Raw genomic sequence first — 55,218 nt, forward strand, 5'->3', positions numbered from 1 at the left:
ACCGGTTTCCTCGATGTGAGCGCCTGGTTGCAGACCTTTGGCGAACCCCAGGGCTGGGCTTACATGGACGCCCTGCACCAGAACATCGGGCAGTACGTCCATTCGGGCTCCAAGCCCTGCAAACTGGCGGCGGCCGGCGAGTTCCCGATCGGTATCTCGTTCGAGTACCCGGCGGTGCAGCTCAAGCGCCAGGGTGCGCCGCTGGAGATCGTTTTGCCAAAGGAAGGCCTGGGCTGGGAGATCGAGGCCACTGCCGTGATCAAGGGCTCGCCGAACGCCGAGGCGGCCAAGCGCCTGGCCGACTTCTCGGCAAGCCCGGCAGCCATGGAGTTGTACAAGGAGAACTTCGCCGTACTCGCCGCGCCCGGCATCGCCAAGCCGCAGACGGAATTGCCGGCTGACTATGAGCAGCGCCTGATCAAGAACGACTTTGCCTGGGCTTCGAAAAATCGTGACGAGATTCTGACCGAGTGGCGCAAGCGCTATGACGGCAAGTCGGAGAAAGTGGCGCAGCAGTAAGCGCTGCGAGGCCTTCGGCCTCGATCGCCGGCAAGCCGGCTCCCACAGGAACAGTGGTGGCTACGCTATCCCAGTGGGGCTTCCACAGGAACAGTGGTGGCTACGCTATCCAAGTGGGAGCCGGCTTGCCGGCGATAGGGACTGACAGGCACCTTAAATTTCACCTGAGGAAATCCAATCGATGCTCACCCCCGACCAGGTCATCGACAACACCTTCGCCCTCTATGAACGCCACGGCAGCGACGACTACATCGGCGAAGCCATCACCCAGCTCGAACACATGTCCCAGGCCGCGCAACTGGCCATGGACGAAGGCTTCGACGACGAAGTGGTATTGGCCGCGTTCTTCCACGATATCGGCCACCTATGTGGCGGCGAGGGCGACATGGGCGGCTATGGCGTGGTCAGCCATGAACGCATCGGTGCCCAATACCTGCGCCGCTGTGGGTTCAGCGAGCGCATGGCGCTGCTGGTGCAGTATCACGTGGAGGCCAAGCGCTACCTGACGTTGCGCCAGCCGGGGTATTACGCACGGCTGAGCGGGGCCAGCCGGCGGACCCTGGAGTATCAGGGTGGGGTGATGACGGAGGCCGAGGCGGATGCGTTCGAACAGGGGCCGCTGTTCAGGGTAAGTTTGCGGATGCGCGAGTGGGATGAGCAGGCCAAGGAGGTGGGCGTGCCGGTGATCGATCTGGCGGTGCTGAAGGGCAAGGCGTTGGCTCTGCTCTGAGTTGTCGGGTGTCTGTGCCGGCCTCTTCGCGGGGCAAGCCCTAGCAGACAAGCTCAAATCTGCAAAACCAGCGCCTCCAATTGCTCCTGCCGCTCCGCCTGATTCACCCGCGCCCCGGGGTTGAGCGTCGACCACTGCGGATGCGCCCGAGCCTTGCTCAAGGCCTCGGGCAGCTTGCCCTCGCGCCAGGCCTTCTCATCCAGTGGCCCCAGGCGAATGCTGTCTTGCGCCGCATGCCCACGATTTTCCAGCGCCACCATCAACTGCTGCTGGCGCAAGGCGAGCAGGCGCAGCACGTTGTCGTCCACGGTCAACTCGCGCTGGCCCTTGAGTTTGCCCATCAACCTCGAACCATAGTTGCGCGCGGTCTGCAGCGCCCCACCGGCGATGGCGCCGGCCAGTGCGGCGGCACCGAGAGTCAGACCGCCGACCAGCAGGTCGACACCCGCGCCAGCCGCCGCCCCGGCCGCCACTCCGCTACCCAGGCGCACGCCCAGCAGTTTCAGGGTTTCGGGGTTGAACAGGTCATCGCCCCAGCGCCCGTCCAGCAGCGGCAGGTCGCCGGCATTGGCATCCTCGCGGCGGAACGCATAGAGCTTGAGCAACGCCTCGACACAGCGTTGCTCGCGTTGACGTACTTCCTGGCGCAGCGCCTCGATGGCCTTGGCTTCGGCAGCCGGCTCGGCCGTAACGCTGCGCCGGCAGGCGGCGCAGTCGAGCAGCAGTTCGGCGATCAGGCGCTTGCCGCTGCGCTGACGGGCCAGGCGTTGCGCTTGCTGGTCGTCGATCAGCCGTTGCAGCGCCGGGCGGGCCTCTTCCAGCAGCAGGGCGAGGCTTTCATACAGGCGGCGCTCGCCATCCTCCGGCGGCGCCACGCTGTCGAAGCGCACCAGCGCATGCAGGCCAAGGCGGGCCAGGGCTTCGCGCCATTGCGGCTCGCGGTGCTGGCTGCTGGCGACGAAGTTGAGCACCGGCAGCAGCGGCTTGCCGCAACTGGCCAACACTTCCAGTTCGTCACGGTACTTGGCCAGCACCGGCTCGCGCGCGTCGATCACGTACAGCCCGGCATTGCTCGCCAGCAGTTGGCGCAGCACCTTGGCCTCCTGCTCGAAACGCTGGCGCGCTTCGCTGCCTTGCAGAAAGCGTTCGAGGCGGGCCGGACCGTCCAGGCGCTCGCCCGGTCGTTCCAGGCGCTCCAGGTAGTCGAGCAGGGCAATGGCGTCTTCAAGGCCAGGCGTGTCGTAGAGCTCCAGCAGCGGCTCGCCGTCTACCGACAGGCGGGCGCCCTCCACGTGGCGCGTGGTGCTGGGCCGATGGGACACCTCGCCGAAGCCCACGTCGCGGGTGAGGGTGCGCAGCAGCGAGGTTTTGCCGACGTTGGTGTGGCCGACCACGGCCAGTTTCAGCGGCTCAGTCATGGCCATGCTCCAGCCAGGTCAGCGGCGAGGTGTCTGCATGGGGCAGGCCGAGGCGGTCCAGCGCCTCGTGCCAGTCGCCCAGGCGTTCGGCGTCCAGGGCCTCGCCCGGTGCAGGCTGGAGCAGCCAGATGCGGGTGGCGCCGGCGTTGCGTGCCAGCTCCGCGAGCAGTGCCAGACTGCCGCGGTCAGGTGAGCGGCGGGGGTCGCAGGCGATCGCCAGGCGCGCGGGGGGGAAGCGGCTGAGTTGTTCGAGCAGTTTGTTGCGCGACTCGCGGCTGTCGAGCACACCGGCGTTGGTCACTGAATGGGGCAAGGCGGGTGGCCAGGGATGTTGCTCGTCCAGTTCCAGGCCCACCAGCAAGGCACCACTGCTGTCGGTGTCCATTTGGCCGGCCTGGAATTGCGGCAATGCCTCGGGCGCGGCGTCCTGCACGCCAATGCGTTCACTGCGCGGCATCAAGGATTCGCGCAGTTGCGCGTAGCCCGGCAGGCTCAGGTCCAGGGTCAGGCGCTGGCGGCCTTGACGCCAACGCCACAGGCACAGGCCGAACAGGAGCAGGCGAGGCAGCAGGCCATAGACCACGACCACGCCGAGCAGCCAGCTGGCCCACGCCTGGCGGGCGAGGTCCAGCGCCGGCAAGGTGTCGCCGCTGGCGCGGATCATGGCCTCGTCGGGTACGGCGAAACCGAGCAGCGAGGGCAGGGCACCAAGGGCCCGGGTCAGCTGAATGAAGGGCTCGGCGGCGAGCAGGGTGGTTTCCCAGACGAAGCCATAGCGCCGGGTGGCGAGCAAAGCCAGCAGCAGCACCAGCGCGCTGAGCATCGCCAGCAGCCACAGGCCGTGCACCAGCGCACCGAGCAGCCAGCGATTCAAGCGCTGGCGTTGCAGCAGCACCAGCAGCGCTGGCGCCAGGTGCGCGGCCTTGGCGTCGCGGGCGAAGCGTTCGCTCAGCCATAACCACAGGCGACCCAGGCTGGCGCCCTGTTCGCTGCTCATGGCCAGCCCAGCGACCCAGCCGAGCAGCATCAACAGGTTCACCCCGAGCAGGCTGCCCAGGGCCCAGAACACATTGACCGGGCGTTGCCCGTCACCCAGGGCGGCAAAGGCCAGGCCGGCGCCGCTGAGCACGGCCAATAGCATCAGCGCCAGCAGCGCCAGGCGTGCGCCTTGTTTCCAGTGGCTCAAGGCACTGCTGATGCCGTCACGTTCGGCGAGGAACAGGGCGCGGGCTTCGACACGCGCCGCCAGGTCGCCGCCCTGCTGGCGGGCGCGGCGGTTGGCCTCCTGGTCCTCCAGGAGGCCGGCGTGTTCCTCGCGCAGGCGCACCGCTTCGGTGAGCCAGCGTTTGTCCAGGGGAGTCAGTGCAGTCACAAGGTCTTCCATCGCACGGTTCAGGGCAGAAGCATAACCCACACGCCGGGTGCTATCCTCGCGGGCATGAATACATCACTTCCTCTGAGCCTGATCGCGGCGCATGCCGAGAACCGCGTGATCGGCATCGACAACTCCATGCCCTGGCACTTGCCGGGGGATTTCAAGTACTTCAAGGCCACGACCCTGGGCAAGCCGATCATCATGGGTCGCAAGACCTGGGATTCGCTGGGCCGGCCACTGCCGGGGCGGTTGAATATCGTGGTCAGCCGCCAGCCGGGGCTGCAGTTGGCGGGTGCCGAGGTGTTCGCTTCGCTGGAAGCGGCGCTGGAGCGTGCCGAGCAGTGGGCGCTGGAGCACGGCGTCGACGAGTTGATGCTGATCGGCGGCGCGCAGCTGTATGCACAGGCGCTGGAGAAGGGCTTGGTCAGCCGCATGTACCTGACGCGCGTGGAACTGGCGCCGGAAGGGGATGCCTGGTTCCCTGAGTTCGATCAGGGGCAGTGGCGGCGGGTTTCGAGCGAGGCGCAGGTCGAGGTGGACAAGCCTGCCTATCACTTCGAGGTGTGGGACAAGGTTTGAGGGAGCGGGGGCTGCTTTGCAGCCCTTTCGCGACACAAGGCCGCTCCTACAGGGGCTGGGTATTGTAGGAGCGGCCTTGTGTCGCGAAAAGGGCGCGCAGCGCCCTCGGCGAATTCAGCTATGGCTCAACTCGGCATGCTCGTCACCGGCCAGCACACCCTTGTCGGTCTCTTTCAGCAACTGGCTGGTCACAACGCCGGCCGTCATCGAGCCGTTCACGTTCAACGCCGTGCGCCCCATGTCGATCAGCGGCTCCACCGAAATCAGCAGCGCCACCAGCTCCACCGGCAAGCCCATGGCCGGCAGCACGATCAGCGCGGCGAAGGTGGCCCCGCCACCCACACCCGCAACACCGGCCGAACTCAGGGTGACGATCGCCACCAGGGTCGCGATCCACAGTGGGTCGAAAGTATCGATACCCACCGCAGGCGCCACCATCACCGCCAACATGGCCGGGTACAGGCCGGCGCAGCCGTTCTGGCCGATGGTCGCACCGAACGAAGCACTGAAGCTGGCGATCGATTGCGGCACACCCAGCCGGCGTGTCTGCGCCTCGATGTTCAGCGGGATGCTGGCCGCGCTGGAGCGGCTGGTGAAGGCGAAGGTCAGCACCGGCCAGACCTTGCGGAAGAAGCGCAGCGGGCTGACGCCGGTGATGGCGAGGATGATGCCGTGCACCACGAACATCAGGCCCAGACCGATGTACGACACCACCACGAAGCTGCCCAGCTTGAGGATGTCGTCTAGGTTGGAGCTGGCCACCACTTTGGTCATCAGCGCCAGCACACCGTAAGGGGTCAGCTTCATCACCAGGCGCACCAGGCGCATCACCCAGGCTTGCAGGGTGTCGATGGCCGACAGCGCACGCCCGCCTTTGTCGGCGTCGTCCTTGATCAGTTGCAGCGCGGCGAGGCCAACGAACACGGCGAAGATGACCACGCTGATGATCGAGGTCGGCTTGGCCCGTGCCAGGTCGCCCACCGGGTTGCTGGGGACGAACGACAGCAGCAGCTGCGGGATGTTGAGGTCGGCGACCTTGCCGGCATAGTCACTGTGGATGGCCTGCAGGCGTGCGCTCTCCTGTACGCCGGCCACCAGCCCTTCGGCGCTCAGGCCGAACAGGTTGGTCAAGGCCACGCCGATCAGCGCGGCGATGGCGGTGGTCAGCAGCAGCGTGCCGATGCTCAGCACGCTGATGCGGCCCAGCGAGGAGGCATTGTGCAGGCGGGCCACGGCGCTGAGGATCGAGGCGAAGATCAGCGGCATGACGATCATCTGCAGCAGGCCGACGTAGCCATTGCCGACCAGATCGAGCCAAGCGATGGTGGCTTTCAGTACTGGATGGCCAGCACCGTAGATCGTGTGCAGCACCAGGCCGAACACCACGCCCAGCACCAGGCCGAGCAAGACCTTCTTGGCCAGGCTCCAGTCGGTACGGCGGGTTTGCGCCAGGCCCAGCAGCAAGGCCAGGAACGCCAGCAGGTTGAGAGACAACGGCAGGTTCATTGAAGCTCCAGGAAAAAGCAGAAGAGGCATCGCCTCTGTGAGCGATTGCGAACGGAAATGCTAACAGCCTGAAAACAAACGAATTTATACCCAAAAGTAATTTGCTTAGTCGCTAATGGAATAACGGTTTGTCGCAAATAGCAATAAACACGGCGTTTACGGCTGCACAAAGGTCGTTATGAGGGGCGCCGGGCAGGCATTCCTGGACTAGTTTTTCCGGGATTATTTCAGGAGATCCGCACATGAAGTTCGCTCCGAAAGCCTTGGCCATCGGTTTGTCCCTGTTGTTCAGTGTCGAAACCTTCGCCACCGAACTCAAGCATTGGCCAGCGGAAGCGGCCAAGCAGCTCGATGCCATGATTGCCGCCAATGCCAACAAAGGTAACTACGCGGTATTCGACATGGACAACACCAGCTACCGTTTTGACCTCGAAGAAGCGCTGCTGCCGTTCATGGAGAACAAGGGGCTGCTGACCCGTGACAAGCTCGATCCCTCGCTCAAGCTGATACCGTTCAAGGACACCGCCACGCACAAGGAAAGCCTGTTCAGTTATTACTATCGCCTGTGCGAAGTCGACGACATGGTCTGCTACCCGTGGGTGGCCCAGGTGTTCTCCGGCTTCACCCTCAAGGAACTGAAGGCCCAGGTCGATGAGCTGATGGCCTCGGGCAAGCCGGTCCCCAGCACCTATTTCGAGGGCGATCAGGTCAAGACCATCGACGTACAGCCGCCCAAGGTCTTCACCGGCCAGGCCGAGCTGTACAACAAGCTGATGGAGAACGGCATCGAGGTCTACGTGATCTCGGCGGCTTCGGAGGAGCTGGTGCGGATGGTCGCCTCGGACCCCCAGTACGGCTACAACGTGAAACCCGAGAATGTGATTGGCGTCAGCCTGCTGCTCAAGGACCGTGCCAGCGGCCAACTGACCACCGCGCGCAAGCAGATCACCGAGGGTAAATACGATGCCAAGGCCAACGACGGCCTGGAGCTGACGCCCTACCTGTGGACACCCGCGACCTGGATGGCCGGCAAGCAAGCGGCGATCCTCACCTATATCGATGAATGGAAGAAACCGGTGCTGGTGGGTGGGGATACGCCGACCAGTGATGGCTACATGCAGTTCCATGGGGTGGATGTGGACAAAGGTGGCATTCATCTGTGGATAAATCGCAAGGCCAAGTACATGGACCAGCTGAATGGGATGATCGCCAAGCAGGCGGCGGCGCAGGCCAAGGAGGGGTTGCCGGTGACGGCGGACAAGAACTGGGTGATCGTGACGCCAGAGCAGATTCAGTAGGTTTTTATGGGGTCTGTAATGGCCCTATCGCCGGCAAGCCGGCTCCCACAAGGACACCACAGTGCTTGAGAGCGGCGCTGTCCCCTGTGGGAGCCGGCTTGCCGGCGATAGGGCCGGTACAGACATAAAAAAACCGGCGCTCAGGGCGCCGGTTCTTGTTTCACACCGTCAAGGCCTCACAGCCCTTCCAGCATCGCCTTGTTACGCACAGCACCCTTGTCGGCACTGGTCGCCAGCAGGGCGTAGGCCTTCAGTGCGGTGGTCACCTTGCGCGGGCGCACTTCGACCGGCTTCCAGCCCTTCTTGTCCTGCTCCACGCGACGCGCGGCCAGCTCTTCATCGCTGACCTGCAGGTTGATCGAACGGTTAGGGATGTCGATCAGCACCTTGTCGCCGTCGCGCACCAGGCCGATGGCGCCGCCAGCGGCAGCTTCCGGCGAGGCGTGGCCGATCGACAGGCCCGAGGTACCGCCCGAGAAGCGACCGTCGGTGAGCAGTGCACAAGCCTTGCCCAGGCCCTTGGACTTCAGGTACGAGGTCGGGTAGAGCATCTCTTGCATGCCCGGGCCGCCTTTCGGACCTTCGTAACGGATGATGACGATATCGCCGGCCTTCACTTCATCGGCGAGGATGCCGCGCACGGCGCTGTCCTGGCTTTCGAAGATCTTCGCGTTGCCTTCGAACACGTGGATCGACTCATCGACACCGGCAGTCTTCACCACGCAACCGTCGAGGGCGATGTTGCCGTACAGCACGGCCAGGCCGCCTTCTTGCGAGTAGGCGTGCTCGAAACTGCGGATGCAGCCGTTCTCGCGGTCGTCGTCGAGGGTTTCCCAACGGGTCGACTGGCTGAACGCGGTCTGGGTCGGGATACCGGCCGGGCCGGCCTTGAAGAAGGTGTGCACCGCTTCGTCATCGGTCTGGGTGATGTCCCACTTGGCGATGGCTTCTTCCATGCTGCGGCTGTGCACGGTCGGCAGGTCGGTGTGCAGCAGGCCGCCACGGGCCAGCGAACCGAGGATGCTGAAGATGCCACCGGCGCGGTGGACGTCCTCCATGTGGTACTTCTGGATGTTCGGCGCCACCTTGCACAGCTGCGGCACCTTGCGCGACAGGCGATCGATGTCGCGCAGGTCGAAGTCGACCTCGCCTTCCTGGGCAGCGGCCAGCAGGTGCAGGATGGTGTTGGTCGATCCGCCCATGGCGATGTCGAGCATCATGGCGTTCTCGAACGCCTTGAAGTTGGCGATGCTGCGCGGCAGCACCGACTCATCGTTGTCGCCGTAGTAGCGCTTGCACAGCTCGACGATGGTGCGGCCAGCGGTGAGGAACAGCTGCTCGCGGTCGGCGTGGGTCGCCAGGGTCGAGCCGTTGCCCGGCAGGGCCAGGCCCAGGGCTTCGGTCAGGCAGTTCATCGAGTTGGCGGTGAACATGCCGGAGCAGGAACCGCAGGTCGGGCAGGCGCTGCGCTCGTACTCGGCAACCTTCTCGTCGGAGGCCGTGGAGTCGGCGGCGATGACCATGGCGTCGACCAGGTCCAGGCCGTGGCTGGCAAGCTTGGTCTTGCCGGCTTCCATCGGGCCGCCGGAAACGAAGATCACCGGGATGTTCAGGCGCAGGGCGGCCATCAGCATGCCGGGGGTGATCTTGTCGCAGTTGGAGATGCAGACGATGGCGTCGGCGCAGTGGGCGTTGACCATGTACTCGACGGCGTCGGCGATGATCTCGCGGCTCGGCAGGGAATAGAGCATGCCGTCATGGCCCATGGCGATGCCGTCGTCGACCGCGATGGTGTTGAATTCCTTGGCCACGCCACCGGCGCGTTCGATCTCGCGGGCAACCAGCTGGCCCAGGTCCTTCAGGTGCACATGGCCTGGGACGAACTGGGTGAACGAGTTGGCGATGGCGATGATCGGTTTCTTGAAATCTTCGTCCTTCATCCCGGTGGCGCGCCACAGGGCACGGGCGCCGGCCATGTTGCGGCCGTGGGTGGAGGTCTTGGAACGATAATCAGGCATGAAGCGCTCCTGGCGGCTGAATCAGGTCACAAAAAGGGAAGTGAGCTTCTCTTGTCCTTTGCACCGCAGGCCGGTTGCCACTGGCACGGATGGGGGCCCAAGACACTACGGGATCGCCGCATGCTTGGCCAGAGCTCATAAACCCGCCGGGGGATGACTGGCGATGAATAGGCCGATTCTACACCGCTGGCGCGGCGAGGGAATGGCGATGTGTCTGGGCGGTGGTTTTGCACGAATGGCCGGTTGTTGTAGGACGCTTCCGAAATACACCCAGCAGGGCTGACAACACCCTCCGAAGCTTCTTAATATCCGCCGCGCCGCATGTGCGGCTTCACGAGACACGACCTTAATGGACCTTCCCAGTTTCGGTTCACACAGAACCTGCAAATTGGCACTGAGCGCGCTGCCGCCAGGGCTGCCGAGGGCTTGAGTCCATGTGACTGAGGTCTGTGGGCGCCTGCGTCGGCGCCTGGAGAACCTCATGCAACACACTTGCGAATTCCGTGATACCCCGCTCACCCTGCGCCAGGCTGCCCAGGCCCGGCGCGATGATTTCCTGCACCCGGACGGCTACGGCGAAGGCACGGCTGGCAGCTTGATGACCAGTGAGTACTCAAGCCTCGACGCCGGCCTTACCGCCAGCCAGGCCATCGACATGCTGCGCCGGGAAGCGGCGGATGCCGAAACCATCTACCAGTCCTACGTCCTCGACGGGCAGCGCAACCTGCTGGGGACGCTGTCCTTGCGCGAGCTGATCCTGGCGGCGCCGGATGAGCCCATCGAGCGCATCATGGTGCGCAATGTCATCTGCGTCTGTTCCAGTACTCGCCAGGAAGAGGTCGCGCGCAAGATCCGTGAGCATGACCTGCTGGCCGTGCCGGTACTGGACGAGGTCGGGCGCCTGGTGGGCATCGTCACCTGCGACGAGGCGCTCGACGTGGTGGTGGATCAAGCCACCGAGGATTTCCACAAGGGCGCCTCGATCACCAACCATGTCGGCAACCTGCGTGATGCCACGATCAGTCTGCTGTACCGCAAGCGCGTGCTGTGGCTGGTGCTGCTGGTGTTCGGCAACCTGTTCTCGGGGGCGGGCATTGCGGCGTTCGAAGAGACCATTGCCGCGCATATCGTGCTGGTGTTCTTCCTGCCGCTGCTGGTGGACAGCGGTGGCAATGCCGGGGCGCAGTCGGCAACCTTGATGGTGCGCGGCCTGGCGACGGGCGAAGTGGTCATGCGTGACTGGTTGCGCATGCTGGGGAGAGAGTGCGGGGTCGCGTTGGCGCTCGGTGGCACCATGGCACTGGCGGTTGCATCGCTCGGGGCACTGCGAGGCGGGCCGGAGATCGCCCTGATCGTTGCCAGCAGCATGCTGGTGATCGTGTTGCTGGGCAGCCTGATCGGCATGAGCCTGCCCTTCATGTTCACCAGGCTCAAGCTTGACCCAGCGACTGCCAGTGGGCCGCTGGTCACCTCCATCGCCGATGCGGCGGGGGTGCTGGTGTACTTCGGGATCGCTTCTTACGTGCTGGATATCTGAAATGAAAATGGGGCCGCAATGCGGCCCCATTTCCATGCGTTTGCCAATCAGCTATTAGGCAGCAAACGGCAGGTAATGCTCTTGATGTAGCGGGTTTCGGCAATTGCCGGGTGCACCGGGTGGTCCGGGCCCTGGCCGCCGCGCTCGAGCAGTTGCAGGTTGCGGTCCAGGTGACGAGCGCTGGTCAGCAGGATGTTGTTAAGGTCGTCTTCAGGCAGGTGCATCGAGCACGAGGCGCTGACCAGGATGCCGTCCTTGTTCAACATGCGCATGGCCTGCTCGTTGAGACGGCGGTAGGCCGCTTCGCCGTTTTTCAGGTCTTTCTTGCGCTTGATGAAGGCGGGTGGGTCGGCAATGATCACGTCGAAACGCTCTTCGGCAGCTTTCAGCTCGCGCAGGGCCTCGAACACGTCACCTTCGATGCAGGTCACTTTTTCGCTGATGCCATTGAGTGCGGCGTTACGCTCGACGCCATCCAGGGCAAAGCCCGAGGCATCGACACAGAACACTTCGCTGGCGCCGAATGCGCCTGCCTGCACACCCCAGCCACCGATGTAGCTGAACAGGTCGAGCACGCGCTTGCCTTTGACATAGGGTGCCAGGCGCGCGCGGTTCATGCGGTGGTCGTAGAACCAGCCGGTTTTCTGACCTTCGCGGACCGGCGCTTCGAACTTCACGCCGTTCTCTTCCAGCGCCACCCAGTCGGGTACTTCGCCGTAAACGGTTTCGACGTAGCGCTGCAGGCCTTCGGCATCACGGGCCGCAGAATCGTTCTTGAACAGGATGCCGCTTGGCTTGATCACCTGAACCAGGGCGGCGATCACGTCATCCTTGTGCTGCTCCATGGTGGCCGAGGCCAGCTGTACCACGAGGATATCGAAGAAGCGGTCGACCACCAGGCCTGGCAGCAGGTCGGAGTCGCCGTAGACCAGGCGGTAGCACGGCTGGTCGAACAGGCGCTGGCGCAGGGACAGGGCGACGTTGAGGCGGTGCACCAGCAGCGACTTGTCCAGCGGCAGCTTGATGTCACGCGACAGCAGGCGGGCGCAGATCAGGTTGTTCGGGCTCAGCGCCACGATGCCCAACGGCTTGCCGTTGGCTGCCTCGAGGATCGCCTGCTGGCCGGCCTGCAGGCCTTGCAGCGGGGTCGCGGCGACGTCGACTTCGTTGCTGTAGACCCACAGGTGGCCGGCGCGCAGGCGGCGGTCGGCATTGGCTTTGAGGCGAAGGCTGGGCAGGGACATGACGTCGCTCCGGGAAAAAAGAGCGGGAGTATAACTGGTTGGCCCTGGGATCGGTGCAGGGCACGACAAAGTGTTGGCTTGATCGCCGGCAAGCCAGCTCCTACAGGGGCAGCCTAGACGCGATCCAGTGCTAGAATCTTCCGTCCTCAACGAGTGTGCACGCATGTCCCAAGAACTCAGCGCCGAACAGATCCAGCAAGCCTTGCAAGGCATCACCATTCCGCCGCAACCGCAGATCATGGTCGACCTGCAGTTCGAGCAGTACATGCCCGACCCGGACCTGGACACCATCGCCAAGCTGATTTCCCAGGACCCCGGTCTGTCGGGTGCCTTGCTCAAGCTGGTCAACTCGGCGCACTTCGGCCTGGCCAACAAGATTGGGTCGATCCAGCGTGCGGTCAACCTGCTGGGCAGCCGCTCCATCATCAACCTGATCAACGCCCAGTCGATCAAGGGCGAGATGAGCGACGAGACCATCGTTACCCTCAACCGCTTCTGGGACACCGCCCAGGACGTGGCCATGACCTGCCTGACCCTGGCCAAGCGCACGGGCATCCAGGCGGCAGACGAGGCCTACACCCTTGGGCTGTTCCATGATTGCGGCGTGCCGCTGATGCTCAAGCGCTTCCCCAATTACATGCAGGTGCTGGAAGAGGCCTATGCCAGCGCCAGCGCAGAAACCCGGGTGGTCGATACCGAAAACCGTACCTTCAACACCAACCACTCGGTAGTCGGCTACTTCACGGCCAAGTCGTGGCGACTGCCGGAGCACATCAGCGCGGCCATCGCCAACCACCACAACGCGTTGGCCGTGTTCCGCGAGGAGTCGTCGCGCAATACCCAGAACCAGCTGAAGAACCTGCTGGCGGTACTGAAGATGGCCGAGCACATCTGCGCTTCGTACCGGGTGCTGGGCAACCAGGCCGTCGACCACGAATGGCGTGCGGTCGGCCCGCTGGTACTGGACTACATCGGCTTGTCGGAGTACGACTTCGAGAACCTCAAACAGACCATTCGCGAGCTGGGCGGGCACTGATCCATGCCAGAACTACCCGAAGTCGAGACAACCCGGCGCGGTATTGCGCCACATCTGCAAGGCCAGCGTGTCAGCCGCGTGGTGGTGCGTGACCGGCGCCTGCGCTGGCCGATTCCCGAGGACCTGGACGTGCGACTGTCCGGGCAACGTATCGTCAGCGTCGAGCGGCGTGCCAAGTACCTGTTGATCAATGCCGAGGTGGGCACGCTGATCAGCCACCTGGGCATGTCGGGCAACTTGCGGCTGGTCGAGGTCGGGCTGCCGGCAGGCAAGCACGAGCATGTCGACATCGAGCTGGAGTCGGGGCTGATGCTGCGCTACACCGACCCGCGGCGTTTCGGTGCCATGCTCTGGAGCCTCGACCCGCTGAACCATGAGCTGCTGCTGCGCCTGGGGCCAGAGCCGCTGACCGACCTGTTCGACGGCGGGCGCCTGTTCCAGCTGTCACGCGGGCGGTCGATGGCGGTCAAGCCGTTCATCATGGACAACGCGGTGGTGGTGGGGGTGGGCAACATTTACGCGACCGAAGCACTGTTCGCCGCGGGTATCGACCCCCGGCGGGAAGCAGGCGGGATTTCGCGGGCGCGCTACCTGAAGCTGGCCATCGAGATCAAGCGCGTGCTGGCGGCGGCCATTGAACAGGGCGGGACCACCCTGCGCGATTTCATTGGCGGTGATGGGCAGCCTGGATACTTCCAGCAGGAACTGTTCGTCTATGGGCGCGGCGGGATGCCGTGCAAGCTGTGCGGCACGACGTTGCGCGAGGTGAAGCTGGGGCAGCGGGCGAGCGTGTACTGCCCGCGCTGCCAGCGCTAAGCGTTGCACGGCGCCTTGTAGGAGCGGCCTTGCGTCGCGAAAGGGCTGCGAAGCGGCCCCGGCGATCCACGCATGATGCGCAGATCCCTGGGGCTGCTTCGCAGCCCTTTCGCGACGCAAGGCCGCTCCTACACGCTCAGGCCTTGCCGGTAATTCGGCGATACTTGGCCATCAGCTCATCTTCGGTTTCCGGGTGCGCTTCATCCAGCGGGATGCAGTCGACCGGGCAGACCTGCTGGCACTGCGGCTCGTCGTAGTGACCCACGCACTGGGTGCACAGGTTCGGGTCGATCACGTAGATCTCTTCGCCTTGGGAGATGGCCTCGTTCGGGCACTCGGGTTCGCAGACGTCGCAGTTGATGCAATCGTCGGTGATGATCAGGGACATGGGGACTCCGGCCGGGGCTCTGCGCCCGGGCATGTTCAACGCAATGGGCACAATTGTGCCGCATTCGCGCCCGCAGTGCACGCGGGCGCGATAATCAGGCGCTCGGGCTTACTTCTTGAACCGTTCGGTCAACGCCTCGGCCACGATCGGGTGGACGAACTTGCTGATATCACCGCCAAGCGCGGCGATTTCTCGCACCAACGTCGAGGAAATGAACGAATAACGCTCCGAAGGGGTGAGGAACAGGCTCTCGACGTCGGGCGCCAGTTGCCGGTTCATGTTCGCCAGCTGGAATTCGTATTCGAAGTCCGAAACCGCGCGCAGGCCCCGCAGGAAGACGTTGGCGCCCTGTTCCTTGGCGAAGTGCGCCAGCAGCGAAGAGAAGCCGATGACCTCGACATTGGGCAGGTGCTGGGTGACCTCACGGGCCAGCGCCACCCGCTGCTCCAGGGGGAACAGGGGGTTTTTCTTCGGGCTGGCCGCCACCGCGATGATCACGTGGTCGAAAAGCCGCGAGGCGCGTTCGACCAGGTCGCCATGGCCTTTGGTAATGGGGTCGAAAGTACCCGGGTACAACACTCGGTTCATCGCGTCATCCTGGCTGGAGTGCGTTGGGGAGTCGGATGGTAGCGCAGCGATTGCGCCCGGCCAAGTCATCCGGCCGGCTGATGGCACTATAGACAGGCGCCGTATTCGTTGTCATGCACTGTGTGCCAGGCGGGCGACCAGGGCATCGCTGAGCTTTGCGCTCAGGGCGTACACCGACAATTGAGGGTTGGCGCCGATGCTGGTGGGGAACAGCGAACCGTCATGAATCGACAGGTTTTCCAGCTGATGATGGCGGCCCAGGCTGTCGCACACCGCCTGGCGCGGGTCTTCGCCCATGGCGCAGCCGCCCATGACATGGGCGCTGCCCAGGCGGGTACGGAACAGCTCCAGGTCCAAGCCGTCGATCATGCCTAGCGTCTGCGCCAGGTCGGTCGTGGCACGGGCATCGCTGTGCAGCGGGGTAACGTGGGTGGCGCCCGCGGCGAACTGGATCTGCGCCATGCTGCGGTAGGCCCGGCGCAGGCCATCGCGCAAGTAGTCGCTGACCGGGTAGTCGAGCACCGGGGAACCATCGCCACGCAACGCCACCGTGCCACCCGGGCTTTGCGGGTGGAAACCGTCCCGCAGCAGCGCAAGCATGACGTGGGTGTGCGGCAGTTCGGCCATGCGCTGGGCATTGTCGGTGCCATGGCCGCCGAGCAAGGTGCTGGCCAGGGCCGGGTGCAGGGGCGGCACTTCCAACTTGTAGCCCACTGCGCCGTCGACGCCGTCCTGCCACTGGAAGTGGTCGCTGTAGATGGACTGCGGGGCGCCATGGAAGGGGTCGATACGTTCGTCGAAGCGCGCCGCGCTGAAATTCACCAGATGCAGGAAGGTGCGCTTGCCCAGGCGGTCGTGGGGGTCGGGCGCCTTGGAGCGCAGCAGCATGGCGGGGCTGTTGATGCCGCCGCCGGCGAGGATGTAGTGCCGAGCGCGAACCCTGATGCTTCGCCCCGTTGGCTGTATTCCTTGGGCATCCAGGGCTTGGCAGTGCAACAGGGCAATGCGTTCGCCGTCGTGCTCGAAGCGCTCGGCACGCGCGAGGTACAGCAGCTCGCCACCGTTTTCGAGCAGGGCGGGAATGCGCGTGACCAGCATTGACTGCTTGGCGTTGACCGGGCAGCCCATGCCGCAATAGCCGAGGTTCCAGCAACCCCGCACATTGCGCGGGATCACCGCCCAGCGGTAGCCGAGCTGCTCGCAACCGCGGCGCAGCACCTCGTTGTTGGCGTTGGGCGGCATGGCCCAGGGGCTGATGCCCAGCTCTTGTTCGATACGCTCGAACCAGGGGCGCATTTCAGCTTCGCCCAGGCCTTTCACATCGTGCGCCGTGGCCCAGTGGGCCAAGGTCTGCGCTGGCGTGCGAAAGCTCGAAGTCCAGTTGACCAGCGTCGTTCCGCCCACCGCCCGGCCCTGCAGGATGGTGATGGCGCCATCCTTGCTCATCCTGCCCAGGCCTTCCTGATACAGGCTGGCATAGGCTTCGCTCTCCAGCAGGTGGAAGTCGCTGCTGGTTTTCAGGGGGCCTTCCTCGATCAGCAGCACCTTGTAGCCTGCAGCGCTGAGGATCTGCGCGCTGGTGGCGCCGCCTGCGCCGCTACCGATCACGGCAATGTCGGCCTGCAGGGTGAGGTCGTGCTCCAGGCGTGAGCCGTCGCGGGCTTTCCAGCCGCGTTCGAGGCCTTGGCGAAACGGGTCGATGACAGGCATTGGCAGGGCTCTTGTCGTGGGTCAGATTTTCGGCGGGCCGGGGTAGCCACAGGCCGCCCAGGCTTCCGGGCGCTCGTACCAGGCCATCTGCAGCAGTTGCAGCAGCGAGGCGTGGCCCATGCGCAGCAGGTTCAGCGAACTGTCCTGCCAGCGCTGCAGAAACGCCGTCACCTGATCCGCGCCGGCCTGCTCCCAGGCGCCCCATATGCCCGTCAACGGCCCTCGGGTCAGGGGCAGGCTGAGCACATCGAACAGTTGCCGGGTGAGCTTGAGCATTTCCGGGGACAGCGCTGCCAGCTTGTGGTCGAGGCTGTGCAGCACCAGCACGTCGCTGGCCGCCGTCCCGGCGAGCACCACCGGGATCATGGCGCGCAGCAGTGGCAGGTCGTCGGCGCGCAGTACCTGATAGCCACTGGCAGGCGCCTGGGGGCTGCAACCGACCAGGCTGGCGGTGGCCAGGAAGGCGCTTGCGCCCAGGCTGAAACGCAGCAAGTCGCGGCGATGCATGGTGCAGGTCTCAGCGGATGAACAGTTTGTAGACCAGGCGCTGCAAGGCCTTGCCATACGGTGGGTAGATCAGGCGCGCCGCATTCAGGCGCTGCTTGGCAAGCACTGCCTTGGCCTTGCTGAAGGTCAGGAAGCCCTCGTGGCCGTGGTAGTGGCCCATGCCGGAAGGGCCGATGCCGCCGAAGGGCAAGTCATCCTGGGCCACATGCAGCAGGGTGTCGTTGAGGCATACGCCGCCCGAATGGCTGTGCTGCAGCACATGTTCCTGCTCGGCACGGGCGTAGCCAAAGTAGTACAGCGCCAAGGGGCGTGGGCGCTGGTTGATGTAGGCCAGCGCATCGTCGAGGCTGTCGTAGGGGACCAGCGGCAGCAGTGGGCCGAAGATCTCGTCCTGCATGACGTGCATGTCGTCGTTCACCTGCAGCAGCAGGTGCGGCGGCAAGCGCCGGCCCTGGCGCGGCTCGTCGGGGTACAGGTCGACTACCCGTGCACCCTTGGCGCGGGCGTCGTCCAGCAGCTGCTGCAGGCGCTGCAACTGTCGTGGGTTGATGATGGCGCTGTAGTCGGGATTCTCGGCAATACGTGGGTAGAGACGGTGAACCGCGTTGCTGTAGGCATCGCTGAAGGCTTCGAGGCGCTCGCGGGGCACCAGTACGTAGTCGGGGGCCACGCAAGTCTGGCCGGCGTTGAGGGTCTTGCCGAAAGCGATGCGCTCGGCGGCAGCGTCCAGCGGTACGCTGGCCGAAACGATGGCCGGCGATTTGCCGCCCAGCTCGAGCGTCACCGGGGTCAGGTTTTGCGCGGCGGCCAGCATGACCTGGCGACCGACGCTGGTGGCGCCGGTGAACAGCAGGTGATCGAAGGGCAGCCTGGCGAATGCCTGGCCCACCGCCACTTCGCCCAGCACCACGCTGACCAGGTCCTCAGGGAACACCCGCTCCAGCAAGGCCTTCAGCGTCTGGGCACTGGCCGGCGTGGCCTCGCTGAGCTTTAGCATGACTCGATTGCCCGCGGCCAGGGCGCAGGTCAGCGGACCGATGGCGAGGAACAACGGGTAGTTCCACGGCACGATGATGCCCACCACCCCCAGCGGCTGATACAGCACACGCGCACTGGCGGGCTGGAAGGCCAGGCCGACGGCTCTTCTGGCTGGGCGCATCCATCGCCGCAGGTGGCGCTCGGCATGACGGATACCTTGTACAGACGGCAGCAGCTCGGCCAGCAAGGTTTCATCTGCGCTGCGCCCGGAGAAATCCGTGTCGATGGCTTCGATCAGTTGCTGCTGATCCGTCAGCAACGCTTCGCGCAAGCTTTTCAGCCACTGTCGCCGTTGCGCCGCCGGTGGCATCGGGTTGCCGGCGAACGCCTTGCGCTGGGCGGCGAACGTCGCTTCCAGGTCGGTGTCGGAATGCACAGGAGGCAAGGCGATAGGCGAGGTCACGGTGGCATCCCCTCTGGGTTGAGAATGTCTAGAGCCTATACTCTAATTTGTACCATGGTGCGATTTTTTTCCCGGTACCGAGCGGTGCATCCGGGGCGTGTTACACCGTAAGATGAGCCATTACCGAAAGCCTTCAGACTGGGAGCTGAGCATGGCCCCGCGCATGAAGACCCGCGAACGCATCGTGCAGAACAGCCTGGAGCTGTTCAACCAGCAGGGCGAGCGCAGCGTCAGTACCAACCACATTGCCGCGCACATGGAAATGTCGCCCGGCAACCTGTACTACCACTTCCCCAACAAGCAGGCGATCATCGCGCTGCTGTTCAGCCAGTACGAAGAGCTGGTGGACAGCTTCCTGCGCCCGCCGCAGGGGCGCGTGGCCACGGTGGAAGACAAGCGCTTCTACCTCAAGGCGCTGCTGGCGGCGATGTGGAACTACCGCTTCCTGCACCGCGATCTGGAGCACCTGCTGGACAGCGACGCCGAGCTCGCCGCCCGTTACCGGCGTTTTTCCGAGCGGTGCCTGCGCCAGGGCCAGGCGATCTACCGCGGTTTCGTCGATGCCGGCATCCTGGCCATGGAGCCTGCGCAGATCGAATCGCTGACCATCAACGCCTGGATCGTGCTGACGTCCTGGGTCCGTTTTCTCAGTACCACGCGCGAGCATTCCGCCCACCTGGGTGAAGAAGCCTTCAAGCGTGGCGTCTATCAGGTGTTGGTGCTGGAGCTCGGCTTCGTTACCAATAGCGCGCGCAGTGCCGTGGACGCGTTGTGCCAGGAATTCCATGTTCCCTTCAACCAGGCCCTGGAACAGTAACCAGGGTCTTCGTGCCATCGATCAGGAGATTGTCATGCCCCTTGCGCAATTGATCACCCCGCAGCAGCTGGCCGAGCGTCTGGACTCGCCCAAACTGGTGATCCTGGATTGTCGTTTTGCCCTGGAGGATGCGGATTACGGCCAGCGTAGTTATGCCGAGGGGCATATCGCCGGGGCGCACTTTGCCGACCTGGAAAGGGATTTGAGCGGTCCGGTGAGCAAGGGACGAACCGGTCGCCACCCGTTGCCCGATCCGCAGCGTCTGGTCGAGCGTTTGCGCGAGTGGGGGCTGGACGACGACAGCGAGGTGGTGCTCTACGACGATGGCCCCGGTGCCTTTGCCGCACGTGCCTGGTGGCTGTTGGTGTGGCTGGGCAAGCGCAGTGACGTGTCCATTCTCGAGGGTGGCCTCAAGGCCTGGCACGCGGCGCATCTACCGTTGAGCCTCGATGCGCCGGTCAAGCGAGAGGGTTCGTTCAACGGCAAGCCGGACCCCAAGCTTTTGATCGATGCCGAGCACCTGCTCAAGCGTCTGGGCACCCCCGAGCTGACCTTGATCGATGCGCGTGCCTTGCCGCGGTTTCGCGGTGAAGTGGAGCCGATCGACCCGGTTGCCGGGCATATTCCGGGTGCGCAATGTGCAGCTTTTACCGACAACCTGGACGCGGAAGGGCGTTTCCTGACGCCGGAGCAGCTCAAGCAGCGCTTTGCTGAAAAGCTCGCCGGGCGCGAGCCCGAGCAGTTGGTCGCGTATTGCGGGTCGGGGGTAACGGCCTGCCATAACCTGTTCGCCCTGGCGTTGGCGGGGTATCCACTGGGTCGGTTGTATGCCGGGTCGTGGAGCGAGTGGATCAATGATCCGAAGCACGGTGTGGCGACGGGCGAGTAAACAGGTCTGGCCTCATCGCCGGCAAGCCGGCTCCCACAGAGACTCCACCGTTTTCAGGGGCATCTGTGGGAGCCGGCTTGCCGGCGATGAGGCCAGTCGAGTTCTATCTGCCCTCGACCAGCCATTGCGGAATCCGCCGCTCCAGGTAGTAAGCCGGATTGCGCAGGCTGCCCTCGACAAACCCCACGTGCCCACCGCGGGCATGCAGTTCGAAATGCGTCTGAGGTGCCAGCTCGCTGACCGTGGGCAGGCTGTGGCCGGATACGAAAGGGTCATCAACGGCGTGGATGATCAGCGTTGGCGTGCGGTTTTCCCCCAGGTAATAACGGCTCGATGACCGGCGATAGTAGTCGTGGGCATCGCTGAAACCGTTGAGCGGCGCAGTGACCTTGCCGTCGAAGTCCCAAAAGGTACGCAAGTTGCGCAACGGCCCCAGGCGGTCAAGTGCAGCCAGGCCCTCATGATGCCCCTGCGCACGGAAGTGCTGCTGCTTCGACTGCACATACGCCATCATCTCGCGCATGAAATGGGCCTGATAGACCTTGGAAAAACCTTGCCCGATACGGTCGGCGCACTGGTCGAGGCGAAAGGGCACCGAAACCGCCACCGCCGCTTCCAGCTGGCTGGCACAACCGCTTTCGCCCAAGTACTTGAGCAGTACATTGCCGCCCAGCGAATAACCCACGGCATACAGCGGCGCCAGTGGCCGTTCGGCGCGCAGGTGGGCGACCACCTCGGCCAGGTCCTCGCTGGCGCCGGAATGGTAGCTGCGGGCCAGCAGGTTGGGCTCGCCCGAGCAGCCGCGCCAGTTCACCGCCACGCTGGCCCAGCCACGCGCCTGCAACGCCTGCTGCAAGCCTTTGACATAGGGGGAGTGGGACGAGCCGGTCAGGCCATGCAGCACCAGCACCAGCGGCGCATCGGCCAGGTGCGGGCCATGCCAGTCGAGGTCGAGGAAGTCGCCATCGGCCAGCCACAGGCGCTCGCGGTTGCGCTCGAGCGCAGGCAGCTTTCGCCACAGCGGGCCCCACAGGGTCTGCAAGTGGGGGTTGGACAGGCCGATGGCCGGGCGGAAGGTGGCAGTGAGACTGGGCATGCTGGGCGACTCGTGTTGTGCCTGCCTAGAGTGCCATGAAACCTCACCGCCGTATCTGCGCTATTGGTCGGTTGAGCTCCGTTGCCACAGTGCGTAGTGCACCTGGCCGGTCTTCTTCTCGCGGTGCAGGCGCCAGTTGCCCGGCAGTTGAAGGGTCGAAGGGGCCGCTTCGCTTTCGGTGTAGATCCAGGCCTGGTCGCGCAGCCACTGGTTCTGCTCCAGCAGGTTGCAGGTGTTGGCCAGCAGGTCCTGGTGGAACGGCGGGTCGAGGAACACCAGGTCGAACTGCTGCTTGGCCGGGCCTTGCAGGTAGCGCAGGGCGTCGGTCTGCAGGATCTGCCCGCGCGGGCAGCGCAGCAGTTCCAGGTTGTTCTTCAGGTTACCGATCGCTGCCGGGTTGCTGTCCAGCGCCACGGCATCCTCGGCGCCGCGGGACAATGCCTCGAGCACCAGGGCGCCGCTGCCGGTGAAGGCATCCAGCACCCGGGCGCCTTCGATATGAGGCGCCAGCCAGTTGAACAGGGTTTCGCGCACGCGGTCGGGCGTTGGCCGCAGGCCTTCGCCTTCCGGTACCGCCAGACGGCGGCTGCGCCATTCGCCGGCGATGATGCGCAGGTGACCCTGGCCCTTGCTTTGGCCCGATTGGGGGCGGGCGGGAGGGTTGGATCTAGGCATTAGTGCTCCGGTACGCCGAGCGCTTGCTCGGCAGGTTTGTCAGTGGGGGCTGGCAGCGGTTTCTGCTGCACGCTTGGGCCAACGGTGACGATCACCAGCTTGTCGGCTGCCAGGTGTTTGTTCATGGCTGTCTTGACCTGCTCGACCGTCAGCGCCTGGGACTGCTGCATGAAGTCCTCCAGCCAGGTCAGCGGCAGGTTGTAGAAGCCGATGGCGCCCAGTTGGCCGACGATGCTCGCATTGCTGGCGTTGGACAGCGGGAAGCTGCCGGCCAGTTCGCGCTTGGCGTCGTCCAGCTCTTGCTGGGTCGGACCGTTTTTCAGGTAATCGGCAAGAATATCCTCAACCAGCTTGAGCGTGCCTTCGCTGAGCTCGGCACGGGTCTGCAGATTGATCATGAACGGGCCGCGCACCTGCATCGGGCTGAATACCGAGTACACGCCATAGGTCAGGCCGCGTTTTTCCCGTACTTCACTCATCAAGCGCGTGCCGAAGGCGCCGCCGCCGAGAATCTGGTTGCCCAGCGACAGGGCTGGCCAGTCCGGGTCCTGGCGGTCGATGCCGAGCTCGGCGAGCATCAGGTGCGTCTGCTTGCTCGGGAAGTCGATGTGGGTGATGCCTGCCTTGGGCGCTACCGGTTGGGCCGGTGCCGCCAGTGCCGGGCCTTTCGGCAGGGCGGCGGATACCTGGGCGGCAACGGCTTCGGCTTCCTCGCGGCTGAGGTCGCCGACCAGGGCGATCACGGCGTTGCCGGCAGCATAGGCCTTGGCGTGGAAGGCGCGCAGTTGTTCCAGGGTGATGCCCGGGATGCTCTCGGCAGTGCCATCGCTGGGCTGGCCGTAGGGGTGGTCGCCGTAGAGCTTGGCGAACAGGGCCTTGCCGCCGATCTTGCCGGGGTTCTGCTTTTCATACTCGAAGCCGGCCAGCAGCTGGTTCTTGATGCGTTTGAGCGCGTCTTCCGGGAAGGTCGGCTGGCCGGCCACCTCGGCGAACAGCTTGAGCGCGGGCTCGCGTTTGTCCTTGGCGCTCAGGCTGCGCAGCGAGGCCACGGCCATGTCGCGGTAGGACCCGTTGCCAAAGTCCGCGCCGAGGCCCTCGAAGCCTTCGGCAATGGCGGTCACATCCTTGCCGGCCACGCCCTCGTTGAGCATGGCGTTGGTCAGGCTGGCCAGGCCGGGCGTCTTGCCGTCCTGGCTGCTGCCTGCGGCGAAGGTCACGCGCAGGTCGAACATCGGCAGCTCGCGGGCCTCGACGAACAGCACCCGGGCGCCTTCGGCGGTGGTCCAGTTCTGGATGTTCAGCTGACGCCGGCTCGGTGCCTTGCCGTCCAGTTCGGCCAGCGATTGCAGGGTGTTGGCCGAGCGTGCGGCGCTGCTGTCGGCCTCGGAGTGAGCCGGGCGCGCCAGGACGGCGGCCACTGCCACCACCAGCGCGATGATGCCCGCGCCGATCAGGGTGTAACGTGGTGCGCTGCGATCACTCATGAGCGGACTCCTCGGGCAGTACATGGGCAACGCTCAGGCGTTCGCGGGTGAAGTAGGTGCGTGCAGCGTTCTGGATATCCTCGGGGGTGACGCGCTTGAGTTCGTCCAGCTCGCTGTCGATCAACTTCCAGGACAGGCCAACGGTTTCCAGCTGGCCAATGGTCGTGGCCTGGCTGCTGATCGAGTCACGGTCGTAGACCAGGCCGGCAATCACCTGGGCGCGCACGCGCTCCAGCTCTTCGGCGCTGGGCGGGGCGGTCTTGAGTTCGTCGAGCAGCTGCCAGACGCCTTTTTCCACATCGGCCAGGGTTTTCTGCTTCTGCACGTTCGGCGTGGCCGAGATCAGGAACAGGCTGTCGCCGCGGGTAAAGGCGTTGTAGCTGGACGAGGCGCCGGCCACCAGTTCTTGACCACGTTCCAGGCGCGCCGGCAGGCGGGCGCTGTAGCCGCCGTCGAGCAACGCCGAGATCAGCCGCAGGGCGTGCACGGTGCGTGGATCCTTGGCAGTGGCCAGGCCAGGCACGTTGAAGCCGTAGATCAGGCTCGGCAGTTGGGTGCGCACGTGCAGGGTCAGCTGGCGCCGGCCGGGTTCGGCCAGCTCCAGTGGCAGCTTGGCCGGTGGCACGCTGCGCTTGGGGATGGCGCCGAAGTACTTCTGTGCCAGGCCCTTGACCTCATCGGCGGTGACATCGCCGACCACCACCAGGGTGGCATTGTTCGGTGCGTACCAGGACTCGTACCATTGGCGCAGCTCCTCGACCTTCATGCGTTCGAGGTCAGCCATCCAGCCGATGGTCGGTGTGTGGTAACCACTGGCCGGGTAGGCCATGGCGCGGAACAGCTCGAAGGCTTTGGAACTGGGCTGATCGTCGGTGCGCAGGCGGCGCTCTTCCTTGATCACTTCGATTTCGCGGGCGAACTCGTCAGCCGGCAGGCGCAGGCTGGCCAGGCGGTCGGCCTCCAGCTCGAAGGCCACCGGCAGGCGGTCACGGGCCAGGACCTGGTAGTAGGCGGTGTAGTCGTCGCTGGTAAAGGCGTTCTCTTCCGCGCCAAGGTCACGCAGGATGCGTGAGGCCTCGCCGGGGCCGATCTTGGCGCTACCCTTGAACATCATGTGCTCGAGCGCGTGGGACAAGCCGGTCTGGCCCGGCGTCTCGTAGCTGGAGCCGACTTTGTACCAGATCTGCGAAACCACCACCGGCGCGCGGTGATCCTCTCGCACGACCACTTTGAGGCCGTTGTCGAGGATGAACTCGTGGGTGGGTTGCACATCAGCGGCGAAAGCCATGAGTGGCAGGCAGAGCGTGCTGAACAGCAGGCCAGCGGCGCGGCGGGCTAGAGCATTCATAAGGTGTTTAACCTGTTCGGCGGCCCGCAGGGTTTAGCGTCGGCGGGCCAGGAGGTGCTAGGATACTGATCCGGTTGCCTGGCGACCATGCCTGTCGCCGTTCTGGCCCCCAGGCCCATTTAGACAAAACATTGCGCATGAACCAGCCGGATTCAAAATAGTCTGTTCTGCGTTTAGAGAATTCCCGATGCGCCACTGCTGGCCCATCGCTACCCTGAGATAGCCGTCTTCCATGTTTGGTTCCAACGACGACAAAAAAGCGCCGGCCGAGGCTGGCGAGAAAAAAGGCCTGTTCAGCTGGTTTCGCAAGAAGCCGCAGCAACCTGTCGCCGAACAGCCACAAACGCCTGAAGCTCAAGCTGCCGAGCCGGTAGCCGCGCAGCCCACCGTCGAGCTGCCAGAAGCCGCTCCGGCAGCGCCGACGGTTGCCGAAGCCCCTGCTGCCCCTGCTGCTCCTGAGGCGCCGCGCACAGTGCAGTATGCGCCGATAGCGGCCCCTGAGCCTGTGCCAGTCACTGTCCCTGCGCCAGCCGCCATTCCTGAGCCTGTACACCAGGCCCCTGTGGAAGCGGGCTTGCCCGCGAATGCGGAGCCTGCCCCAGCACAGGTCGAAAGCCCGACGCCGGTCGTTGCAGCCCCTGAAATCCCGGTTGCTCGCCCCGTTGAGCCGCCCGTCAGCAACCTGGTTCTGCCCGTTGCCGAAGAGCCTGTCGCCCTGGTCCCGGACCTCGAGCCCAAGGCTCCGCCAGCGATTCCTGAGCGCCCGGCGCCAGAGCCCGTCGCTACCGTAGCTGCGGCCCCGGCAGTCGTAGAGCCTGTAGTCGCGGCTCCAGCCGTCATCGAGCCTGATCCGGCCCCGCTGGTCGCTGCCCCTGCCGCCACCGAACAGTCCAAGCCCGGCTTCTTCGCCCGCCTCAAGCAAGGCCTGTCGAAGACCAGCGCCAGTATCGGCGAGGGCATGGCCAGCCTGTTCCTGGGCAAGAAGGTCATCGATGACGACCTGCTCGACGAGATCGAAACCCGCCTGCTGACCGCCGATGTCGGCGTGGAAGCCACCTCGGCCATCGTCCAGAACCTGACCCAGAAGGTCGCCCGCAAGCAGCTCGCCGATGCCGACGCCCTGTACAAGTCGCTGCAGGAAGAACTGGCCGCGCTGCTGCGCCCGGTCGAGCAGCCGCTGAAGGTCGAAGCGCAGAACAAGCCTTACGTGATCCTCGTGGTCGGTGTGAACGGCGCCGGCAAGACCACCACCATCGGCAAGCTGGCCAAGAAACTGCAGCTCGAAGGCAAGAAGGTCATGCTGGCCGCTGGCGACACCTTCCGTGCCGCCGCTGTCGAGCAGCTGCAAGTGTGGGGCGAGCGCAACCAGATCCCGGTGATCGCCCAGCACACCGGTGCCGACTCCGCCTCGGTGATCTTCGACGCCGTACAAGCCGCCAAGGCCCGTGGCGTCGATGTGCTGATCGCCGACACTGCCGGCCGCCTGCACACCAAGGACAACCTGATGGAAGAGCTGAAAAAGGTCCGTCGGGTCATTGGCAAGCTCGATGCCGAGGCACCGCATGAGGTGTTGCTGGTGCTTGACGCCGGGACCGGACAGAACGCCATCAGCCAGGCCAAGTACTTCAACCAGAGCGTCGAACTGACCGGCCTGGCCCTGACCAAGCTGGACGGCACTGCCAAGGGTGGGGTGATCTTCGCCCTGGCCAAGCAGTTCAACATCCCGATCCGCTTCATCGGTGTCGGTGAGGGTATCGACGACCTGCGCACCTTCGAAGCCGAGCCGTTCGTCAAGGCTCTGTTCGCCGAGCGAGAGCACCCATGATCCGATTCGAACAGGTTGCCAAGCGCTATCCCAACGGCCATGTCGGCTTGCATGAGCTGAGTTTCCGGGCGCGCCGGGGCGAATTCCTGTTCGTCACCGGCCATTCCGGCGCCGGCAAGAGCACCTTGCTGCGCCTGCTGCTGGCCATGGAACGCCCGACCAGCGGTAAGTTGCTGCTGGCGGGGCAGGACCTGGGGCAGATCAGCAATGCACAGATCCCGTTCCTGCGCCGACAGATCGGGGTGGTGTTCCAGAACCATCAGCTGCTGTTCGACCGCACGGTGTTCAACAACATCGCCTTGCCGCTGCAGATTCTCGGCCTGTCCAAGGCCGAGATCACCAAGCGGGTGGATTCGGCGCTGGAGCGTGTATCGCTGGTCGACAAGGGCGACCTGTTCCCGGCCGACCTGTCCACCGGCCAGCAGCAGCGGGTCGGTATCGCCCGGGCCATCGTCCACCAGCCAGCCTTGCTGCTGGCCGACGAACCCACCGGTAACCTTGACCCGCGCCTGGCCGCGGAAATCATGGGCGTGTTCGAAGACATCAACCGCCTGGGTACCACGGTTTTGATTGCCAGCCACGACCTGGCACTGATCGCGCGCATGCGCCACCGCATGCTGACCTTGCAGCGCGGCCGTCTGATCGGCGATGGGGAGGCCGGGCAATGAGCAATGCACGTACACCGAAGGTTTCCGAACGGGTCGCACCGAAACCTGCCGATCCGCAGCCCGCGAAGAACAAGCGCGGCGAACATGACGATGATGGCCCGGACTTCCGCACCCTGTTGCACGCCTGGCTGGAAAGCCACCGTGCCAGCCTGGCCGACAGCCTGCGCCGGCTGGGCAAGCAGCCGATCGGCAGCTTTTTCACCTGCCTGGTCATGGCGGTAGCCTTGAGCATGCCCATGGGGCTGTCGCTGCTGCTGAAGAACGTCGAGAAGCTCGGCGGCTCCTGGCAGCGTGCGGCGCAAATCTCGCTGTACCTGAAGCTCGATGCGGGCAGCAAGGAAGGCGAGGCCCTGCGCGACGAGATCAAAGGCATGCCGGGCGTGGCAGATGCCCAGTACGTCAGCCGCGAGCAGGCGCTCGAAGAATTCCAGCAGCAATCCGGGCTGGGTGAGGCATTGCGCGAACTCCCCGACAACCCGCTGCCCGGCGTGGTGGTGGTAACCCCGAGCGAAGTCGACAAGCCGGCGCTCGAGGCGCTGCGTCAACGCCTGGCCGAGCTGCCGCGCGTCGAGAATGCACAGCTTGACCTGGTATGGGTCGAGCGCCTGGCGGCGATTCTCAAACTGGGCGACCGGTTCGTGTTCGGCCTGGCGGTCATGCTGATTTCGGCCTTGCTGTTAGTAATCGGTAACACAATTCGTCTACATATTGAAAACCGTCGCGTCGAGATCGAGGTGATCAAGCTGGTAGGCGGCACCGACAGCTATGTACGCCGGCCTTTCCTGTACATGGGGGCCTTGTACGGGCTGGGTGCGGGCATGCTGGCCTGGGGGATTCTGGCGTTTGGCCTGAACTGGCTGAACGAGGCCGTGGTAGGGCTGTCCGGGCTGTATGACAGCGACTTCGCCCTGGGCGGAGTGCCAGCATCCGATGGTCTGTCGCTCTTGATCGGGGCGGTGCTGTTGGGGTATATCGGTGCATGGATCGCGGTGGCCCGTCACTTGAACGAGTTGGCACCACGATAGTTTTTTCGTGCCAGCATTGACATTTTTTTCATTTTGGAACTTGTACCGTCGTTCCGGGTCAATGTTGGCAGCGCTCACAAGGCGCGAGTCTAGTAAGTCGGAGGTTCTTGAATGACCACATCGTTGCAACCTGCCTATGCCCTGGTACCTGGTGCGAACCTGGAAGCCTATGTGCACACGGTCAACAGCATCCCGCTGCTGACTGTCGAGCAGGAGCGTGATCTGGCCGAGCGTCTCTACTATGAGCAGGATCTTGAGGCCGCTCGGCAAATGGTGATGGCCCACCTGCGTTTCGTCGTACATATCGCCCGTAGCTATGCAGGCTACGGCCTGGCCCAGGCCGACCTGATCCAGGAAGGCAACGTTGGCCTGATGAAAGCGGTCAAGCGCTTCAACCCGGAAATGGGTGTGCGCCTGGTGTCCTTCGCAGTGCACTGGATCAAGGCCGAGATTCACGAGTTCATCCTGCGCAACTGGCGTATCGTCAAAGTGGCCACCACCAAGGCCCAGCGCAAGCTGTTCTTCAATCTGCGCAGCCAGAAGAAACGCCTGGCCTGGTTGAACAATGACGAAGTGCATCGCGTGGCGGAAAGCCTTGGCGTCGAGCCACGTGAAGTGCGCGAGATGGAAAGCCGCCTGAGTGGCCAGGACATGGCCTTCGACCCGGCAGCCGAAGCGGACGATGACAGCGCCTTCCAGTCGCCTGCGCATTACCTGGAAGACCACCGTTACGACCCGGCCGTGCAGCTGGAAGACGCGGACTGGAGTGACAACTCCACCAGCAACCTGCATGAAGCACTGCAGGGCCTGGATGAGCGTAGCCGTGACATCCTCTACCAGCGCTGGCTGGCGGAAGAAAAGGCAACGCTGCATGAGCTGGCGGACAAGTACAGTGTTTCGGCTGAGCGTATTCGCCAGCTGGAGAAGAATGCGATGAACAAGGTCAAGGCATTGATCGCGGTCTGACCGCTGCCTGGCTGTACTGAGAAGCCGCTGGCCCATGTGGGGTCGGCGGCTTTTTTGTATTGGCTTTACTGGCCCTATCGCCGGCAAGCCGGCTCCCACAGGGACACCACTTACTGTCAGGCAGTGGGATACCTGTGGGAGCCGGCTTGCCGGCGATAGGGCCAGAACAGTCAGTAAATCAGCTCAAGGCCTGCGCGAAGCATCCAGTTGCATCAGGTAACCAGGCCCGCCCAGCTGGCTCATCTGCCGGCGAATCCAGCCCGCGCGGCTCGCTACATAGGCGCTCGGCCGGCTGGCACTCCACTTGATCGGGCTTGGCAGCACGGCCGCCAGTTGTGCCGCCTGTTGCCGATTCAGCCGGCTTGCATCGATACCGAAGTGGTACTGCGCCGCCGCCTGGGCACCGAATACGCCTTTGCCCCATTCCGCACTGTTCAGGTAGACCTCAAGGATGCGCTCCTTCGACCAGAACAGCTCGATCAGCGCCGTGAACCAGGCCTCCAGCCCCTTGCGCAACCAGCTGCGCCCGGACCACAGGAACAGGTTCTTGGCCACCTGCTGGGTCAGCGTACTGGCGCCGCGAATGCTGCGGCCGCGTTCGTTGTAGGCCAGCGCCGCCTGGATGGCCGGGATATCGAAGCCCCAGTGCGTGGCGAACTTCTGGTCTTCACCGGCAATGACCGCGACCTTGAGCTCGTCGGAGATATTCTCCCAAGGCTCCCAGTCGCGCTGCAGGTCGATGGGCTCGCCACTCACCCACGATTGCACCTTGCGCTCGACCATCAATGCCGTGCCAGGTGGCGGCACCCAGCGAAACACCAGCACCAGTACGATGCTGCCGGCAGCGAACCAGAGCAGGGCGCGGGCGAAGCGGCGGATGATCGATGAAAGCATGGCGATGGCTTGGCCGGACCGGTGGAAGGGGCCATTATACAGACCCGATCCAAGGAGTCGTCCCATGCTTCGCAGCTTCCTGATGCTCGCCGCCTTTTTCGGTTTTACCGGTGTCGCCCTGGGCGCGTTCGCCGCCCACGGCCTGAAAAACCGGCTGACAGCGGAGTACCTGGCAATCTTTCACACCGGTGTGACCTACCAGTTGGTGCATGCCCTGGCGATCTTCGGTGTGGCTGTACTGGCGGCGCACTTGCCAGGACGTCTGGTAGGCTGGGCCGGCGGCCTGTTCGCCCTGGGCATCGTGCTGTTTTCCGGCAGCCTGTACCTGCTGACCCTCAGCGGGCTGGGCAAGCTGGGCATCATCACCCCCATTGGCGGCCTGTGCTTGCTCGCCGGTTGGCTGTGCCTGGGCCTGGCGGCCTGGCGCCTGGGCTGACCAAACGGTCCACAATCGCGACTAATGGCTCCCGTCGCCCTTGGGTAAAGGTGTTGTTCGGCGCTAGAATGCGGGCCCCAAAGAACGATGGTGGCCGTGCGCATGCGCATTCAACTGAACGGTGAACCTTACGAAGTACCCGCTGGCGAAAGCGTCGCGGCCCTGCTGACGCGTCTGGAGCTGACTGGGCGCCGGGTGGCGGTGGAACTCAACCTGGATATCGTGCCGCGTAGCCAGCACGACAGCACGCAGCTGAACGAAGGCGACCAGGTCGAAGTGGTCCACGCCATCGGTGGCGGTTGATTCCGCCGGCGATTCACCTGCAAGCCCAGCAACCTTTTCCCGAGGAACAACGATGAGCAACGTTCGTAGCGACAAGCCCTTCACCCTGGCCGGGCGTACTTTCCAGTCGCGCCTGCTGGTCGGCACCGGCAAGTACCGTGACATGGAAGAAACCCGCCTGGCCATCGAGGCCTCGGGTGCCGAAATCGTCACCGTCGCCGTGCGCCGCACCAACCTCGGCCAGAACCCAGGCGAGCCGAACCTGCTCGACGTGTTGCCGCCGGACCGCTACACCATCCTGCCGAACACTGCTGGCTGCTATGACGCGGTCGAAGCCGTGCGCACCTGCCGCCTGGCCCGTGAGCTGCTCGATGGCCACAACCTGGTCAAGCTGGAAGTCCTGGCCGACCAGAAAACCCTGTTCCCCAACGTGATCGAAACCCTCAAGGCCGCCGAAGTGCTGGTCAAGGACGGTTTCGACGTGATGGTCTACACCAGCGATGACCCGATCATTGCCCGTCAGCTGGCCGAAGCCGGCTGCATTGCGGTGATGCCGCTGGCCGGCCTGATCGGCACCGGCCTGGGTATCTGCAACCCGTACAACCTGCAGATCATCCTGGAAGAATCCAAGGTGCCGGTACTGGTGGACGCCGGTGTAGGTACCGCCTCCGACGCCACCATCGCCATGGAAATGGGCTGCGAAGCCGTGCTGATGAACTCGGCCATCGCTCACGCCCAGCAGCCGGTGCTGATGGCCGAGGCCATGAAGCACGCCATCGTGGCTGGCCGCATGGCCTACCTGGCCGGGCGCATGCCGAAGAAACTCTATGCCAGCGCCTCTTCGCCGCTGGATGGTCTGATCAAGTAAGAGCCCCCGATGACTGAACCGCAAGATACGCCGACCACCCCTGACGGCGAAGCGCGCCCCCACCGTCGCATCAAGAGTTTCGTGATGCGCGCCGGGCGCATGACCGAAGGCCAGCAACGCGGCCTGGATCAGGGCGGCCCGCTGTACATCCTGCCGCTGGCCGACAGCCCGGTGGACTACGACCAGGTGTTTGGCCGTTCGGCGCCGCGCACCCTGGAGATCGGTTTCGGCATGGGCCATTCCCTGCTGGAAATGGCCGCTGCCGCGCCGGAGCTGGACTTCATCGGTGTGGAAGTGCACCGTCCGGGAGTTGGCGCACTGCTCAACGGCGTGCTGACCCAGGGCCTGAAGAACCTGCGGGTGTATGACTGCGACGCTATCGAAGTGCTCAACCGCTGCGTGGCCGACAACAGCCTCGACCGTTTGATGCTGTTCTTCCCTGACCCGTGGCACAAAGCTCGCCATCACAAGCGCCGCATCGTGCAGCTCGAGTTCGCCGAGCTGGTACGCCGCAAGCTCAAACCGGGTGGCGTGTTCCACATGGCGACCGACTGGGAGCCGTATGCCGAGTACATGCTGGAAGTGATGAGTGCTGCACCGGGCTACCGTAACCAGGCGGCGGATGGGGCTTATGTGCCGCGTCCCGAAGAGCGACCGATCACCAAGTTCGAGCGCCGTGGTGAGCGCTTGGGGCATGGGGTTTGGGATCTGAAGTTCGAGAAGGTGGATTGAGAGGCTGAGTTGGCCTTTGGATGTGCTGGTCTCTGCAGAACTGCAGGCAAAAAAAACCGCTCTGAGAAGAGCGGTTTTTTTATGTGAGCGATAGGACTGAGTATCCTTCGCTCGGGGCTTCACCGAAAACACTCACACAGTCAATGGATCATAGGCAGCCCCGCAGGGTGCGTCAATGATCTGAAAGATCCAGCATCATATGTGTCGGAGCGGTTAACAGCTTTGGCCGTACATCCCAAGTATCATCGCGTTGCTCCTGTGTGGATGAATTCGATGATGGGCCGGGTAGGAGAAGAATTCTGCTTTCCGGCCCCTTCGACATGGCCTGAGAACCGTGCCGGTTGCTGATTTCGAAGGGCCATTAACCTGGCCACTTCACCGAGAACACTCATACAGTTTTCGAAGGCATCGAAGAACCGGTTAGATGCTGGAAGATTGGCCCGCCAACACGGAGGCCAAGGCATATGAAGCGTTTGCTTGATGCGCTGAGCCGCGTTTGGAAGCTTATCCGGATCTTGTTTGTACTCAAGACCGCGAGGGATTTCATGCGTGATCACTTCGATGATGCCCAGTAAGGGCTAGTCAGGTGATAGAGCTGCCCTGGTTTTCCGGGGCAGCTTTTAGGGCCATCACCCCCGCCGATCAGCCACCACGCCAATCAACACCAGCACCACCAACAGCACCGGCGCCAACGCATAGTTGTTGAACTGGCTCAGCCCCTTCACCACCCAGGGCGTGGCATAGATCAGCGCCGCGCCACTGCCGATCATCACCAGCAGCGCCATGAATGGCACACGCAGGGCGCCTGCCAGGCCACCCAGGCGTTGTTCCACCCAGGCCTTGAGATCGGTGCCGAACAGCACCAGCAGGCAGCCTACCAGGGCCAGGGAAATCTCCGACAGGTTGCTACGGCTCCAGCGGGAAACCGTGGCCAGCAGGTCAAGTACCAGATCCATGGGTCATCCTTAGGTCAAGAAATACTGCAGCAAGTCATTGAGGAACAGCTGGCCGCGCGGCGTGGCCATCAACCGATCCGGTTCGACCTGCAAAAGGCCCTTTTGTTCGGCGGCGCGGCGTGCCTCGGCCAGTTGCGCCAGGGGCAACCCGGTACGTTGGGTGAACAGCTCGGCTTCCACGCCATCGGTGAGGCGCAGCGCGTTCATCAGGAACTCGAACGGCAATTCATCGACCGGTAGCAGCTTCTCGCCGGCCTTGAAGGGCTTGGCAAGGTTCAGGTAGTCCTTCGGCAGGCGGGTCTTCCAGGTACGCAGGATGCGGCCATCGGCGAAGGTCAGCTTGCCGTGGGCCCCGGCACCAATGCCGATGAAATCGCCAAATTGCCAGTAGTTCAGGTTGTGCCGTGCCGGGCGGCCGGGCTGGGCGTAGGCCGACACTTCGTACTGCTTGAAGCCATGCTCGGCCATCAGGGTTTGGCCAGCTTCCTGGATGTCCCAGAGGATGTCGTCTTCCGGCAGCTCCGGCGGCTGGTTCCAGAACACCGTGTTCGGTTCCACGGTCAGCTGGTACCACGACAGGTGCGTAGGCCCCAGGTCGATGGCCTGGCGCAGGTCGCCGAGGGCGTCTTCCAGCGACTGGTCCGGCAGGCCGTGCATCAGGTCTATGTTGAAGTTGTCGAAGCCGGCGGCGCGGGCCATGGCCGCTGCGCGGACCGCTTCGTCGCCATTGTGGATGCGGCCCAGGGCCTGCAGTTTGGCGGGCTGGAAACTCTGCACACCGATGGACAGGCGATTGATGCCCGTTTGCCGGTAGGCCTTGAATTTCTCCTGCTCGAAGGTGCCGGGGTTGGCTTCCAGCGTGATCTCGATGTCCGGGGCGAACGGGATGCGTTGCTCCACGCCACGCAGCAAGCGGCCCAGGGCATTGGCGCTGAACAGGCTGGGCGTGCCGCCGCCGAAGAAGATCGACGAAATCGGTCGGCCCTGAACGGCAGCCAGCTCCTGGTCGAGGTCGGTCAGAAGGGCGTCGACATACGCCTCTTCCGGCAGCTCAGGGCCGGCGGCGTGGGAGTTGAAGTCGCAGTAAGGGCATTTGCGCACGCACCACGGAATGTGGATATACAGCGCCAGGGGCGGCAGCGTGGTGAAAGCCACCACGTCTGGTTGGGACAGCGTTGCGATCATGCCAGGCCCAGACGTTGACGCAGCAGGGCCATGGCGCGGGCGCGGTGGCTGAGCTGGTTCTTATCCAACGGGGCGAGGTCGGCGCTCGAGCAGTTGCGCTCCGGCACCCAGAACAGCGGGTCGTAACCGAAGCCATGCTCACCGCTGGCTTCGAACAGGATGCGCCCTTGCCACAGGCCTTCGCAGAGAATCGGCAACGGATCATCGGCATGCCGCACCAGGGCCAGGACGCAGACGAACTGGGCGCCGCGCTGATCTTCCGGCACATCCTTGAGCGCTTCGAGCAGCTTGGCGTTGTTTGCCGCGTCACCCTTGCCGTCGGCATAGCGCGCCGAATAGATGCCTGGCGCGCCGCCTAGGAAATCCACCGCCAGGCCCGAATCGTCGGCCAGCGCCGGCAAGCCAGAAATGCGGGCCGCATTGCGGGCCTTGAGGATGGCGTTCTCGACGAACGACAAGCCGGTTTCTTCAGGCTCGACCTGACTGAACTCACCGATCGAGCGCAACTGCACCGACTGGCCGAGCATGGCCTGGAGTTCCTTGAGTTTGCCGGCGTTATGGCTGGCCAATACGAGTTGCTGGAAATTCATCATTCGCCTGGGAACACTTCCTGGTTGAAGCTGAGAGAATTGCTGGTACCGCCGGTTTCGATATTCAGATCGAAGGTGACGGTTTCTGGCTGGTCGATCTTGAACTGGGCGATGTAGTACACAGCGCCCTGTTCAGTGATTTGCTTGAACGACAGCGGGCTGCTGCGTCCGGTCAGGTCCTTGACCGTGCCGCTGACCACCGCCATCGCCGGTTTGTCGGCCTTGAGCACGGCAATATTGAGCACGCCCTGGTTCTTGCTGCGGACAAGGCCGGTGGCCGTTGCCACCTCTGGCGTGAGCATGCTTGAAGTGAAGGCACTGTAGTGCACCGTCACGTCGCCAAACACTTCCTTGCGCTCGGGCCTGGCGGCATCGGCAGCCAGTACTGGCAGGGCCAGGCACAGGCTGATCAGGAACAGGGCTAGACGACGCATGGTGCGATTCCTCCGGTGGGCGTCAGACCGCGAGCTGGTGCTCCTGCAGGCCAGGGCTGCTGACGCGATAAATGCCGATTTCACCTAGAAGATTAGGCCAAAGCCGGCCACCCCACCCGTTCCGGTGCAAGTGGTCGACGGCCAGGCGGTCGAGCACCTTGGCGTGGCGCTCATGGCACAGCTCTTCGAAGTCGGCGAAGGTGCAGAAGTGGATGTTCGGCGTGTTGTACCAGGTATACGGCATGAAGTCCGACACCGGCATGCGGCCCTTGGTCGCCAGGTACCAACGGCAGCGCCAGTGGCCGAAGTTAGGGAAGGTGATGATGCACTGACGGCCCACCCGCAGCATCTCGTCGAGAATGCGGTCGGGGTACTCTACGGCCTGCAGGGCCTGGGTCATGATCACCACGTCGAAGCTGTTGCTGGCGAAGTTGCCCAAGCCCTTGTCGAGGTCTTGCTCGATGACGTTGACGCCCTTGGCCACGCAGGCGGCGATGTTGTCGGCGTCGATTTCCAGGCCGTAGCCGGTGACTTGCTTGCGATCACGCAGCGAAGCCAGCAGCTCGCCACTGCCGCAGCCCAGGTCGAGTACCCGGCTGCCGGCGGGAATCCAGTCGTGGATGATTTCCAGATCGGCTCTCATGCTGTCCTCAGATGGCGATGCGGTTCATGTAGTTCGAGAAACCCTGCATGTAGCGAGGCGTCGGGATCAGGAAGGCATCGTGCCCATAAGGCGAGTCGATCTCCAGATAACAGACGTTCTTGCGCGCAGCCATCAGAGCGTCGACGATCTCGCGCGAGCGGGCCGGCGAGAAGCGCCAGTCGGTGGTGAACGACATGATGCAGTAGTTTGCCGTGACGTCGGCCAGGGTGGCCGCCAGATCACCGCCATGGGCCGCAGCCGGGTCGAAGTAGTCCAGGGCCTTGGTCATCAGCAGGTAAGTGTTGGCGTCGAAGCGTCCGGAGAATTCTTCGCCCTGGTAGCGCAGGTAGCTCTCGACCTGGAACTCGACGCTGTGGAAGTCGTAGTTGAGCTTGTCGCTCTTGAGCTCACGGCCGAATTTCTCGCCCATCGAATCGTCGGACAGGTAAGTGATGTGGCCGACCATGCGCGCCAGCATCAGGCCGCGCTTTGGAATCACGCCCTGGTCCTGGAACGAGCCGCCATGGAACTCCGGATCGGTAAGGATGGCCTGGCGCGCCACTTCGTTGAAGGCGATGTTCTGTGCCGACAACTTGGGGGCCGAGGCGATGTCGACGCAATGGCGCACGCGGTCAGGGTAAGTGATGGTCCATTGCAGCGCCTGCATGCCACCGAGGCTGCCACCGACCACGGCGGCCCATTGCTGGATGCCCAGGCGGTCGGCCAGGCGCACCTGGCTGTGCACCCAGTCTTCCACGGTCAGTACCGGGAAGTCGGCGCCATAGGGCTTGCCGGTGGCCGGGTTGACACTGCTCGGGCCGGTGCTGCCATTGCAGCCGCCGAGGTTGTTCAGGCTGACCACGAAGAAGCGGTTGGTGTCGATCGGTTTGCCAGGGCCGATGCAGCTGTCCCACCAGCCCGGCTTGCGGTCGGTGGTGGCATGGTAGCCCGCGGCATGGTGGTGGCCGGACAGGGCATGGCAGATCAGTACGGCATTGCTGGCGCTGGCGTTTAGGCTGCCATAGGTCTCGTAGACCAGCTCGTAGCTGGTCAGGGAGCGGCCACAAGCCAGGGCCAGCGGTTCTTCGAACCGGGCAATTTGCGGTGTAACCAGACCGACGGAATCTTCGGGAAGGACAGTGGACATCGACCCTGCTCACGCTTGACGGAGGCGTAAGTCTAAAGAGCGCTACCCCCAGCGGCAAGCAATGGCTTGCCGCCAGGTGCACGCGGGGTCAGATCATCCGCCACAGTTCCTGTGGCATGCCGGCGTAGGTGGCCAGCGGAGGCATGACGAAGGATTGGATCACCTGAATCGCCAGGAAGGCGAAGATCGGCGAGATGTCCATACCGCCCAGGTTCGGCATGATGCGGCGGAACGGTGCCAGCACCGGTTCGCTGATCTGGTAGGCCAGTTCCGCTGCCGGGTTGTGGCTGTTCGGCGCGACCCAGGAGACGATCACCATGACGATCATCGCCACCCAGAAGATCTTCAGGAACAGCGAGGTGATGCCGATGATCGCCCACATCAGCAGGTGCAGTACATCACCAAAGGTGCCGTAGGTCACCATCAGCACGAAGCCCATCAGCAGGGCCTGGATGACGACAGACAGCAACAGCGACGAAGTGTCCAGGCCGCCGACGCTGGGGATGATCCGGCGGATCGGCTTGAGCAGCGGCTGGGTGGCGCGCACGGCGAACTGGCACAGCGGGTTGTAGAAGTTGGCTTTGACCAGCTGCAAGACAAAGCGCAGCAGAACGATCACCAGGTAAAGGCTGACCAGGGTTTGCACCACGAAGATCGCGGCGCCTGACAGTGCATTCATCAAGAACTCCTTATTTGCCCAATTGCTCGGCCAGCTCGGCGGAACGCTTGGCCGCAGCCTCCAGTGCCTGCTCGACGATGGCCTCGAAAGCGTTGCCCTGGAACGACTTGATTGCCGCCTCGGTGGTACCGGCCGGCGAGGTGACGCGGCGGCGCAGCTCGGCAGCGTCGACGTCGCTGGCCACTGCCATGTGCGCAGCGCCCAAGGCCGTCTGCAGGGTCAGTTGCGAAGCGGTTTCGCGCGGCAGGCCGAGTTTTTCGCCGGCAGCGGTCATGGCTTCGATCAGCAGGAAGAAATAGGCCGGGCCGCTGCCGGAAACGGCGGTGACGGCATCGAGCTGATGTTCCTGCTCCAACCACAGGGCGGTGCCGACAGCCGAAAGCAGCTGTTCGGCCTGCTCGCGCTGCTCGCTGGATACTTCGGCTGTTGCATACAAGCCGCTGACGCCCTGGCGCAGCAGGGCCGGGGTGTTGGGCATGCAGCGCACCACCGGGCGGGCACCGAGCCAGGCTTGCAGGCTGGCGCAGGTGATGCCGGCGGCAATGGAGACGATCAGCTGGCCATCTTGCAGCGTGGGCTGCAAGGCCTGGCAGACGGCTTTCATCACCTGTGGCTTGACCGCCAGGACGATTACGTCGGCATTGGCGATGGCGCTGGCATTGTCTTCGAAGGTTTCAATTCCATGTTCGGCCTGCACCCGGGCGCGGGTTTCGGCGCCCGGGTCGCTGGCGCGGATCTGCGATGCGTCCAGGCCTTGGGCACGCAGACCGCCGATCAGGCTGGCGGCCATGTTGCCGGCGCCGATAAAGGCAATACGTGTCTTGCTCATGTCAGGTCCTTGAGGGAAAGAGTGAGTAAAGCATGGAATCAGACAGGGTCGCTGGCAGGGTAACTGCGTGCGCCGAACAGGGCGGTGCCGATGCGTACCCAGGTCGCACCTTGCGCAATGGCCGCCTCGAGGTCGTGGCTCATGCCCATGGACAAGGTGTCCAGGCCCAGGCCCAGGCGCTCCTGCAGCTGGCGCAGGCTGGCAAAGGCCGCCTCCTGTTCGGCGCGGTCTTCGGTCGGCTCGGGGATCGCCATCAACCCACGCAGGCGCAGGTTGGGCAGCGTAGCCACGGCATTGGCCAGTGCTGGCAGGTCGGCCGGGGCACAGCCCGACTTGCTGTCTTCGCCGCTGACATTCACCTGCAGGCAGATGTTCAGCGGGGGCAGGCCTGCGGGGCGCTGTTCGGACAGGCGTTGGGCGATCTTCAGGCGGTCCACGGAATGTACCCAGTCGAAATGTTCGGCAATCGCTTTGGTCTTGTTCGACTGAATGGGGCCGATGAAGTGCCAGATCAAGGGCAGGTCGCGCAGTTCGCCCTGTTTGCTCAGCGCCTCCTGTAGGTAGTTCTCGCCCACATCGCGCACGCCTGCCGCATGGATTTCGCGGATCGCGCTGGCCGGTTTGGTCTTGCTCACCGCCAGCAACTGGATGCTGGCCGGGTCGCGTCCGACGGCCCGGGCTGCGCTATCGATGCGCTCGGCGAGGGCGGAAAGGTTGTCTGCTATGGTGGACATGGATCGATGCCGTCGGCTTTGGGTTCTGCGGCATTCTACCTGCTTGATGGCCTTTGGGGAGTCTCATGGACGTGACCGACCTGCTGGCCCGGGCTGTGGAGGCAGGGGCGAGCGACCTGCACCTGGCCGCGGGCGAAATACCGATGCTGCGCCTGGATGGCGAGTTGCATCGGCTGGATCTGCCTTGCGTGCAGCCTGCGACCCTTGACGATGGGCTGGCGCCGTTGCTTGGCGAGGGCCAGCGGCAACGCTGGCAGCAGGGGGATGAACTGGACCTGGCCCTGGAGCTTCCGTTACTCGGGCGCTTTCGTCTGAACCTGTTTCGCCAGCTGAATGGCCCCGCAGCGACCTTCCGCCTGATTCCCAAGCGCATCGCGACACTCGATGAACTGGCGCTGGAAGAAGTGTATCGAGCTATTGCGCAGCATACCGCTGGCCTGATCCTGATCGGGGGGCCAACCGGTAGCGGTAAATCCAGCACCTTGGCGGCCCTGATCGATCAGCTCAATCGCGAGCGGTGCGTGCACATCATCACCCTGGAAGACCCTGTCGAAGTTATCCACAGTGGCCAGCGCAGCCTGGTCAGCCAACGGGAGATCGGCCGGCACTGCCGTGACTTCTCCCAGGGGTTGCGCAGTGCGCTGCGTCAGGACCCGGATGTGATCGTGATTGGCGAATTGCGAGACCTGGAGACGATTCGTCTGGCGCTGCGTGCCGCGGAAACGGGGCATCTGGTGCTGGCGACGGTGCATACGCGCTCGGCGGTGAGCAGCATCGACCGGCTGGTGGAGGTATTTGCCGCAGAGGAAAAGCCCTTGGTGCGGGCGATGTTGGCCGAGTCGCTGCGCGTGGTGGTGGCGCAGGTACTGCTCAAGCGGGCAGGCGGCGGTCGGGTGGCTGCAAGGGAGGTGCTGGTGGCGACGGCGGCGGTGCGCAACCTGATTCGCGAGGGGCGCATGGCCCAGTTGTGCTCGGTGATGCAGACGGGGGCGGCGGAGGGGATGCGGACGATGGAGGGGGCGATGCATCGCCTGAAGATCAATGGGTTGATCGAGTCTGCATGAGGGCTTCTGGCCCTATCGTCGGCAAGCCGGCTCCCACAGGTGCATCACAGGCTTCGAAAGCTGTGCTGTACCTGTGGGAGCCGGCTTGCCGGCGATAGGGCCAGAGCAGGCAGAAGCGATCAGCGCTTGGCCAGGGCCAGCTGCTGCTGTTCCTTCGGCAACACCCGCTTGGCGACAACATAGTGCTTCTGCCAGTAAGGCTTGCTCAGGTTGTCGATGCTCACCCGCTTGCCGCGACGCGGTGCGTGGATGAAGCGGTCGTTGCCCAGGTAGATGGCAACGTGGTTGACCCGACGGCTCTTGATATTGAAGAAGATCAAGTCACCTGGCTTGAGGTCGCTTTTTGCCACTTTCACGCCGTGGCCTTGAGCCATGGCGTTGGAAGTGCGCGGCAGGTCGACGTCAGCCACGTCGTTGAAGGCGTATTTGACCAGCCCGCTGCAGTCAAAGCCCCTTTTAGGGCTGCTGCCACCCCATACGTACGGCGTGCCGAGCACATTGACGGCACGGCTGAGCACGTCGCTGCTCTGCTTGGGCGACATCGCGGCTACGGCTGGCAGGTTCTGGTCCTTGGCCGAAGCGTTCTGACGTGCGCGCAGCGTCGTCTGTTTGACCGGGGCATGCTTCACCGCACTGTTGCTGGTGTAACCGGTGAAACCGTTGGGAAGACGTTGCTCACGGTTGGTGGCGTGGGCGGCCAGGGGCAATAATAGGCAGAGGGTCAGCCATGTCTTGAACAAAGGCGGCATAGATGAAGCTCTTTATGAATGTTTTATGTGTGTGTTGGCGGGCAACTTTATAACAGCTTTTTGATCAATTTTTGATCCGTTGGTCGATTGTCATGGTGCCATGCGTCGGCCAGCAGCGGAAAAGTCACATTTTTTTTTAGAAAATTTTTGGATAACCCAAGAGGGCTACGAATGAACAGTTATCAACAAGGAACGCCGTATCACGACACGCACAGCAAGGTGATCGGGTATCTGCTCTGGATTTTCGGCTTTACCGGTTCGCACCGCTTCTACTACGGCAAGCCCATCACCGGCACGATCTGGTTCTTCACGTTGGGACTGCTGGGCATCGGCTGGCTGATCGACCTGTTCCTGATTCCGTCGATGGACCGCGAGGCCGACATGCGCTTCCAGTCCGGGCGCATCGACTACAACATCGCCTGGCTGCTGTTGACCTTCCTCGGCATATTTGGCGTACACCGGCTGTACCAGGGCAAATGGATCAGCGCGATCATCTACTTCTTCACCGGCGGATTGTTCCTGGTGGGGGTGCTGTATGACTTCTGGACGCTGAACGGCCAGGTTTCCCAGGTCAACGCCGAGCGTCGCTGAGGCAGAAAAAAGGCCTTGTCGCATCGCGCGGCAAGGCCTTTTTCATTACTGGCGGGTTTGCCGCTGTTGCAGCAGCAGGTTGCTGAAACCTGCCCCTGCCAACTGCTTCTGCGCCCCGGTCAGCTGTTCACGGTTGCTGAACGGGCCGACCAGCACGCGGTACCAGGTTTCATCCTTGACCGTCCCCGACTCGACCTTGACGGCCTGGCCCAGCAGGATGATCTGTGCGCGCACCTTGTCGGCATCCGCCTGCTTGCGGAACGAGCCCGCCTGGAGGAAGAACTGTGTGGTCGCTGCCGGCTTGATGACGGGCGGCGCCGGAGGTGGCGTCTGCCCCAGCAATGCGGCCTGGGCGCGCGCCGTGTCGATCTTGGCGGCTTCCGCTGGGGTGACCGGGGTCACCGGCTGTGCCGGCACCGGTGGTGTCTTCTCGGGTACGGCCTCCGGCGGCACGATGACCTCGGACTCCGGCAGCAGCGTGTAGAAGTCGTACTTGGGCTTCACTGGCTGCTGCGGCGTGGCAGCGGTGGACTTGCCAGCCTCGGCCACCTTCTCCGGCTTCTGTTGCTCGGGCTTGGCGCGCTTGATGTCGCCACCACCAGGCTCGAGCTTCATCAGGAAGACGATGAAGGCGCCCACGGTCAGGCCGACCGCCAACCATACCCAGCCGGGAATCGGCTGTTTGGCCGGTGCCTGGGTGCGGCTGGCGCCGCGCTTGGGTGCTGGTTTTTTCTTGGCAGCCAACTTACATACGCTCCAGGGTTTCCAGGCCGAGCAGTTCCAGACCTTGCTTGAGGGTGCGGCCGGTCAGGGCAGCGAGGCGCAGGCGGCTCTGTTGCTGCTCTGGCGTTTCGGCGGCGAGGATCGGGCAGTTCTCGTAGAAGCTGGAGAACAGGCCGGCCAGGTCGTACAGGTAGCTGCACAGCACGTGCGGCGTGCCCTTGTCGGCCACGTTATTGAGGATTTCGCCGAACTGCGCCAGGCGTGCGGCCAGGTCCTGTTCGTGCGGGGCTTGCAGGACGATGCTGCCCTCGACTTCGTCGAAGCCCTTGCCCAGCTTGCGGAACACGCCGGCCACGCGGGTGTAGGCGTACAGCAGGTAAGGCGCGGTGTTGCCTTCGAAGTTGAGCATCAGTTCGAAGTTGAAGCTGTAGTCGCTGGTGCGGTGCTTGGACAGGTCGGCGTATTTCACCGCGCCGATACCGACCACTTCACCGATGTGGCGCAATTCATCTTCGGCCAGGCTCGGGTTCTTTTCCTTGACCAGGGCGTAGGCACGGTCCTTGGCTTCGGTCAGCAGGTCGATCAGCTTCACGGTGCCGCCGTCACGGGTCTTGAACGGGCGGCCGTCGGCGCCGTTCATGGTGCCGAAGCCCATGTGCTCCATCTGCATCGGGTGGCCGACGAAGCCTGCGCGGCGGGCTACTTCGAACACCTGGTTGAAGTGCAGCGCCTGGCGCTGGTCAACGAAGTACAGGGCGCGGTCGGCCTTGAGCACGTTGCTGCGATAACGCACGGCAGCCAGGTCGGTGGTGGCGTACAGGTAGCCGCCGTCGGCCTTCTGCACGATGACCGGCAGTGGCTCGCCTTCGCTATTCTTGAACTCGTCGAGGAACACGCACTGGGCGCCCTGGTCCTCGACCAGCAGGCCCTTGGCCTTGAGGTCGCTGATCACGTTGGCCAGGTCGTCGTTGTAGGCGCTTTCGCCCATCACGTCGGCCATGGTCAGCTTGACGTTGAGCAGCTCGTAGGTCTTCTGGCAGTGCGACAGCGAGATGTCCTTGAAGCGCGTCCACAGCGCCATGCAATCCGGGTCGCCGGCCTGCAGCTTGACCACCAGGCCGCGGGCGCGGGTGGCGAACTCTTCGGATTCGTCGAAGCGCTTCTTGGCGGCGCGGTAGAAGTTCTCCAGGTCCGACAGCTCGTCGCTGGTGATCGGGTTTTCCTGCAGGTAGGCCATCAGCATGCCGAACTGGGTACCCCAGTCGCCTACGTGGTTCTGGCGGATGACCTGGTCACCGAGGAACTCCAGTACGCGGGCAACGCTGTCACCGATGATGGTCGAGCGCAGGTGGCCGACGTGCATCTCCTTGGCCAGGTTCGGTGCCGACATGTCGATCACCACCTTTTGCGCAGGGCCGGCCTTGCGTGCGCCCAGGTGGGCGTCGGCCAGGGCGGCGTCCAGGCGGTTGGCCAGGGCGTCGGTGTTCTGGAAGAAGTTCAGGAAGCCGGGGCCGGCGATTTCGACCTTGCTGATGTCGGCACTGGCCGGCAGGGCATTGATCAGCTTTTCGGCCAGGTCACGCGGCTTCATGCCGGCCGGCTTGGCCAGCATCATGGCGATGTTGCTGGCGAAGTCGCCGTGGGTCTTGTCCCGGGCGTTTTCCACCTGGATCGCCGGCGACAGCCCTTCAGGCAGCACACCGTCGGTGACGAGTTGGGTGAGGGCTTGCTGGATCAGCTGGCGAATGGTGTCTTTCATGGGGATCTCTTTTCGACCGCAAGCGCGGTAGGGCGCCTGGATGCGCAGGTGGAAAAACTGGGCATTATCCGTTGCTGGGGCCGGGTTGCCAACCTTTGGCGGTGTTCGATGGCCCTATCGCCGGCAAGCCGGCTCCACAATGGACGCAGCGCTGCAAATCCCTGTGGGAGCCGGCTTGCCGGCGATAGGGCCAGAGGATTCAGTACAGATCTACCGGATCTACATCCAGCGACCAGCGTACCTGGCGCCCGCTCGGGATTTGTTCCAACACTAGCAACCAGGCGCTGATCAGTCGATGCAAGGGTGCCCGGGTGTTGGCCTGGATCAACAATTGTGCGCGAAAGCGCCCGGCCTTGCGCTCCATCGGAGCGGGGACCGGGCCCAACAGTTCGATGCCCGGCAGCTGCTGTTCGGCCACAAGGCGTTCCGCCGCGCTGCAGGCCTCGTCGAGGAAACCCTCGGCCTGCCCCGGCTTGTGCGCTTCGGCGCGCAGCAAGGCCAGGTGCGAGTAGGGCGGCAGCCCGGCTGCGCGGCGCTCGCCCAGGGCCTGTTCGGCGAAGGCGAAGTAACCCTGCTCGGTCAGCTGCACCAGCAGCGGGTGATCGGCCAGGTGGGTCTGGATGATGACCTTGCCCGGCTCCTCGGCACGCCCGGCGCGTCCGGCCACCTGGACGATCAGCTGGGCCATGCGCTCGCTGGCGCGAAAATCGCCGGAGAACAGCCCGCCGTCGGCATCGAGGATGGCCACCAGGGTAACCCGCGGGAAGTGGTGCCCCTTGGCCAGCATCTGGGTGCCGACGAGGATGCTCGGCTGGCCGCGCTGGATGGTACTGAACAGGTTGTGCATGGCGTCCTTGCGCGCTGTGCTGTCACGGTCCACGCGCAGGATCGGGTAGTCGGGGAACAGCACCTTCAGGCGCTCTTCGGCGCGTTCGGTGCCGGCGCCGACCGGGCGCAAGTCCACATGGTTGCACTTCGGGCACTGGTGCGGCAGGCGTTCGTCATAGCCGCAGTGGTGGCAACGCAGTACGCCGGAGCGCTGGTGCACTGTCATGCGCGCATCGCAACGGGGGCATTCGGACAGCCAGCCACAGTCATGGCACAGCAGGGTCGGGGCGAAACCTCGGCGGTTGAGGAACACCAGCACTTGCTGGCCGGCTTCCAGGGTCAGGCGGATGGCCTGCTGCAGCGGGCCACTGATGCCACTGTCCAGCGGCAGGCTCTTCACATCCAGGCGCAGCATGCGTGGTGGGCGTGCGCCGCCGGCGCGCTGGTTCATGCGCAGCAGGCGGTAGCGGCCGGTCAGGGCATTGTGCAAGGTCTCCAGCGAAGGGGTGGCGGAGCCGAGCAGGATCGGGATGTTTTCCTGGTGGGCGCGCACCAGCGCCAGGTCGCGGGCGTGGTAGCGCAGGCCTTCCTGCTGTTTATAGGAACCGTCGTGCTCTTCGTCGATGATGATCAGGCCGGGGTTCTTCATGGGCGTGAACAGCGCCGAACGCGTGCCGATGATGATGTCGGCTTCTCCGTCACGCGCCGCCAGCCAGGCGTCAAGGCGCTCGCGATCATTCACCGCCGAGTGCAGCAGGGCGATGCGGGCATTGAAGCGCTGCTCGAAGCGCGCCAGGGTCTGCGGGCCGAGGTTGATTTCGGGGATCAGCACCAGTGCCTGCTTGCCGGCCTCGAGGGTTTCGCGGATGAGCTGCAGGTAGACCTCGGTCTTGCCGCTGCCGGTAACGCCCGCCAGGAGGAATGCGCCGAAACCGTCAAAGCCCTCGCGCACCGTGTCGAAGGCCTCGCGCTGTTCCTCGTTGAGCGACAGTTCCGGCTGTGCCAGCCAGTGTTCATGGCGCGCTGCCGGGCGCTGGCGACGAACTTCCACCTGCACCAGCTCCTTGGCCAGCAGCAGGTCGAGACTGTCCTTGTTCAGGTTGAGTTTGGCCAGCAGGCTGTGGGCCACGCCGTGGGGGTGCTGGGCAAGGGTCTTCAGGGCGTCGCGCTGGCGTGGCGCACGGGCGATGCGTGGGTCTTCCAGGCGGGCGCCGGGTGCCACGTGCCAGAAACGCTCCTGGCGCATTTCTGCTGGTTCCCCCTGGCGCAGCAGGGTAGGTAGCGCCCAGCTCAGGGTATCGCCGAGGCTGTGCTGATAATACTGGGCGGTCCACAGGCAAAGCTTGAACAGCGCTGCCGGCACCGGTGTGACCGGGTCGAGCAGGGCAATGGCCGGCTTGAGCTTGTCGGCGGGCACTTCGCTCTGTTCGCACACCTCCACCAGCACGCCGATCATCTCGCGACGGCCGAACGGCACGCGGATACGCATGCCTGGCGCCAGGGCCTGGCGCGCCATGCTCGCTGGCGCCCGGTAGTCGAACAGACGACGCAAGGGGGAGGGCAGGGCAAGGCGCAGGATGACGTCGGACACGCGGAAGATCTCGGAGGGCATTTCAATGACTGGCGAGCCTAGCAGACGACGGTCGGTGCAAGCGACAACTTGCGTTGGCGTGATGCTCTGGTATTATTCCCCGCCTAATTACGTGCGGTATTCAACAATTGGTGTTGGGTGGCGGCACGCAGCTCGAGGAAGTGACCATGAAAGCTGATATTCATCCGAACTACGAAGTAGTTGCAGTCACCTGCAGCTGCGGTAACAAGTTCGAAACGCGTTCGACCCTGGGCAACACCCTGGCGATCGACGTTTGCAACCTGTGCCACCCGTTCTACACCGGTAAGCAGAAAGTCCTGGACACCGGTGGTCGCGTACAGAAGTTCGCCGATCGCTTCGGTATGTTCGGTACCAAGAAGTAATCATGCGCATGGCGAATCCTTCGGGCTTCGCGTTGTTGCTGAAAAAGGCGCCCCTTGTGGGCGCCTTTTTTGTGGGCGCGATCTGGCACATTCCGGTCCAGGCCTTCTGCCCCTTGCCGGACCGGCCGCAGCCGGTGGCGGTGCGCCAGGTGGTGGACGGCGACACACTGCGCCTGAGCGATGGCCGAAGTGTGCGCATGATCGGCATCAATGCCCCGGAAATCGGTCGCAAGGGCCGAACCAGCGAGCCCTATGCCGAGGCGGCCAAGCGGCGCTTGCAGGCGCTGGTCAAGGCCAGCGATGGGCGTGTCGGGTTGGTGCCGGGTGAAGAGGCCAAGGACAAGTACGGCCGCACGTTGGCGCATGTTTACGCCGCTAATGGCGACAATCTCGAAGCGCGGCTGCTGAGCGAAGGGCTGGGTTACCGTGTCGCGGTTGCGCCCAATGTCCGCCTGACGGGCTGCCAGCAAGCCGCCGAGCAGGCGGCGCGCCAGGCGAACCTGGGCCTGTGGCAGCGTGCTGCGGTACTGCGCGCCGAGGATGTCATTCAATCTGGCTTCGCATTGATCACGGGCAGGATCGGCAGCATCGAGCGCAATCGCGCCGGCATCTGGCTGGAACTGGGCAGCGGCGTGGTGCTGCAGATTCCCGCTCGTCTGCAAGGCAACTTCCCCGCCAGCTTCTTCGATAACCTCAAAGGACGCCAGGTTGAAGCGCGTGGCTGGGTGCTGGATCGTTCCCGCAAGGGTGGGCTCAAGCCGGGGCAGCGACGTTGGCTGTTGCCGTTGACCGATCCAAGCATGCTGGAGCGTGTTTCAGGCTGAAAAGATGTAGACATTTCGCTATTGGATTGTACACACTGTCCATTCCAATGCCCCCGCGGGTTATAGCGTAAAGTCGTAGGCTAAAGGCCTTGACACAAGTGACCGACCAGTCTTGTGGCTCCCCGGCTCTTTGCGTATCCTCGGCGGTCCGTCAGAACAGTAAATAGCGGAATGCCCACCATGTCAGATCTGAAAACCGCCGCTCTCGAATATCACGCTCAACCTCGTCCGGGGAAACTGAGCGTCGAGCTCTCCAAGCCCACCGCCACCGCCCGTGACCTCGCCCTGGCCTACAGCCCAGGTGTTGCTGAGCCCGTGCGCGAAATCGGCCGTGATCCAGAGCTGGCCTACAAATACACCGGCAAGGGCAACCTGGTTGCGGTGATTTCCGATGGCACCGCCATCCTCGGTCTGGGTGACCTCGGCCCACTGGCTTCCAAGCCGGTGATGGAAGGCAAGGGCGTTCTGTTCAAGCGTTTCGCGGGTATCGATGTGTTCGACATCGAAGTGGAATCGGAAAGCCCACAGGCTTTCATCGACACCGTACGCCGCATTTCCATTACCTTCGGTGGCATCAACCTCGAAGACATCAAGGCGCCAGAGTGCTTCGAAATCGAGCGCACCCTGATCGAGCAGTGCGACATTCCGGTATTCCACGATGACCAGCACGGCACCGCGATCGTTACCGCGGCCGGCATGATCAACGCCCTGGAAATCGCCGGCAAGAAGCTGGAAGACGCCAAGATCGTCTGCCTGGGTGCCGGCGCTGCCGCCATCTCCTGCATGAAGCTGCTGGTGAGCATGGGTGCCAAGGTCGAGAACATCTTCATGATCGACCGCAGCGGCGTGATTCACGCTGGCCGCGACGACCTGAACCAGTACAAGGCCCAGTTCGCCCACGCCACCGACAAGCGCACCCTGGCTGATGCCCTGGACGGTGCCGATGTGTTCGTTGGTCTGTCCGGCCCGAACCTGCTGAGCCCGGAAGGCCTGAAGTCGATGGCTGCCAACCCGATCGTGTTCGCTTGCTCGAACCCGGACCCGGAAATCTCCCCGGAGCTGGCGCACGCTACCCGCAACGACGTGATCATGGCCACCGGTCGTTCCGACTACCCGAACCAGGTCAACAACGTTCTGGGCTTCCCGTTCATCTTCCGTGGTGCCCTGGACGTTCGCGCCAAGCGCATCAACGAAGAAATGAAGATCGCCGCCGCTATCGCCCTGAAAGACCTGGCCAAGCTGCCGGTGCCGAAGGAAGTGTGCGACGCCTACAACGTCCAGGCCCTGGAATTCGGCCGTGAGTACATCATTCCGAAGCCACTGGACCCACGCCTGATCACCGTCGTTTCCGACGCCGTGGCCAAGGCTGCGATCGAATCCGGCGTAGCTACCCTGCCGTATCCGAAGCACTATCCGCTGAACAATGTGGATGAAGTGTTCAACGGCTGATTGCAGCCGTAGCGACACGAAAAAGCCCCGGCTCGTGAGAGTCGGGGCTTTTTGTTTGCCTGCTTTGGGGGGCTGTACCGGCCCTATCGCCGGCAAGCCGGCTCCCACAAGGGTCAGTGCAAGTAATGAATACAGTGCTGTACCTGTGGGAGCCGGCTTGCCGGCGATAGGGTCAACACATCAATCAACCTCAGAACAGATCCATCGGCGTCGCTTCATCCGCCGGCAGCGGGCTGCCCGGTGCCGCGCCATTGCCCAGCTCATCCACCGACGGCGGCGAGTCTTCGGCCTTGAACAGCTCGAAGTAGGCATTCGGCGTGCTTGGCGAAGCCGCACGGCCACTGATCGGGTCGACGCGCAGGCTGAGGATGCCTTCCGGCTCGGCGGGCGGGTGGTTCGGCTTGTCCTTGAGCGCCGCCCCCATGAAGCTCATCCAGATCGGCAGCGCCACCGTGCCACCGTACTCACGGCGGCCCAGGGTTTCCGGTTGGTCGAAGCCGACCCACACCGTGGTGACATAGTCGGCGTTGTAACCGGAGAACCAGGCGTCCTTGGATTCGTTGGTGGTGCCGGTCTTGCCTGCCAGGTCGGTACGGCCCAGGGCCAGTGCACGACGCCCGGTGCCACGCTTGATCACATCCTGCAGCATGCTGGTGAGGATGTAGCTGGTGCGGCCGTCGATGATTTGCTCAGCCGCTACCGGTGCCTGCGGTGCAGGTGCAACCTGGCCATAAGCCGAGGGGGCTTCGCCGGGCAGCGACGCCGTGCTGATCGGCTGTTCCGGTGCCGCCAGGCCTGCGTGGTCTTCGCTGGCTTGTGGCACGCGTGCCGGGTTGGCAGTGAACAGCGTCTCGCCGTTGCGGCTTTCGATGCGGTCGATCAGGTAGGGGTTGATCTTGTAGCCGCCATTGGCAAAGGTGCTCCAGCCCGTGGCGATCTCCATGGGGGTCAGGGTCGCGGTGCCCAGCGCCAGGGACAGGTTTGGCGGCAGGTCCTGCTTGTTGAAGCCGAACTTGGCGATGTAATCGATGGTACGGCCCACGCCCATGGCCTGCAGCAGACGGATCGATACCAGGTTGCGCGACTTGTACAGTGCTTCGCGCATGCGGATCGGGCCAAGGAAGGTGTTGGTGTCGTTCTTCGGTCGCCAGACCTTGTCCAGGTACTCGTCGACGAACACGATTGGGGCATCGTTCACCAAGGTCGAAGCGGTATAGCCGCTGTCCAGCGCCGCGCTGTAGATGAACGGCTTGAAGCTCGAACCCGGCTGGCGCTTGGCCTGCATGGCGCGGTTGTAGTTGCTCTGTTCGAACGAGAAACCGCCGACCAGGGCGCGGATAGCGCCGTTGTAAGGGTCGAGCGTAACCAGCGCGCTCTGCGCCCCCGGCACCTGGCTGAACTTGAGCTTGCCGTCGTCCAGGCGCTGCAGGCGCACCAGGTCACCGACCTTGGCCACATCCGCCGGCGATTGCGGCGCGCGGCCCTGCGAGTTGCTGTTGAGGAACGGGCGGGCCCACTTCATGGTTTCCCAGGCCACGTGCTCTTCCTGGCCGCTGCGGGTCAGGACCTGGATCCCGCTCTTGTCGACCTGGGTGACGATGGCCGGCTCCAGGCCGCCGAGGGTGCGCTGCTTGTTCAATTCCTGCAGCCAGGCAGCCTGGGTCTTGCCCGGGAAGCGCGCTTCGGGGCCGCGGTAGCCGTGGCGCTCATCGTAGTCGGAAAGGCCGTTGAGGACCGCCTTGTTGGCCATTTCCTGCATGTCGCTCGGCACCGTCGTGGTCACGCGGAAGCCTTCGGTGTAGGCATCGCTGCCATAGCGTCCGACCATCTCTGCACGGGCCATTTCGGCGACGTAGGGCGCGTTCACTTCCGGGGTGGGCACGTGATAGCTGGCGTTGAGCGGCTCGGCCAGCGCGGTTTGATAGCTGGCTTCGTCGATCTTGCCGAGCTTGTACATGCGGCCGAGGATCCAGTCACGGCGCTCTTTCGCCCGCACCGGGTTGGCCAGCGGGTTGAAGCGCGAGGGCGCCTTGGGCAGGCCGGCGATCATCGCCATCTGTGCCAGGCTCACGTCGCGGATCGACTTGCCGTAGTAAACCTGCGCGGCGGCGTCGATGCCGTAGGCGCGGTTGCCCAGGTAGATCTTGTTGACGTACAGCTCAAGGATCTCGTCCTTGGTCAGCTCACGTTCGATCTGCAGGGCCAGGAGAATTTCGTTGGTCTTGCGCGAGAAGCTGCGCTCGCTGGTGAGGAAGAAGTTCTTCGCCACCTGCATGGTGATGGTGCTGCCGCCGGTCTGGATGTGACCGGTTTTCACCAGTTGGGTCGCAGCGCGCATCAGGCTGCTCGGATCGACCCCGTAGTGATTGAGGAAATTGTCATCCTCGGCTGACAGAAGCGCCTGGATGAATTGTGGGGGGATTTCCGCGAATCGGATCGGCGAGCGCCGCATTTCGCCGAACTCGGCAATCAGCTTGCCATCGCTGCTGTACACCCTGAGGGGGATCTGCAACTGGATGCTTCTGAGCGAATCGACCGACGGCAGGCTGGGGCTAAGATACAGAAACGCACCGCTCACGCCGAGTACGAGCGAGCAAATGACTGCGACGAAAGACCACCAGAAGAACTTCAGCAGGCGTATCAAGGCTTTTGGGTGTCCAGATTGAAGGGTGAATTGCGCACGGGGCCGGCGGACGAAAAACGCTGGGCATTATAAGCATTTTTCGCCTCGCCGGGTGACCGGCCAGGTGGCCCGCTGTACCGCCTGGCCGTCAACGGCTGGCGCTGATGCGGGTTTTAGGGGCAGTAACGAGGGAACAGCGATGCTTGGACGCTGGGGCAGGGATGCCGGTTCATTGCTGGGGGTGGAAATCACCTCTGATTCGATACACATGCTGCAAGTGCGCCGGCATCGCGATCGCTGCGAGCGGGTCGCCTGGGCGCTTGAGCCATTCGAGCCGTTCGCTGGGGGCCACTGGTGGCAAGACCCAGACCGCATCGAGGCGGCCCTGCGGGGCGCTCATCGACGCTGTGGCGGCCGCCAACGTCGTGTTGCGGTGGCGCTGCCTGCCTCGCAGGTGATCTGCAAGCTATGCCAATTGCCCGCAAGTCAGACCGCAGCGCAGATGGAGGCTCAATTACTGGCCGATGCCGACACCTTGTTCCCCTTTCCTCTGGACGACCTGGTGATCGATTTCCATGCCATGGGCGCATCGATGGGGCGATCGGGCTACCGGGATGTCATGGTCGCCGCTTGTCGACAAAGCACATTGCAGCCGCTCGAGGCACTGTTCGAGGCCGCTGGGCTCCAGCTGGATGCCGTGGAAGTCGACAGCATCGCCTTGCGGCGTTTGCTGCCGCAGCCCTTTGCAGGCGCTTTGGCGCTGCTACGCCTCGAACCTGACGGGATAACGCTGCATGGCTGGATGCAGGATGGGTTGCCACAACGGCGCGAATTGCCTGCGCACGCTTCAGTTGAGCGGCTTGCCGAGTGGGTTGTCGACGGGCTGCAGGTGGATGAAGTCCTTGTATGCGGTGCTGCACTGGGGGAGCACGGTCGGTTCGCTGAACTGAGCGGCCAATTGACGGTGCCGTGCCGCCCTTTGCCAACAGTGGCTGGGCTCGACTGTAACGATTGCAGCCTGGCTTGCGCGCTGGCGCTGGGAGGGTTGCGCTGATGGTGCGTCTGAACCTGATGCCATGGCGTGAGCGGCAGCGCCTGGCGGCGTTGCGGCGACTTCGATTGATGCTGCTTGGCAGCATGTTCATGGGGCTTTGCGCCGTACTGTTCATGGATCAGTTGGTGCGCGAGCGTGCGCATCGGCAGGCTATCGACAACAGCAACCGCCAAGCCGCCATGGCGGAGCTGGATGCGCAGCTGGAGCAACTGGCGTCTATCAACCGGGCTTATGAGGCGGCGCGGTCGCAAGCTGCGGCGCTGACGGCCCTGCGGGCAGACCAGGGGCTAGTGACTGCGTTGTTCGCCGACCTGGAGCGGGCATTGCCGGAAGGTATCCAGCTGACAGAGCTCAAGCTCGAGCATTCGCGCCTGCGCCTTGTCGGCCTGGCTGCTTCGGGGGCGGTGGTGGCGCAGTTCATGCGCGAGCTGGAGCACTCCAATTTCTTGCTCGACCTTGCACTCGAGCGCGTGAAAAGCACGGACGAGGGTGATGAGTTTCTGCTGGTGGCACGAATGTCGGCGGCCTGGTCGTGAGCCCGCAGGTCTGGAAGCTATGGGTCGAACGCTCGCGAATTCCCGGGTATTGGCTGCCCTTGATCACGGCAGGGGTGGTACTTGCCCTCGGTGCCATGATTCGCCTGCCTGAGTGGCGGCAAATTCAAACGGCTGGGCAGGCAATGCAGGAGGCCTTGGCGCTCGAACTGGCAAGCAAGACCAGCCAGGTGTCCGGCTTGGGCCAACGTCGTGCTGCCCTGGACGAGGCCGAGCAACTGCTGCAGAACGCCCGCTGGGGACTGGCGGCGGGCGATCGCATGAGTGATCTGCTCGAACAGTTGGCGCTCTCGGGGCATGCACTGGGGTTGCAGTTCGAACAGTTGAACGTACTGGAAGAGGTGCATGAACCTGGGTATCGGCAAACCCCGATGGATGTGCAAGTAGTCGGGCGATATCCGGCGTTGCGTATGTGGCTGGACGACTGGCTTGGGCAAGTTCGCTTGTTGCGTGCCGAGGAAATGCATTGGGTCGCCGCCAAAGGCAGGCCCGGGTTTTTACGACTGCGTCTGCGAGTGAATGCCTACCAGGCCGATGCGCCGGTGCCCGAGTCCGCCTCGTTGGCGCAGATACCCGCCCGGGCGCATGTACAGGTCGCAGACTTCGATCCCTTTGCTGCCTGGTCAGGGCGAACCTCCCGAAAAGGCTTGGGTGAGATCCCGCTGGCACAGCTGGAAATGGTCGGCAGTTTGTCGCGCAGAGGGGAGCATGAGGCGCTGCTGGCGACTGCCGGACGCTTGTATCGCGTGCGCCGAGGCGAGCGCCTGGGGCGCGATGATGGCGTGGCGGTGCGCATCGACGCGCATCAGGTGGAGGTGCGCGAACGGTTGTTCGTGGCCGGCGAGTGGCGCGAGCGCACCACGTTCTTGGCGCTCAGGAAGGGCGCTGGCAGGGAGGCAAGTGGTCATGAAATGGCTGGCGATAGTGATGGTGGCGATGTTGATACCGGTTCAGCCGGGGCTGGCAGCGTCTTATAGGGGGGAGCCTGTTTCGTTGAATTTCCAGGATGTCGAGGTGCGTTCGGTGCTTCAGGTCCTGGCGGATTATGCCGGCATCAACCTGGTGGCCAGTGACCAGGTGCAAGGCAATATCACCCTGCGTTTGCAGGACGTCC

The 55,218-nt window shown here is 63.9% G+C and carries 55 protein-coding genes (2 of these 55 only partly in view); 26 read left to right on the forward strand and 29 right to left on the reverse strand.

From position 1 onward, the window contains the following. Positions 1-519, forward strand: partial view of a putative 2-aminoethylphosphonate ABC transporter substrate-binding protein gene (locus ACIPZB_RS10590; protein ID WP_400640172.1) — the 3' portion only. It extends 507 nt beyond the left edge of the window; the window shows 519 of its 1,026 coding nt (coding positions 508-1,026); its start codon lies off the left edge, out of view; the stop codon is at positions 517-519. Positions 520-700: 181 nt separating this feature from the next. Continuing rightward, entirely contained in the window at positions 701-1,249 is a 549-nt protein-coding gene (locus ACIPZB_RS10595; RefSeq protein ID WP_400640173.1) for a phosphonate degradation HD-domain oxygenase, read from the forward strand. A 53-nt stretch (positions 1,250-1,302) separates the two neighbouring features. On the opposite strand, the gene ACIPZB_RS10600 is transcribed toward ACIPZB_RS10595, so the two are convergent. Both ACIPZB_RS10600 and ACIPZB_RS10605 read right to left on the reverse strand, forming a co-directional pair. After that, on the reverse strand, positions 1,303-2,667 hold the full coding sequence (locus tag ACIPZB_RS10600) for a GTPase/DUF3482 domain-containing protein (RefSeq protein ID WP_400640174.1): 1,365 nt from the start codon (positions 2,665-2,667) through the stop codon (positions 1,303-1,305). Next, positions 2,660-4,051 (reverse strand): DUF2868 domain-containing protein, encoded by a 1,392-nt coding sequence (locus ACIPZB_RS10605; RefSeq protein WP_400640175.1) that lies wholly within the window; start codon positions 4,049-4,051, stop codon positions 2,660-2,662. The genes ACIPZB_RS10600 and ACIPZB_RS10605 overlap by 8 nt, the downstream gene beginning before the upstream one ends. A gap of 54 nt (positions 4,052-4,105) precedes the next feature. Between ACIPZB_RS10605 and ACIPZB_RS10610 the strand changes: the two genes are divergently transcribed. Continuing rightward, on the forward strand, positions 4,106-4,621 hold the full coding sequence (locus ACIPZB_RS10610; protein ID WP_400640176.1) for a dihydrofolate reductase: 516 nt from the start codon (positions 4,106-4,108) through the stop codon (positions 4,619-4,621). A 114-nt stretch (positions 4,622-4,735) separates the two neighbouring features. Here ACIPZB_RS10610 and ACIPZB_RS10615 read toward each other — a convergent pair whose 3' ends face one another. Continuing rightward, positions 4,736-6,127, reverse strand: a complete 1,392-nt coding sequence (locus ACIPZB_RS10615) for an L-cystine transporter (RefSeq protein ID WP_400640177.1) — start codon at positions 6,125-6,127, stop codon at positions 4,736-4,738. A gap of 242 nt (positions 6,128-6,369) precedes the next feature. Between ACIPZB_RS10615 and ACIPZB_RS10620 the strand changes: the two genes are divergently transcribed. Then, positions 6,370-7,425, forward strand: a complete 1,056-nt coding sequence (locus ACIPZB_RS10620) for a haloacid dehalogenase-like hydrolase (protein ID WP_400640178.1) — start codon at positions 6,370-6,372, stop codon at positions 7,423-7,425. A 176-nt stretch (positions 7,426-7,601) separates the two neighbouring features. Here the strand turns inward: ACIPZB_RS10620 and ilvD are convergent, their stop codons facing one another. After that, positions 7,602-9,443 carry a dihydroxy-acid dehydratase gene (gene ilvD, locus ACIPZB_RS10625; RefSeq protein WP_008095814.1) on the reverse strand — a complete coding sequence of 614 codons (1,842 nt, stop codon included), beginning with the start codon at positions 9,441-9,443 and terminating at the stop codon, positions 7,602-7,604. Positions 9,444-9,924: 481 nt separating this feature from the next. On the opposite strand from ilvD, the gene mgtE reads away from it, so the two are divergent. Next, a complete protein-coding gene (gene mgtE, locus ACIPZB_RS10630; protein WP_400640179.1) occupies positions 9,925-10,980 on the forward strand; it encodes a magnesium transporter in 1,056 nt (351 codons plus the stop codon). A gap of 47 nt (positions 10,981-11,027) precedes the next feature. Here mgtE and ACIPZB_RS10635 read toward each other — a convergent pair whose 3' ends face one another. Then, positions 11,028-12,224 (reverse strand): class I SAM-dependent rRNA methyltransferase, encoded by a 1,197-nt coding sequence (locus ACIPZB_RS10635; RefSeq protein ID WP_008095810.1) that lies wholly within the window; start codon positions 12,222-12,224, stop codon positions 11,028-11,030. Between the two features lie 217 nt (positions 12,225-12,441). On the opposite strand from ACIPZB_RS10635, the gene ACIPZB_RS10640 reads away from it, so the two are divergent. Together ACIPZB_RS10640 and mutM are read left to right on the forward strand one after the other, a co-directional pair. Then, positions 12,442-13,260: an HDOD domain-containing protein gene (locus tag ACIPZB_RS10640; RefSeq protein WP_400640415.1), complete on the forward strand. Its 819-nt coding sequence runs from the start codon at positions 12,442-12,444 to the stop codon at positions 13,258-13,260. A 3-nt stretch (positions 13,261-13,263) separates the two neighbouring features. Continuing rightward, a complete protein-coding gene (gene mutM / locus ACIPZB_RS10645; RefSeq protein WP_400640180.1) occupies positions 13,264-14,076 on the forward strand; it encodes a bifunctional DNA-formamidopyrimidine glycosylase/DNA-(apurinic or apyrimidinic site) lyase in 813 nt (270 codons plus the stop codon). Between the two features lie 136 nt (positions 14,077-14,212). Here mutM and ACIPZB_RS10650 read toward each other — a convergent pair whose 3' ends face one another. The 5 genes from ACIPZB_RS10650 to ACIPZB_RS10670 form a co-directional block, all read right to left on the reverse strand. Further along, the gene (locus ACIPZB_RS10650) at positions 14,213-14,464 is read right to left on the reverse strand and encodes a YfhL family 4Fe-4S dicluster ferredoxin (RefSeq protein ID WP_008095804.1); all 252 of its coding nucleotides are present in this window, start codon (positions 14,462-14,464) and stop codon (positions 14,213-14,215) included. 108 nt (positions 14,465-14,572) lie between these two features. Continuing rightward, a complete protein-coding gene (gene coaD / locus ACIPZB_RS10655) occupies positions 14,573-15,052 on the reverse strand; it encodes a pantetheine-phosphate adenylyltransferase (RefSeq protein WP_008095803.1) in 480 nt (159 codons plus the stop codon). A gap of 111 nt (positions 15,053-15,163) precedes the next feature. Further along, the gene (locus ACIPZB_RS10660) at positions 15,164-16,762 is read right to left on the reverse strand and encodes a GMC family oxidoreductase N-terminal domain-containing protein (RefSeq protein ID WP_400640181.1); all 1,599 of its coding nucleotides are present in this window, start codon (positions 16,760-16,762) and stop codon (positions 15,164-15,166) included. Between the two features lie 21 nt (positions 16,763-16,783). After that, positions 16,784-17,269, reverse strand: a complete 486-nt coding sequence (locus tag ACIPZB_RS10665) for a hypothetical protein (protein ID WP_008095800.1) — start codon at positions 17,267-17,269, stop codon at positions 16,784-16,786. A 10-nt stretch (positions 17,270-17,279) separates the two neighbouring features. Then, positions 17,280-18,710, reverse strand: coding sequence for a coniferyl aldehyde dehydrogenase (locus ACIPZB_RS10670; RefSeq protein WP_400640182.1), 1,431 nt, complete (start codon positions 18,708-18,710; stop codon positions 17,280-17,282). 151 nt (positions 18,711-18,861) lie between these two features. Between ACIPZB_RS10670 and ACIPZB_RS10675 the strand changes: the two genes are divergently transcribed. Next, complete coding sequence (locus ACIPZB_RS10675; RefSeq protein WP_008095798.1) at positions 18,862-19,527, forward strand: TetR/AcrR family transcriptional regulator; 666 nt, start codon at positions 18,862-18,864, stop codon at positions 19,525-19,527. Between the two features lie 34 nt (positions 19,528-19,561). Further along, positions 19,562-20,416 (forward strand): sulfurtransferase, encoded by an 855-nt coding sequence (locus ACIPZB_RS10680; RefSeq protein WP_400640183.1) that lies wholly within the window; start codon positions 19,562-19,564, stop codon positions 20,414-20,416. A 103-nt stretch (positions 20,417-20,519) separates the two neighbouring features. On the opposite strand, the gene ACIPZB_RS10685 is transcribed toward ACIPZB_RS10680, so the two are convergent. From ACIPZB_RS10685 to ACIPZB_RS10700, 4 genes are read right to left on the reverse strand one after another with little or no spacing between them, the layout of a single operon-like run. Then, complete coding sequence (locus ACIPZB_RS10685; protein WP_008092942.1) at positions 20,520-21,512, reverse strand: hydrolase; 993 nt, start codon at positions 21,510-21,512, stop codon at positions 20,520-20,522. Between the two features lie 60 nt (positions 21,513-21,572). Continuing rightward, positions 21,573-22,187, reverse strand: a complete 615-nt coding sequence (gene rsmD, locus ACIPZB_RS10690; RefSeq protein ID WP_400640184.1) for a 16S rRNA (guanine(966)-N(2))-methyltransferase RsmD — start codon at positions 22,185-22,187, stop codon at positions 21,573-21,575. Next, positions 22,187-23,671, reverse strand: coding sequence for a M16 family metallopeptidase (locus ACIPZB_RS10695; protein WP_400640185.1), 1,485 nt, complete (start codon positions 23,669-23,671; stop codon positions 22,187-22,189). Before ACIPZB_RS10695 ends, rsmD begins: the two co-directional genes overlap by 1 nt. After that, positions 23,664-25,019: a M16 family metallopeptidase gene (locus ACIPZB_RS10700; protein WP_400640186.1), complete on the reverse strand. Its 1,356-nt coding sequence runs from the start codon at positions 25,017-25,019 to the stop codon at positions 23,664-23,666. The genes ACIPZB_RS10695 and ACIPZB_RS10700 overlap by 8 nt, the downstream gene beginning before the upstream one ends. A 232-nt stretch (positions 25,020-25,251) precedes the next feature. Between ACIPZB_RS10700 and ftsY the strand changes: the two genes are divergently transcribed. From ftsY to rpoH, 4 genes are all read left to right on the forward strand, one after another. Next, positions 25,252-26,844, forward strand: coding sequence for a signal recognition particle-docking protein FtsY (ftsY, locus tag ACIPZB_RS10705; RefSeq protein WP_400640187.1), 1,593 nt, complete (start codon positions 25,252-25,254; stop codon positions 26,842-26,844). Continuing rightward, positions 26,841-27,512, forward strand: a complete 672-nt coding sequence (gene ftsE, locus ACIPZB_RS10710) for a cell division ATP-binding protein FtsE (RefSeq protein ID WP_008092954.1) — start codon at positions 26,841-26,843, stop codon at positions 27,510-27,512. Before ftsY ends, ftsE begins: the two co-directional genes overlap by 4 nt. Then, complete coding sequence (gene ftsX, locus ACIPZB_RS10715) at positions 27,509-28,537, forward strand: permease-like cell division protein FtsX (RefSeq protein WP_008092956.1); 1,029 nt, start codon at positions 27,509-27,511, stop codon at positions 28,535-28,537. The genes ftsE and ftsX overlap by 4 nt, the downstream gene beginning before the upstream one ends. Before the next feature lie 111 nt (positions 28,538-28,648). After that, positions 28,649-29,503, forward strand: a complete 855-nt coding sequence (gene rpoH, locus ACIPZB_RS10720; protein ID WP_008092958.1) for an RNA polymerase sigma factor RpoH — start codon at positions 28,649-28,651, stop codon at positions 29,501-29,503. A gap of 183 nt (positions 29,504-29,686) precedes the next feature. On the opposite strand, the gene mtgA is transcribed toward rpoH, so the two are convergent. Then, positions 29,687-30,397, reverse strand: a complete 711-nt coding sequence (gene mtgA / locus ACIPZB_RS10725) for a monofunctional biosynthetic peptidoglycan transglycosylase (protein WP_400640188.1) — start codon at positions 30,395-30,397, stop codon at positions 29,687-29,689. Between the two features lie 64 nt (positions 30,398-30,461). Between mtgA and ACIPZB_RS10730 the strand changes: the two genes are divergently transcribed. From ACIPZB_RS10730 to trmB, 4 genes are all read left to right on the forward strand, one after another. Beyond that, positions 30,462-30,833, forward strand: a complete 372-nt coding sequence (locus tag ACIPZB_RS10730) for a DUF423 domain-containing protein (RefSeq protein ID WP_400640189.1) — start codon at positions 30,462-30,464, stop codon at positions 30,831-30,833. 102 nt (positions 30,834-30,935) lie between these two features. Further along, a complete protein-coding gene (gene thiS / locus ACIPZB_RS10735) occupies positions 30,936-31,136 on the forward strand; it encodes a sulfur carrier protein ThiS (protein WP_008092964.1) in 201 nt (66 codons plus the stop codon). Positions 31,137-31,188: 52 nt separating this feature from the next. Next, positions 31,189-31,983 carry a thiazole synthase gene (locus ACIPZB_RS10740; protein WP_008092966.1) on the forward strand — a complete coding sequence of 265 codons (795 nt, stop codon included), beginning with the start codon at positions 31,189-31,191 and terminating at the stop codon, positions 31,981-31,983. 9 nt (positions 31,984-31,992) lie between these two features. Next, a complete protein-coding gene (gene trmB, locus ACIPZB_RS10745) occupies positions 31,993-32,715 on the forward strand; it encodes a tRNA (guanosine(46)-N7)-methyltransferase TrmB (protein WP_008092968.1) in 723 nt (240 codons plus the stop codon). A 629-nt stretch (positions 32,716-33,344) separates the two neighbouring features. On the opposite strand, the gene ACIPZB_RS10750 is transcribed toward trmB, so the two are convergent. From ACIPZB_RS10750 to ACIPZB_RS10790, 9 genes are all read right to left on the reverse strand, one after another. Beyond that, the gene (locus ACIPZB_RS10750) at positions 33,345-33,671 is read right to left on the reverse strand and encodes a DUF3392 family protein (protein ID WP_008092971.1); all 327 of its coding nucleotides are present in this window, start codon (positions 33,669-33,671) and stop codon (positions 33,345-33,347) included. A 9-nt stretch (positions 33,672-33,680) separates the two neighbouring features. Beyond that, positions 33,681-34,856, reverse strand: coding sequence for a radical SAM family heme chaperone HemW (gene hemW, locus ACIPZB_RS10755; protein ID WP_400640190.1), 1,176 nt, complete (start codon positions 34,854-34,856; stop codon positions 33,681-33,683). Continuing rightward, positions 34,853-35,449, reverse strand: a complete 597-nt coding sequence (gene rdgB, locus ACIPZB_RS10760; protein ID WP_043273294.1) for an RdgB/HAM1 family non-canonical purine NTP pyrophosphatase — start codon at positions 35,447-35,449, stop codon at positions 34,853-34,855. The genes hemW and rdgB overlap by 4 nt, the downstream gene beginning before the upstream one ends. Further along, positions 35,446-35,880: a DUF4426 domain-containing protein gene (locus tag ACIPZB_RS10765; RefSeq protein WP_008092975.1), complete on the reverse strand. Its 435-nt coding sequence runs from the start codon at positions 35,878-35,880 to the stop codon at positions 35,446-35,448. The genes rdgB and ACIPZB_RS10765 overlap by 4 nt, the downstream gene beginning before the upstream one ends. Positions 35,881-35,902: 22 nt before the next feature. After that, positions 35,903-36,523, reverse strand: a complete 621-nt coding sequence (gene metW, locus ACIPZB_RS10770) for a methionine biosynthesis protein MetW (RefSeq protein WP_008092977.1) — start codon at positions 36,521-36,523, stop codon at positions 35,903-35,905. A 7-nt stretch (positions 36,524-36,530) separates the two neighbouring features. Continuing rightward, a complete protein-coding gene (locus tag ACIPZB_RS10775) occupies positions 36,531-37,670 on the reverse strand; it encodes a homoserine O-acetyltransferase (RefSeq protein WP_400640191.1) in 1,140 nt (379 codons plus the stop codon). An 88-nt stretch (positions 37,671-37,758) separates the two neighbouring features. After that, positions 37,759-38,349 (reverse strand): YggT family protein, encoded by a 591-nt coding sequence (locus ACIPZB_RS10780; protein ID WP_008092981.1) that lies wholly within the window; start codon positions 38,347-38,349, stop codon positions 37,759-37,761. A 10-nt stretch (positions 38,350-38,359) separates the two neighbouring features. Further along, positions 38,360-39,178, reverse strand: coding sequence for a pyrroline-5-carboxylate reductase (proC, locus tag ACIPZB_RS10785; RefSeq protein ID WP_400640192.1), 819 nt, complete (start codon positions 39,176-39,178; stop codon positions 38,360-38,362). Between the two features lie 38 nt (positions 39,179-39,216). Further along, positions 39,217-39,912 (reverse strand): YggS family pyridoxal phosphate-dependent enzyme, encoded by a 696-nt coding sequence (locus tag ACIPZB_RS10790; protein WP_400640193.1) that lies wholly within the window; start codon positions 39,910-39,912, stop codon positions 39,217-39,219. 65 nt (positions 39,913-39,977) lie between these two features. Between ACIPZB_RS10790 and ACIPZB_RS10795 the strand changes: the two genes are divergently transcribed. After that, complete coding sequence (locus ACIPZB_RS10795) at positions 39,978-40,976, forward strand: type IV pilus twitching motility protein PilT (protein WP_400640194.1); 999 nt, start codon at positions 39,978-39,980, stop codon at positions 40,974-40,976. Positions 40,977-41,095: 119 nt separating this feature from the next. Here the strand turns inward: ACIPZB_RS10795 and ACIPZB_RS10800 are convergent, their stop codons facing one another. Beyond that, the gene (locus ACIPZB_RS10800) at positions 41,096-41,725 is read right to left on the reverse strand and encodes a C40 family peptidase (protein ID WP_400640195.1); all 630 of its coding nucleotides are present in this window, start codon (positions 41,723-41,725) and stop codon (positions 41,096-41,098) included. 171 nt (positions 41,726-41,896) lie between these two features. On the opposite strand from ACIPZB_RS10800, the gene ACIPZB_RS10805 reads away from it, so the two are divergent. Then, positions 41,897-42,316 carry an NINE protein gene (locus ACIPZB_RS10805; protein WP_400640196.1) on the forward strand — a complete coding sequence of 140 codons (420 nt, stop codon included), beginning with the start codon at positions 41,897-41,899 and terminating at the stop codon, positions 42,314-42,316. Between the two features lie 45 nt (positions 42,317-42,361). Here the strand turns inward: ACIPZB_RS10805 and ACIPZB_RS10810 are convergent, their stop codons facing one another. The 3 genes from ACIPZB_RS10810 to ACIPZB_RS10820 all read right to left on the reverse strand — a co-directional run bounded on the left by ACIPZB_RS10810 (position 42,362) and on the right by ACIPZB_RS10820 (position 47,217). Further along, positions 42,362-43,060 carry an SPOR domain-containing protein gene (locus ACIPZB_RS10810; protein ID WP_008092993.1) on the reverse strand — a complete coding sequence of 233 codons (699 nt, stop codon included), beginning with the start codon at positions 43,058-43,060 and terminating at the stop codon, positions 42,362-42,364. Between the two features lies 1 nt (position 43,061). Continuing rightward, positions 43,062-44,798 (reverse strand): arginine--tRNA ligase, encoded by a 1,737-nt coding sequence (gene argS, locus ACIPZB_RS10815; protein WP_400640197.1) that lies wholly within the window; start codon positions 44,796-44,798, stop codon positions 43,062-43,064. A gap of 199 nt (positions 44,799-44,997) precedes the next feature. Next, positions 44,998-47,217 carry a primosomal protein N' gene (locus ACIPZB_RS10820; RefSeq protein ID WP_400640198.1) on the reverse strand — a complete coding sequence of 740 codons (2,220 nt, stop codon included), beginning with the start codon at positions 47,215-47,217 and terminating at the stop codon, positions 44,998-45,000. Between the two features lie 167 nt (positions 47,218-47,384). On the opposite strand from ACIPZB_RS10820, the gene rpmE reads away from it, so the two are divergent. The 3 genes from rpmE to ACIPZB_RS10835 all read left to right on the forward strand — a co-directional run bounded on the left by rpmE (position 47,385) and on the right by ACIPZB_RS10835 (position 49,873). Then, positions 47,385-47,600, forward strand: coding sequence for a 50S ribosomal protein L31 (gene rpmE / locus ACIPZB_RS10825; protein WP_008092997.1), 216 nt, complete (start codon positions 47,385-47,387; stop codon positions 47,598-47,600). Positions 47,601-47,602: 2 nt separating this feature from the next. Then, positions 47,603-48,424 (forward strand): thermonuclease family protein, encoded by an 822-nt coding sequence (locus ACIPZB_RS10830; protein ID WP_400640199.1) that lies wholly within the window; start codon positions 47,603-47,605, stop codon positions 48,422-48,424. Between the two features lie 180 nt (positions 48,425-48,604). Further along, complete coding sequence (locus ACIPZB_RS10835) at positions 48,605-49,873, forward strand: malic enzyme-like NAD(P)-binding protein (RefSeq protein WP_400640200.1); 1,269 nt, start codon at positions 48,605-48,607, stop codon at positions 49,871-49,873. 190 nt (positions 49,874-50,063) lie between these two features. Here the strand turns inward: ACIPZB_RS10835 and ACIPZB_RS10840 are convergent, their stop codons facing one another. Continuing rightward, positions 50,064-52,514, reverse strand: a complete 2,451-nt coding sequence (locus ACIPZB_RS10840) for a penicillin-binding protein 1A (RefSeq protein WP_400640416.1) — start codon at positions 52,512-52,514, stop codon at positions 50,064-50,066. 181 nt (positions 52,515-52,695) lie between these two features. Between ACIPZB_RS10840 and pilM the strand changes: the two genes are divergently transcribed. The 4 genes in view from pilM to ACIPZB_RS10860 are tightly spaced (each overlapping or abutting the next) and all read left to right on the forward strand, a layout consistent with a single transcriptional unit that may run on beyond the window. Continuing rightward, the gene (gene pilM, locus ACIPZB_RS10845) at positions 52,696-53,550 is read left to right on the forward strand and encodes a type IV pilus biogenesis protein PilM (protein ID WP_400640201.1); all 855 of its coding nucleotides are present in this window, start codon (positions 52,696-52,698) and stop codon (positions 53,548-53,550) included. Further along, entirely contained in the window at positions 53,550-54,086 is a 537-nt protein-coding gene (locus ACIPZB_RS10850; protein ID WP_400640202.1) for a PilN domain-containing protein, read from the forward strand. The genes pilM and ACIPZB_RS10850 overlap by 1 nt, the downstream gene beginning before the upstream one ends. Beyond that, entirely contained in the window at positions 54,083-55,081 is a 999-nt protein-coding gene (locus ACIPZB_RS10855; RefSeq protein ID WP_400640203.1) for a pilus assembly protein PilP, read from the forward strand. The genes ACIPZB_RS10850 and ACIPZB_RS10855 overlap by 4 nt, the downstream gene beginning before the upstream one ends. Continuing rightward, a protein-coding gene (locus tag ACIPZB_RS10860) for a type IV pilus secretin PilQ (protein WP_400640417.1) crosses the window boundary here: on the forward strand, positions 55,032-55,218 show its 5' portion. 1,067 nt of this gene lie beyond the right edge of the window; 187 of the gene's 1,254 nt are visible here — the first part of the coding sequence; it begins with the start codon at positions 55,032-55,034; its stop codon lies off the right edge, out of view. Before ACIPZB_RS10855 ends, ACIPZB_RS10860 begins: the two co-directional genes overlap by 50 nt.

Origin of the sequence: Pseudomonas sp. NPDC089396 (assembly GCF_044749545.1) — a bacterium.
Classification (GTDB): domain Bacteria; phylum Pseudomonadota; class Gammaproteobacteria; order Pseudomonadales; family Pseudomonadaceae; genus Aquipseudomonas.

Bases quoted from the DNA above. Each gene is read 5' to 3' on its own strand.
- ACIPZB_RS10595 (WP_400640173.1), top strand. From the start codon at position 701: ATGCTCACCCCCGACCAGGTCATCGACAACACCTTCGCCCTCTATGAA.
- ACIPZB_RS10600 (WP_400640174.1), bottom strand. From the start codon at position 2,667: ATGACTGAGCCGCTGAAACTGGCCGTGGTCGGCCACACCAACGTCGGC.
- ACIPZB_RS10605 (WP_400640175.1), bottom strand. From the start codon at position 4,051: ATGGAAGACCTTGTGACTGCACTGACTCCCCTGGACAAACGCTGGCTC.
- ACIPZB_RS10610 (WP_400640176.1), top strand. From the start codon at position 4,106: ATGAATACATCACTTCCTCTGAGCCTGATCGCGGCGCATGCCGAGAAC.
- ACIPZB_RS10615 (WP_400640177.1), bottom strand. From the start codon at position 6,127: ATGAACCTGCCGTTGTCTCTCAACCTGCTGGCGTTCCTGGCCTTGCTG.
- ACIPZB_RS10620 (WP_400640178.1), top strand. From the start codon at position 6,370: ATGAAGTTCGCTCCGAAAGCCTTGGCCATCGGTTTGTCCCTGTTGTTC.
- ilvD (WP_008095814.1), bottom strand. From the start codon at position 9,443: ATGCCTGATTATCGTTCCAAGACCTCCACCCACGGCCGCAACATGGCC.
- mgtE (WP_400640179.1), top strand. From the start codon at position 9,925: ATGCAACACACTTGCGAATTCCGTGATACCCCGCTCACCCTGCGCCAG.
- ACIPZB_RS10635 (WP_008095810.1), bottom strand. From the start codon at position 12,224: ATGTCCCTGCCCAGCCTTCGCCTCAAAGCCAATGCCGACCGCCGCCTG.
- mutM (WP_400640180.1), top strand. From the start codon at position 13,264: ATGCCAGAACTACCCGAAGTCGAGACAACCCGGCGCGGTATTGCGCCA.
- ACIPZB_RS10650 (WP_008095804.1), bottom strand. From the start codon at position 14,464: ATGTCCCTGATCATCACCGACGATTGCATCAACTGCGACGTCTGCGAA.
- coaD (WP_008095803.1), bottom strand. From the start codon at position 15,052: ATGAACCGAGTGTTGTACCCGGGTACTTTCGACCCCATTACCAAAGGC.
- ACIPZB_RS10660 (WP_400640181.1), bottom strand. From the start codon at position 16,762: ATGCCTGTCATCGACCCGTTTCGCCAAGGCCTCGAACGCGGCTGGAAA.
- ACIPZB_RS10665 (WP_008095800.1), bottom strand. From the start codon at position 17,269: ATGCATCGCCGCGACTTGCTGCGTTTCAGCCTGGGCGCAAGCGCCTTC.
- ACIPZB_RS10675 (WP_008095798.1), top strand. From the start codon at position 18,862: ATGGCCCCGCGCATGAAGACCCGCGAACGCATCGTGCAGAACAGCCTG.
- ACIPZB_RS10680 (WP_400640183.1), top strand. From the start codon at position 19,562: ATGCCCCTTGCGCAATTGATCACCCCGCAGCAGCTGGCCGAGCGTCTG.
- ACIPZB_RS10685 (WP_008092942.1), bottom strand. From the start codon at position 21,512: ATGCCCAGTCTCACTGCCACCTTCCGCCCGGCCATCGGCCTGTCCAAC.
- rsmD (WP_400640184.1), bottom strand. From the start codon at position 22,187: ATGCCTAGATCCAACCCTCCCGCCCGCCCCCAATCGGGCCAAAGCAAG.
- ACIPZB_RS10695 (WP_400640185.1), bottom strand. From the start codon at position 23,671: ATGAGTGATCGCAGCGCACCACGTTACACCCTGATCGGCGCGGGCATC.
- ACIPZB_RS10700 (WP_400640186.1), bottom strand. From the start codon at position 25,019: ATGAATGCTCTAGCCCGCCGCGCCGCTGGCCTGCTGTTCAGCACGCTC.
- ftsY (WP_400640187.1), top strand. From the start codon at position 25,252: ATGTTTGGTTCCAACGACGACAAAAAAGCGCCGGCCGAGGCTGGCGAG.
- ftsE (WP_008092954.1), top strand. From the start codon at position 26,841: ATGATCCGATTCGAACAGGTTGCCAAGCGCTATCCCAACGGCCATGTC.
- ftsX (WP_008092956.1), top strand. From the start codon at position 27,509: ATGAGCAATGCACGTACACCGAAGGTTTCCGAACGGGTCGCACCGAAA.
- rpoH (WP_008092958.1), top strand. From the start codon at position 28,649: ATGACCACATCGTTGCAACCTGCCTATGCCCTGGTACCTGGTGCGAAC.
- mtgA (WP_400640188.1), bottom strand. From the start codon at position 30,397: ATGCTTTCATCGATCATCCGCCGCTTCGCCCGCGCCCTGCTCTGGTTC.
- ACIPZB_RS10730 (WP_400640189.1), top strand. From the start codon at position 30,462: ATGCTTCGCAGCTTCCTGATGCTCGCCGCCTTTTTCGGTTTTACCGGT.
- thiS (WP_008092964.1), top strand. From the start codon at position 30,936: ATGCGCATTCAACTGAACGGTGAACCTTACGAAGTACCCGCTGGCGAA.
- ACIPZB_RS10740 (WP_008092966.1), top strand. From the start codon at position 31,189: ATGAGCAACGTTCGTAGCGACAAGCCCTTCACCCTGGCCGGGCGTACT.
- trmB (WP_008092968.1), top strand. From the start codon at position 31,993: ATGACTGAACCGCAAGATACGCCGACCACCCCTGACGGCGAAGCGCGC.
- ACIPZB_RS10750 (WP_008092971.1), bottom strand. From the start codon at position 33,671: ATGGATCTGGTACTTGACCTGCTGGCCACGGTTTCCCGCTGGAGCCGT.
- hemW (WP_400640190.1), bottom strand. From the start codon at position 34,856: ATGATCGCAACGCTGTCCCAACCAGACGTGGTGGCTTTCACCACGCTG.
- rdgB (WP_043273294.1), bottom strand. From the start codon at position 35,449: ATGATGAATTTCCAGCAACTCGTATTGGCCAGCCATAACGCCGGCAAA.
- ACIPZB_RS10765 (WP_008092975.1), bottom strand. From the start codon at position 35,880: ATGCGTCGTCTAGCCCTGTTCCTGATCAGCCTGTGCCTGGCCCTGCCA.
- metW (WP_008092977.1), bottom strand. From the start codon at position 36,523: ATGAGAGCCGATCTGGAAATCATCCACGACTGGATTCCCGCCGGCAGC.
- ACIPZB_RS10775 (WP_400640191.1), bottom strand. From the start codon at position 37,670: ATGTCCACTGTCCTTCCCGAAGATTCCGTCGGTCTGGTTACACCGCAA.
- ACIPZB_RS10780 (WP_008092981.1), bottom strand. From the start codon at position 38,349: ATGAATGCACTGTCAGGCGCCGCGATCTTCGTGGTGCAAACCCTGGTC.
- proC (WP_400640192.1), bottom strand. From the start codon at position 39,178: ATGAGCAAGACACGTATTGCCTTTATCGGCGCCGGCAACATGGCCGCC.
- ACIPZB_RS10790 (WP_400640193.1), bottom strand. From the start codon at position 39,912: ATGTCCACCATAGCAGACAACCTTTCCGCCCTCGCCGAGCGCATCGAT.
- ACIPZB_RS10795 (WP_400640194.1), top strand. From the start codon at position 39,978: ATGGACGTGACCGACCTGCTGGCCCGGGCTGTGGAGGCAGGGGCGAGC.
- ACIPZB_RS10800 (WP_400640195.1), bottom strand. From the start codon at position 41,725: ATGCCGCCTTTGTTCAAGACATGGCTGACCCTCTGCCTATTATTGCCC.
- ACIPZB_RS10805 (WP_400640196.1), top strand. From the start codon at position 41,897: ATGAACAGTTATCAACAAGGAACGCCGTATCACGACACGCACAGCAAG.
- argS (WP_400640197.1), bottom strand. From the start codon at position 44,798: ATGAAAGACACCATTCGCCAGCTGATCCAGCAAGCCCTCACCCAACTC.
- rpmE (WP_008092997.1), top strand. From the start codon at position 47,385: ATGAAAGCTGATATTCATCCGAACTACGAAGTAGTTGCAGTCACCTGC.
- ACIPZB_RS10830 (WP_400640199.1), top strand. From the start codon at position 47,603: ATGCGCATGGCGAATCCTTCGGGCTTCGCGTTGTTGCTGAAAAAGGCG.
- ACIPZB_RS10835 (WP_400640200.1), top strand. From the start codon at position 48,605: ATGTCAGATCTGAAAACCGCCGCTCTCGAATATCACGCTCAACCTCGT.
- pilM (WP_400640201.1), top strand. From the start codon at position 52,696: ATGCTTGGACGCTGGGGCAGGGATGCCGGTTCATTGCTGGGGGTGGAA.
- ACIPZB_RS10850 (WP_400640202.1), top strand. From the start codon at position 53,550: ATGGTGCGTCTGAACCTGATGCCATGGCGTGAGCGGCAGCGCCTGGCG.